General features: G+C 34.8%; 51 protein-coding genes and 3 tRNA genes (2 of these 54 only partly in view). 28 read left to right on the top strand and 26 right to left on the bottom strand.

Going from position 1 to position 57,671, the window contains the following annotated elements:
* The 11 genes from E0I26_RS07525 to E0I26_RS07475 form a co-directional block, all read right to left on the bottom strand.
* Window positions 1-291: the 5' portion of an efflux RND transporter periplasmic adaptor subunit gene (locus E0I26_RS07525; protein ID WP_131915873.1), read on the bottom strand. 924 nt of this gene lie to the left of the window's left edge; 291 of the gene's 1,215 nt are visible here — the first part of the coding sequence; it begins with the start codon at window positions 289-291; its stop codon lies beyond the left edge, outside the window.
* Window positions 292-293: 2 nt separating this feature from the next.
* Window positions 294-1,541, bottom strand: a complete 1,248-nt coding sequence (locus tag E0I26_RS07520) for an efflux RND transporter periplasmic adaptor subunit (RefSeq protein ID WP_131915872.1) — start codon at window positions 1,539-1,541, stop codon at window positions 294-296.
* A gap of 2 nt (window positions 1,542-1,543) precedes the next feature.
* Window positions 1,544-2,797: a TolC family protein gene (locus tag E0I26_RS07515; RefSeq protein WP_131915871.1), complete on the bottom strand. Its 1,254-nt coding sequence runs from the start codon at window positions 2,795-2,797 to the stop codon at window positions 1,544-1,546.
* Window positions 2,784-4,721 (bottom strand): efflux RND transporter permease subunit, encoded by a 1,938-nt coding sequence (locus tag E0I26_RS16665; protein ID WP_131915870.1) that lies wholly within the window; start codon window positions 4,719-4,721, stop codon window positions 2,784-2,786. Before E0I26_RS16665 ends, E0I26_RS07515 begins: the two co-directional genes overlap by 14 nt.
* Window positions 4,718-6,016, bottom strand: coding sequence for an efflux RND transporter permease subunit (locus E0I26_RS16660; RefSeq protein WP_131915869.1), 1,299 nt, complete (start codon window positions 6,014-6,016; stop codon window positions 4,718-4,720). Before E0I26_RS16660 ends, E0I26_RS16665 begins: the two co-directional genes overlap by 4 nt.
* 5 nt (window positions 6,017-6,021) lie before the next feature.
* Window positions 6,022-6,492, bottom strand: coding sequence for a heme-binding domain-containing protein (locus E0I26_RS07500; RefSeq protein ID WP_131915868.1), 471 nt, complete (start codon window positions 6,490-6,492; stop codon window positions 6,022-6,024).
* A gap of 1 nt (window position 6,493) precedes the next feature.
* Window positions 6,494-7,228, bottom strand: coding sequence for a DUF3347 domain-containing protein (locus tag E0I26_RS07495; RefSeq protein WP_131915867.1), 735 nt, complete (start codon window positions 7,226-7,228; stop codon window positions 6,494-6,496).
* A 43-nt stretch (window positions 7,229-7,271) separates the two neighbouring features.
* Window positions 7,272-8,324, bottom strand: coding sequence for a YVTN family beta-propeller repeat protein (locus E0I26_RS07490; RefSeq protein ID WP_131915866.1), 1,053 nt, complete (start codon window positions 8,322-8,324; stop codon window positions 7,272-7,274).
* Window positions 8,325-8,344: 20 nt separating this feature from the next.
* Window positions 8,345-9,247 carry a DUF3347 domain-containing protein gene (locus E0I26_RS07485; protein WP_131915865.1) on the bottom strand — a complete coding sequence of 301 codons (903 nt, stop codon included), beginning with the start codon at window positions 9,245-9,247 and terminating at the stop codon, window positions 8,345-8,347.
* Window positions 9,248-9,401: 154 nt separating this feature from the next.
* Window positions 9,402-9,770 (bottom strand): hypothetical protein, encoded by a 369-nt coding sequence (locus tag E0I26_RS07480; protein ID WP_131915864.1) that lies wholly within the window; start codon window positions 9,768-9,770, stop codon window positions 9,402-9,404.
* A gap of 405 nt (window positions 9,771-10,175) precedes the next feature.
* The gene (locus E0I26_RS07475) at window positions 10,176-10,601 is read right to left on the bottom strand and encodes a ubiquitin-activating E1 family protein (protein ID WP_131915863.1); all 426 of its coding nucleotides are present in this window, start codon (window positions 10,599-10,601) and stop codon (window positions 10,176-10,178) included.
* Between the two features lie 17 nt (window positions 10,602-10,618).
* On the opposite strand from E0I26_RS07475, the gene E0I26_RS16610 reads away from it, so the two are divergent.
* The 4 genes from E0I26_RS16610 (at window position 10,619) to E0I26_RS07460 (ending at window position 13,664) form a co-directional block, all read left to right on the top strand.
* Window positions 10,619-11,170 (top strand): DEAD/DEAH box helicase, encoded by a 552-nt coding sequence (locus E0I26_RS16610; RefSeq protein WP_235831735.1) that lies wholly within the window; start codon window positions 10,619-10,621, stop codon window positions 11,168-11,170.
* Window positions 11,167-11,763, top strand: coding sequence for a hypothetical protein (locus E0I26_RS16605; RefSeq protein ID WP_235831734.1), 597 nt, complete (start codon window positions 11,167-11,169; stop codon window positions 11,761-11,763). The genes E0I26_RS16610 and E0I26_RS16605 overlap by 4 nt, the downstream gene beginning before the upstream one ends.
* A gap of 279 nt (window positions 11,764-12,042) precedes the next feature.
* The gene (locus E0I26_RS07465) at window positions 12,043-12,864 is read left to right on the top strand and encodes a type IV toxin-antitoxin system AbiEi family antitoxin domain-containing protein (protein WP_131915862.1); all 822 of its coding nucleotides are present in this window, start codon (window positions 12,043-12,045) and stop codon (window positions 12,862-12,864) included.
* Entirely contained in the window at window positions 12,861-13,664 is an 804-nt protein-coding gene (locus E0I26_RS07460) for a nucleotidyl transferase AbiEii/AbiGii toxin family protein (protein WP_131915861.1), read from the top strand. The genes E0I26_RS07465 and E0I26_RS07460 overlap by 4 nt, the downstream gene beginning before the upstream one ends.
* A 797-nt stretch (window positions 13,665-14,461) precedes the next feature.
* On the opposite strand, the gene E0I26_RS07455 is transcribed toward E0I26_RS07460, so the two are convergent.
* The 3 genes from E0I26_RS07455 to E0I26_RS07445 form a co-directional block, all read right to left on the bottom strand.
* A tRNA-Arg gene (locus E0I26_RS07455) sits at window positions 14,462-14,535 on the bottom strand.
* 24 nt (window positions 14,536-14,559) lie between these two features.
* Window positions 14,560-14,634, bottom strand: a tRNA-Pro gene (locus E0I26_RS07450).
* 80 nt (window positions 14,635-14,714) lie between these two features.
* Window positions 14,715-14,798: transfer RNA gene (locus E0I26_RS07445), tRNA-Ser, on the bottom strand.
* Window positions 14,799-15,031: 233 nt separating this feature from the next.
* Here E0I26_RS07445 and E0I26_RS07440 point away from each other — a divergent pair.
* Together E0I26_RS07440 and E0I26_RS07435 are read left to right on the top strand one after the other, a co-directional pair.
* Window positions 15,032-16,210 (top strand): acetyl-CoA C-acyltransferase, encoded by a 1,179-nt coding sequence (locus E0I26_RS07440; RefSeq protein WP_131915860.1) that lies wholly within the window; start codon window positions 15,032-15,034, stop codon window positions 16,208-16,210.
* Between the two features lie 94 nt (window positions 16,211-16,304).
* Window positions 16,305-17,066, top strand: coding sequence for a C40 family peptidase (locus E0I26_RS07435; protein ID WP_131915859.1), 762 nt, complete (start codon window positions 16,305-16,307; stop codon window positions 17,064-17,066).
* Window positions 17,067-17,123: 57 nt separating this feature from the next.
* On the opposite strand, the gene E0I26_RS07430 is transcribed toward E0I26_RS07435, so the two are convergent.
* The 3 genes from E0I26_RS07430 to gyrA all read right to left on the bottom strand — a co-directional run bounded on the left by E0I26_RS07430 (window position 17,124) and on the right by gyrA (window position 22,713).
* Window positions 17,124-18,188, bottom strand: coding sequence for a tetratricopeptide repeat protein (locus E0I26_RS07430; protein ID WP_165929419.1), 1,065 nt, complete (start codon window positions 18,186-18,188; stop codon window positions 17,124-17,126).
* A 583-nt stretch (window positions 18,189-18,771) separates the two neighbouring features.
* Window positions 18,772-20,040: a tetratricopeptide repeat protein gene (locus E0I26_RS07425; protein WP_131915857.1), complete on the bottom strand. Its 1,269-nt coding sequence runs from the start codon at window positions 20,038-20,040 to the stop codon at window positions 18,772-18,774.
* Window positions 20,041-20,088: 48 nt separating this feature from the next.
* Window positions 20,089-22,713 carry a DNA gyrase subunit A gene (gene gyrA, locus E0I26_RS07420; RefSeq protein WP_131915856.1) on the bottom strand — a complete coding sequence of 875 codons (2,625 nt, stop codon included), beginning with the start codon at window positions 22,711-22,713 and terminating at the stop codon, window positions 20,089-20,091.
* A gap of 262 nt (window positions 22,714-22,975) precedes the next feature.
* On the opposite strand from gyrA, the gene E0I26_RS07415 reads away from it, so the two are divergent.
* The 9 genes from E0I26_RS07415 (at window position 22,976) to E0I26_RS07375 (ending at window position 31,481) form a co-directional block, all read left to right on the top strand.
* Entirely contained in the window at window positions 22,976-25,522 is a 2,547-nt protein-coding gene (locus E0I26_RS07415) for an ATP-dependent Clp protease ATP-binding subunit (RefSeq protein WP_131915855.1), read from the top strand.
* A gap of 137 nt (window positions 25,523-25,659) precedes the next feature.
* The gene (rimK, locus tag E0I26_RS07410) at window positions 25,660-27,030 is read left to right on the top strand and encodes a 30S ribosomal protein S6--L-glutamate ligase (RefSeq protein WP_131915854.1); all 1,371 of its coding nucleotides are present in this window, start codon (window positions 25,660-25,662) and stop codon (window positions 27,028-27,030) included.
* 72 nt (window positions 27,031-27,102) lie between these two features.
* A complete protein-coding gene (locus tag E0I26_RS07405) occupies window positions 27,103-27,618 on the top strand; it encodes a DUF421 domain-containing protein (protein WP_131915853.1) in 516 nt (171 codons plus the stop codon).
* Window positions 27,619-27,631: 13 nt separating this feature from the next.
* On the top strand, window positions 27,632-28,219 hold the full coding sequence (locus E0I26_RS07400) for a hypothetical protein (protein WP_165929418.1): 588 nt from the start codon (window positions 27,632-27,634) through the stop codon (window positions 28,217-28,219).
* A 110-nt stretch (window positions 28,220-28,329) separates the two neighbouring features.
* On the top strand, window positions 28,330-28,923 hold the full coding sequence (locus E0I26_RS07395) for a Crp/Fnr family transcriptional regulator (protein ID WP_131915851.1): 594 nt from the start codon (window positions 28,330-28,332) through the stop codon (window positions 28,921-28,923).
* A 78-nt stretch (window positions 28,924-29,001) separates the two neighbouring features.
* Window positions 29,002-29,880 (top strand): pirin family protein, encoded by an 879-nt coding sequence (locus E0I26_RS07390; protein ID WP_131915850.1) that lies wholly within the window; start codon window positions 29,002-29,004, stop codon window positions 29,878-29,880.
* Between the two features lie 33 nt (window positions 29,881-29,913).
* On the top strand, window positions 29,914-30,801 hold the full coding sequence (locus E0I26_RS07385) for a pirin family protein (RefSeq protein WP_131915849.1): 888 nt from the start codon (window positions 29,914-29,916) through the stop codon (window positions 30,799-30,801).
* A complete protein-coding gene (locus tag E0I26_RS07380) occupies window positions 30,801-31,193 on the top strand; it encodes an OsmC family protein (RefSeq protein ID WP_131915848.1) in 393 nt (130 codons plus the stop codon). The genes E0I26_RS07385 and E0I26_RS07380 overlap by 1 nt, the downstream gene beginning before the upstream one ends.
* A 6-nt stretch (window positions 31,194-31,199) precedes the next feature.
* Window positions 31,200-31,481 (top strand): GNAT family N-acetyltransferase, encoded by a 282-nt coding sequence (locus E0I26_RS07375; protein ID WP_131915847.1) that lies wholly within the window; start codon window positions 31,200-31,202, stop codon window positions 31,479-31,481.
* Window positions 31,482-31,552: 71 nt separating this feature from the next.
* Here the strand turns inward: E0I26_RS07375 and E0I26_RS07370 are convergent, their stop codons facing one another.
* The 3 genes from E0I26_RS07370 to hutH are packed head-to-tail and all read right to left on the bottom strand — an operon-like array spanning window position 31,553 to window position 35,075.
* A complete protein-coding gene (locus tag E0I26_RS07370; protein ID WP_131915846.1) occupies window positions 31,553-32,836 on the bottom strand; it encodes an inorganic phosphate transporter in 1,284 nt (427 codons plus the stop codon).
* Between the two features lie 30 nt (window positions 32,837-32,866).
* A complete protein-coding gene (locus E0I26_RS07365; RefSeq protein WP_131915845.1) occupies window positions 32,867-33,511 on the bottom strand; it encodes a DUF47 domain-containing protein in 645 nt (214 codons plus the stop codon).
* Between the two features lie 49 nt (window positions 33,512-33,560).
* Window positions 33,561-35,075 carry a histidine ammonia-lyase gene (gene hutH, locus E0I26_RS07360; protein ID WP_131915844.1) on the bottom strand — a complete coding sequence of 505 codons (1,515 nt, stop codon included), beginning with the start codon at window positions 35,073-35,075 and terminating at the stop codon, window positions 33,561-33,563.
* Window positions 35,076-35,702: 627 nt separating this feature from the next.
* Here hutH and thrA point away from each other — a divergent pair.
* The 4 genes from thrA (at window position 35,703) to E0I26_RS07340 (ending at window position 42,469) form a co-directional block, all read left to right on the top strand.
* Window positions 35,703-38,150 carry a bifunctional aspartate kinase/homoserine dehydrogenase I gene (gene thrA / locus E0I26_RS07355; protein ID WP_131915843.1) on the top strand — a complete coding sequence of 816 codons (2,448 nt, stop codon included), beginning with the start codon at window positions 35,703-35,705 and terminating at the stop codon, window positions 38,148-38,150.
* Between the two features lie 106 nt (window positions 38,151-38,256).
* Window positions 38,257-39,183 (top strand): homoserine kinase, encoded by a 927-nt coding sequence (locus E0I26_RS07350; RefSeq protein ID WP_131915842.1) that lies wholly within the window; start codon window positions 38,257-38,259, stop codon window positions 39,181-39,183.
* A 121-nt stretch (window positions 39,184-39,304) separates the two neighbouring features.
* On the top strand, window positions 39,305-40,594 hold the full coding sequence (gene thrC, locus E0I26_RS07345; RefSeq protein ID WP_131915841.1) for a threonine synthase: 1,290 nt from the start codon (window positions 39,305-39,307) through the stop codon (window positions 40,592-40,594).
* A 465-nt stretch (window positions 40,595-41,059) separates the two neighbouring features.
* Window positions 41,060-42,469 carry a hypothetical protein gene (locus E0I26_RS07340; RefSeq protein WP_131915840.1) on the top strand — a complete coding sequence of 470 codons (1,410 nt, stop codon included), beginning with the start codon at window positions 41,060-41,062 and terminating at the stop codon, window positions 42,467-42,469.
* Window positions 42,470-42,574: 105 nt separating this feature from the next.
* Here the strand turns inward: E0I26_RS07340 and E0I26_RS07335 are convergent, their stop codons facing one another.
* Window positions 42,575-43,483, bottom strand: a complete 909-nt coding sequence (locus E0I26_RS07335; RefSeq protein WP_131915839.1) for an SH3 domain-containing protein — start codon at window positions 43,481-43,483, stop codon at window positions 42,575-42,577.
* Between the two features lie 389 nt (window positions 43,484-43,872).
* On the opposite strand from E0I26_RS07335, the gene E0I26_RS07330 reads away from it, so the two are divergent.
* Both E0I26_RS07330 and E0I26_RS07325 read left to right on the top strand, forming a co-directional pair.
* The gene (locus tag E0I26_RS07330) at window positions 43,873-44,670 is read left to right on the top strand and encodes a hypothetical protein (protein ID WP_131915838.1); all 798 of its coding nucleotides are present in this window, start codon (window positions 43,873-43,875) and stop codon (window positions 44,668-44,670) included.
* Window positions 44,671-45,242: 572 nt separating this feature from the next.
* Window positions 45,243-45,728, top strand: coding sequence for a hypothetical protein (locus tag E0I26_RS07325; RefSeq protein WP_131915837.1), 486 nt, complete (start codon window positions 45,243-45,245; stop codon window positions 45,726-45,728).
* A 163-nt stretch (window positions 45,729-45,891) separates the two neighbouring features.
* Here E0I26_RS07325 and E0I26_RS07320 read toward each other — a convergent pair whose 3' ends face one another.
* Both E0I26_RS07320 and E0I26_RS07315 read right to left on the bottom strand, forming a co-directional pair.
* The gene (locus E0I26_RS07320; RefSeq protein ID WP_131915836.1) at window positions 45,892-46,431 is read right to left on the bottom strand and encodes a lipid-binding SYLF domain-containing protein; all 540 of its coding nucleotides are present in this window, start codon (window positions 46,429-46,431) and stop codon (window positions 45,892-45,894) included.
* A gap of 439 nt (window positions 46,432-46,870) precedes the next feature.
* Complete coding sequence (locus tag E0I26_RS07315; RefSeq protein WP_235831733.1) at window positions 46,871-47,275, bottom strand: lipocalin family protein; 405 nt, start codon at window positions 47,273-47,275, stop codon at window positions 46,871-46,873.
* A 271-nt stretch (window positions 47,276-47,546) separates the two neighbouring features.
* On the opposite strand from E0I26_RS07315, the gene E0I26_RS07310 reads away from it, so the two are divergent.
* From E0I26_RS07310 to E0I26_RS07290, 5 genes are all read left to right on the top strand, one after another.
* On the top strand, window positions 47,547-48,056 hold the full coding sequence (locus E0I26_RS07310) for a GNAT family N-acetyltransferase (RefSeq protein WP_131915834.1): 510 nt from the start codon (window positions 47,547-47,549) through the stop codon (window positions 48,054-48,056).
* A 60-nt stretch (window positions 48,057-48,116) separates the two neighbouring features.
* Complete coding sequence (locus E0I26_RS07305) at window positions 48,117-48,476, top strand: hypothetical protein (protein ID WP_131915833.1); 360 nt, start codon at window positions 48,117-48,119, stop codon at window positions 48,474-48,476.
* Between the two features lie 28 nt (window positions 48,477-48,504).
* Window positions 48,505-49,008, top strand: coding sequence for an SRPBCC family protein (locus tag E0I26_RS07300; RefSeq protein WP_131915832.1), 504 nt, complete (start codon window positions 48,505-48,507; stop codon window positions 49,006-49,008).
* A gap of 417 nt (window positions 49,009-49,425) precedes the next feature.
* Window positions 49,426-50,955: a S10 family peptidase gene (locus E0I26_RS07295; RefSeq protein WP_131915831.1), complete on the top strand. Its 1,530-nt coding sequence runs from the start codon at window positions 49,426-49,428 to the stop codon at window positions 50,953-50,955.
* Between the two features lie 327 nt (window positions 50,956-51,282).
* Complete coding sequence (locus tag E0I26_RS07290) at window positions 51,283-52,473, top strand: BaiN/RdsA family NAD(P)/FAD-dependent oxidoreductase (RefSeq protein WP_131915830.1); 1,191 nt, start codon at window positions 51,283-51,285, stop codon at window positions 52,471-52,473.
* Window positions 52,474-52,906: 433 nt separating this feature from the next.
* Here the strand turns inward: E0I26_RS07290 and E0I26_RS07285 are convergent, their stop codons facing one another.
* The 3 genes from E0I26_RS07285 to E0I26_RS07275 all read right to left on the bottom strand — a co-directional run bounded on the left by E0I26_RS07285 (window position 52,907) and on the right by E0I26_RS07275 (window position 54,994).
* Window positions 52,907-53,290 (bottom strand): DUF3037 domain-containing protein, encoded by a 384-nt coding sequence (locus E0I26_RS07285; RefSeq protein ID WP_131915829.1) that lies wholly within the window; start codon window positions 53,288-53,290, stop codon window positions 52,907-52,909.
* Window positions 53,268-54,062 carry a HipA family kinase gene (locus E0I26_RS07280; RefSeq protein WP_131915828.1) on the bottom strand — a complete coding sequence of 265 codons (795 nt, stop codon included), beginning with the start codon at window positions 54,060-54,062 and terminating at the stop codon, window positions 53,268-53,270. The genes E0I26_RS07285 and E0I26_RS07280 overlap by 23 nt, the downstream gene beginning before the upstream one ends.
* A 77-nt stretch (window positions 54,063-54,139) precedes the next feature.
* The gene (locus E0I26_RS07275) at window positions 54,140-54,994 is read right to left on the bottom strand and encodes an NAD(P)H-hydrate dehydratase (RefSeq protein ID WP_131915827.1); all 855 of its coding nucleotides are present in this window, start codon (window positions 54,992-54,994) and stop codon (window positions 54,140-54,142) included.
* A 361-nt stretch (window positions 54,995-55,355) separates the two neighbouring features.
* Here E0I26_RS07275 and gcvT point away from each other — a divergent pair, with 361 nt between their 5' ends.
* Together gcvT and E0I26_RS07265 are read left to right on the top strand one after the other, a co-directional pair.
* Window positions 55,356-56,438, top strand: coding sequence for a glycine cleavage system aminomethyltransferase GcvT (gene gcvT / locus E0I26_RS07270; RefSeq protein WP_131915826.1), 1,083 nt, complete (start codon window positions 55,356-55,358; stop codon window positions 56,436-56,438).
* A 6-nt stretch (window positions 56,439-56,444) separates the two neighbouring features.
* Window positions 56,445-57,671, top strand: the 5' portion of a protein-coding gene (locus E0I26_RS07265; protein WP_131915825.1) for a S41 family peptidase. It continues 816 nt past the right edge of the window; only the first 1,227 of its 2,043 coding nucleotides appear in the window; its start codon is at window positions 56,445-56,447; the stop codon falls past the right edge of the window.

Here is a 57,671-nt window from a genome sequence, read left to right as displayed (position 1 = left end):
GCTTTGAGTTTCTGCAACAGTTTGCGTGGTGATGTTCCCCAATTGTAGCTGCTGTTTACTCAAGCTTATCTCATTTGCAGCTGTGTCGTCACTTTTTATTGGAGTTAACTCCATATGACAAATGGGACATTTCCCAGGCTTATCCTCCTTTATTTGAGGGTCCATAGAACAAGTGTAAAAAATAGTTTCTTTACTTTTATGTTTGCTATGGTCTTCTTTGTTTTTAGTATTACAAGCTATACATAAAGTAAGTAGTATTGATAGAATGCCTATTATTTTTATCGTTTTCATAATTATTCGGTTTTAATAAAGCTTTCGCTATCAATTAAATATTGTGCATTTTTAGCAAGGGTATCTTCAACGGAAATTCCACTGATAATTTGAATAAAATCATCCATTTCAATTCCTGCTTTTATTGCAGTTGCTTTAAAGCCATTATTCTTCTTTATAAAAACTATTTTCTTGTTGCCAATACTCACTAATGCTTGTTTTTGCAACCAAACCCCTTGTATTGAATTTGTTTTCACAATTCCTTGTAATCGCAGACCTATGGGGAATTTCAGTTTATTGTTGTTTAGGTATACCCTAATTCTATTGGATTTATCTGCTGGATTAAATTGAGTTTCAATAAAATTTATTTGTGCATCAATGAATTCATTTTTGTCTAATTCTGTAGCAATTTTGATAGTTTGATTGGTTTTGATTAGACTATTGTACCCTTGACTAACATTAAAGATACCCCATACTTTATCTGTATTTACTAATTTAAAAACTACTTCTCCCTTTTTTATATAGTTACCTTCTTTTATATTTAATATTTCGGTATTGTTACTTGCACTTTGCATCGTCGAATTGCTTGTATTATCCATTTTTTCTGTTCCTTGAATAATTCCAGAAGCTGGACTGTAAATTGAAACTTGAGGATTTACTTTTTTGGAAGAAGACAATGAATTTATCTGATTTTTAGTCATTCCATAAAGCAATAATTTTTGCTTTGAGGCTTTAATAATTGATGTATTATCGGAATCATTGGAAATTAAATAAATAAAATTTTGCTGTTCTGTCAATAATTCAGGGCTGTATAAATCAAATAATTTCTGTCCTTTAGCTACTTTTTGGTACTTATAATTGACATACATTTTTTCTATTCTTCCACTTATTCGAGCAGCAATATTTACTGATGAATTTGGATCGTAAGATACTATTCCAGGTAAGTTTATCTCACTGCTTAATGTCGTGTCTTTAGCTGTTGTAGTTTGATAATTCCCGACGATAAAATTATCAGTAGGTTTCAAAAGATTGTCAATAGAATTGTCTTCCTCAGCTTGGCTTTCTGTTATTTTTTTTACTAAAGTCATTCCGCAAATAGGACAGTTTCCGGGTTTATCTCTAATAATTTCGGGATGCATAGAACAAGTATAAACTTCCATTTGATGTGAATTCTCCGAATGATTCCCTGATTTTATGACAAAGAAATAGACAGCAAATCCTATACTAGAAATTACGATTAAAATTAAACTATATTTTAAATATTTATTCATAATTATTTGATTTCTAGTTGTTTTTCAATTTCTACTTGTGTACTTAAAATATTTTGTAATTTATCCAGAACATCAATTTGTGCCATATTTAATGCTTCCCAAGCATCCAATACTACAAACAGATCTCCCGTATTATTCTGCCAAGCCAATATTGCAGTATCATAGTTTCGTTTTAAGGCAGGAATGATATTTTTTTCAGCAATATCATATTGTTTTTTTAGGTTTATCAATTCTGTATTCATACCCGAAATCATTCCTGCTGCTTCATTCAAAATCATTTGCTTTTGCCAGTTGAGACCTTCATTCTTGATTTTAAAACTGTTGATATTGGCTTTATTCATTTTTGTTGACCAAGGCATTGGAATAGTAATCATTCCCATTAAAGAGAATTGTTTTGGCTGTTCTCCAAAGGCAAACATATGGTCATATTTGACACCAAATTCTGGTAATAATTTTGCTTTTTCGGTTTCAATTTTTAATTGATTTAATACCATTGTTTTTTCAATAGCTTTAACATCACTTCGGTTTTGGGAAAGTGAAGTTGTATCTGCTTTTATGGCATCAAAATCATTTAATTTATAGGTTTCATCTATTTCAAACAAAGTGTTTTTATCTCTAGCCATCAAGGTATTTAGCATAATTCGCTTCTGGGAAATATCGTTTTGCAACATTACAATCATACTTTGTAATGCACCGTATTGCGATTTTGCTTTGTAATAGGTTGGCAATTTATCCATATTATACTGATAGCGTATTTCCATACTTTTTATCATATAGTCTAAGAGCAATAAATTATCATCCGCAATTTTTATTTTTTTATTTAATACCAGCCATTGGTAATAATTCGTTTTTGCCAGTGCCTTTAATTGATTAATCGTATACCCTTTATTTTCTTTTTCAACAGATGACATTGCATTCATGTAATTGAAATCAGACTTAAGTTTTCTAGCATTCGGTATCATTTGTGTAACACCAACCATGTAAGATCCCATACCTGGTCCCATTTCATCGGCTTTCCATAATTTACTATTGTAAGGCGTCATAAAAAAACCCGTTTCCACTTGTGGAGCCATCCAACTTTTGGCGCCTTTTGCAGCTGCATCCATACTTTGAATATCAGCATCATACATTTTTAGTTGTGGATTATTTGTTTTGATATTCGTCAAAACAGCATCCAACGAAAGTGTTTGCGCCACCATATTAGCAGTACTTAAAATCAAACAGCTTATTGCGATATAATAGTTATTCTTTAACATCTATAAGTTCTATTTTGCCTTTTGTTTTTAATTCTCGAAGTTTCACCATCTCAAAAACTATAGGGGTTACTAATAATACATAAATTGTTGAGGTAATTGTACCCCCAATGAGTGGAACCGTAATTGGCAGCATCACATCGGCACCCGTTCCTGTTGCCCAAAGAATAGGGATTAATCCAAATAACGAAACGGAAACGGTCATCAATTTTGGTCTCAACCTTTTGGCTGAACCGTCAATAATGTACTGTTTCAAAATTGCTTCTGTAATTGTTGCTGCACTGTTCCCGTGTTTTTCTACCATTTTATTCATTGCTTCATTCAAATAAATAGTCATTAACATAGCGGTTTCGATTGCCATTCCAAATAGTGCTATAAAACCAACTGCAACGGCTACGGATAAATTTATTCCATAAAAATAGACCATAAAAATCCCTCCAATCAAAGCAAACGGTACGGTTATCATTGTAATCAGTGCTTCTTTCATAGAATGATAGGTGAAGTACAGAATAAGGAAAATAATGATAACAACTATAGGTAAAATCATGCTTAATGTTTTATTGGCTCTGATTTGGTTTTCCCACTGTCCGCTCCACTCCACATAATAGCCTTTTGGCATTTTAGTGATCATTGCATTCAATTTTTTTTGCGCTTCTTTTACCGTACTTCCTAGATCACGCTCTCGTACATTAAACAGTACACTGCCTCTTAGCATTGCATTTTCGCTATTTATCATTGGAGGACCATCGCTTATTTTTACATCGGCTACGGTTTCTAATGGAATAGGACCAAACTCCATTGTTTGCACTTGGAGTTTTTTTAACGCCTCAATACTATTTCTGTATTCTTGAGCATATCTTGCATTTACAGAAAATCGTTGTCTTCCTTCTATAGTTGTGGTGAGTTTCATTCCACCAATAGACGCTTCCACCACATTGTTTACATCATCTATTGTAAGTCCGTATCTGCCTATGGCCTCTCTTTTTGCTTCGATATCGATGTACTTTCCGCCAGTAATCGGTTCCGCATATAAATCTTTCACGCCAGAAGTACCCTCGAGGGCTTTTTTTATTTTTTGAGATAAAACATTGATAGTGTCTAAACTTGCTCCGTAAATCTTTATTCCTACATCGGTTCTAATACCAGTAGAAAGCATATTAATCCTATTAATGATGGGCTGTGTAAAACCATTCGTAACTCCTGGAATTTGAAGTTTATTATTTATTTCATTAACAATATCGGCTTTCGTTTTGTCTTCTCTCCATTCGTGTTGGGGTTTTAGTAAAACAATCGTTTCAATCATGCTTATTGGACTATTGTCGGTTGCTGTATTAGCGCGTCCGGCTTTTCCTAAAACATGAGCCACTTCGGGTATCGATTTTATCAATTTATCTTGCACTTGTAAAATTCTTTTTACCTCAGAATTGGATACGTCTGGCAATGTTACAGGCATAAAAAGCACAGAACCTTCATCTAAAGGTGGCATAAATTCTGTACCTAAACGGGTAAACATTAAAACACCAATCAGGAGCGCAATTATATTAATACCTAATACTGTTTTCCTCCATTTTAAACAAAAAATTAAAATAGGAGTATATATGCTTTCCAGTTTTTTATTAATTGGATTTTTGTTTTCTGGACGAAGTTTGCCTTTAAGCAGAAAACTAATTAGAACTGGAGTAAGGGTAATGGCTAAAAAAGCATCTACTATAAGTATAAACGATTTTGTCCAAGCCAATGGGCTGAATAATTTACCTTCCATACCCGTGAGAAGAAATACAGGTAAAAAGGAAGCTATCACAATGAGTGTTGAATAAAAGACACCTGGACCAACTAATTTTGAAGATTTTTCTATAAGTTGTAACTTTTCTTCAGAAGATAAGGGGTCATGTTCTTTTTTGAATATATTTTTTATTTTATCATTCATTTTATTTCCGAATTATTTTGATTACTCTCCATCTCTTCCTGTTTCTCCGAAATTGTCCTATACGCATTTTCCACCATTACAATTCCGTCATCGACGACAACACCTATAGCTAATGCAATCCCCGTTAATGACATGATATTAGATGATATACCAAATGCTTCAAGCAAAATAAAGCCAATAGCCACAGATATAGGTAATTGTATTAAAATAATTAAAGCACTTCTCCAATGAAAAAGAAAAAGTAGTATAACAATTGAAACAACAATCATTTCTTCTATTAAAGTTCCTTTAACCGATGCGATTGCTTTTTCTATCAATTCACTTCTGTCATAAGACGTTTTAAAAGTAACGCCTTCAGGCAATCCTTTTTCAACTTCTTTCATTTTTTCTTTTACAGCTTTTATAACTTTATCTGCATTTTCACCATAACGCATGACTACAATTCCTCCTACAACTTCACCTGTTCCATTTTCGTCAAAAATTCCCAAGCGTAAATCTCCACCCATTTGTATGGAGCCAATGTCTTTTACTTTTACTGGAACGGAATTATAATTTTTAATAGCAATGTCTTCTACATCTTTTATGTTTTTTATGTACCCTAAACCTCTTACTATGTAAGACATATTACTCATCTCAAATTTTCGACCACCAACATCATTGTTATTTGCTTTGACTGCATTCATCACTTCCATCATACTCACATTGTAGTACTGCATTTTCAAGGGATCTAACACTAATTGGTACTGTTTTTCAAAACCCCCAAATGATGCTACTTCAGCCACGCCGGGAACAGTTTGTAATGCAAATTTCACGTACCAATCTTGTAAAGCTCTTTGTTCTCCCAAGTCCATACCGTTAGCCTCTAAATGATACCAAAAAACATGGCCAACTCCAGTTCCATCTGGTCCTAATGTGGGCACTACATTTTGAGGTAATAATCGTTGGGCATAATTCAACCGTTCCAACACTCGAGTTCTTGCCCAATACACATCTACATTATCTTCAAAGATGATATATACGAAGCTCATCCCAAACATAGATGCACCGCGAATATTTTTAACTTTTGGTATTCCTTGCAGGTTTGAAACCAAAGGATAGGTTACTTGTGCTTCTATAACCTGTGGACTTCTTCCCATCCATTCTGTAAATACAATAACTTGATTCTCGGACAAATCCGGAATGGCATCTATGGGGTTTTGTTGTACGCTATAAATACCCCAAGCTAATAAGCAAGCTGAGACGAGAAGAACAACAAATCTATTTTTTAGTGAAAATGATATTAATTTTTCTACCATAATGTTTAGTTTTCTAATGAAAGACTATCTTTTGTTTTATTTATCCAATTGATTACTTCCTCTTTTTGAGCAGGTGTTACTATTGCATTTTTATGAAGTAGCGTGTAGGACGCTAAGGGCATTTCATCAGATTTTATTTGTTTGATGATAGCTTCTAATTTGTTTTCTTGTTTTCGCTTGGAGTAGTTTCCGAATCCATTAAAGTTCAAATCTTTCTTTCCATCTTTAATATGATTTTCCATAAAAAACCGTGCTGGCTGAATGTAAGAATATAATGGATAATTAGTATTGTTACTGTGACAATCGTAGCAAGATGTCCGTAAAATAGTTTCAACATTTTTAGGAACATTGTACATTTTTGTAAAATTTGCAGCTAATTCCTGCTCATAACTTTCATTACGAGCAGGTTGATGTAACTGCATCAACAAAAAAATAACAAACCCAATTATGAGTATTTTCTTGATGATTTTTTTCATTTTATAATTGTTTTTTCATAGAACCACAAGTAAGCATTTTCGAACCGTAGTAAGGATTTTTTATTTCTTTGCTTTCACTTATCCAAATAGCACCTTTTCCTTCATTATACATAGGACAAAAGTCTTGATATAGTTTTTGTTTTGCTCCAAATATTTTTATCAAATCATTCACATCTTTACTCAACATCGCAAAATGTTCTCTTTGGTGGTCAATTTTTCCAACATTATCGCCAATGTGTTCTGCGTGTTCTTTAGCATCATCAGCAATATCAATATATTCTGTTTTCAATTTTGGATCTATTGTATTGGTATTGACTTTATTGAAAGTTGCATATAATGCTTTACCCGCATTGGCTGCTCCTTTTGTATCGTCTTTTGTGAGTGCGTTTTTTAGTTTTAAATAATCAGAAATTATTTCATTTGTAGAAAATGTTGTTTGGGTAACCGATGTAGCTTCAGTATTAACTTCAACTGTTGTTGCATCATCGTGACTATGACTACCATCAGTATGATCATGAGCTGCTTCATTTTGTACAACTGGTTCGGTTAATTCCATACCACATTTTGAACATTTTTTTCCTTTTTTCCCTGTTACTTCGGGATGCATAGAACACGCATACAATTGTGAAGCAGTTTCGGTCGTTTCAGAATTACTGGTTTGAGCTTCTTTGTTTTTTTGGTTACAAGAAACTAGTACAAATACCATTGCTATGGCTGAAAGGATTAGATTTTTCATTTTTTTTAAATTTATTAATTGTTATTTTTAGATATTTTAAAGTTTACATTTTTATTACAACACCATTTGGTTTTTTACCAACACTGATTGTTTTAGCAACCGTATGATTGGTAACATTTACAACAGAAACTGTATTTGCTGTTTGATTGGTCACATAAGCAGTGCTTCCGTCCATAGTGAACGAAATTGCGTGAGCACCAGCACCCGTATTAAAAGCGCCACCGTGCATCCACATCATCATACCAGCATCCCAAGTCCAATAATGTACTTTTCCATTCATTGGATCAGAAACCCATAATTCGCTTTTTGTTCCGTTGTGTGAGGCAATTCCGGGCATAAATCCTAAAACAATAGTTTGGTCAACGGCATTTGTAGCTACATTTATAACAGAAATAGATTGTCCGTCTTCGTTGTCAACATACATTTTACCATCTGTACCAGTCCAAGCTCCAACAGGATTGTTACCAACTGTAACCGTTGCAACTACTGATTTTGATGCTACATTGATTACTGAAACGTTATCATCATCGCCATTAGCAACATAGGCTTTTGTCCCGTCCGAAGAGAAAGTTAATTCTGCTGGCATCATACCTACAGTAATTGTACTTTTCAGCGCATAAGTTGTAGCGTCATACACCAATACTTTTCCATTCATATCCATTTGAGGCACCCAAATTTCTGTACCATTTGGAGAATAAATAGTATTGTGGTTCATTACAGGTAAACCAATGTTTTTAACAATTGAACCAGTTGTCGCATCAATAACAACAAGTTTCCCCGACATAGTTCCTGTTACTGCGTGTCCTGCGCTTAAATCCATTCCCGGAACTCCAATTGCAAGATGATTTGAATGTGAAGAAATATGGTGTGGCCACATTATCATATCTGTACCGGTTCCCATCAATGGAATAGTTCCTGTAACTTCATTAGTTGATAATTTGATTACTGAAATTGTTGCATCTTCACCATTGACAACATACGCTGCTGGATAATTAACGTTTAATGCTGCATTTGTCATATCCATACTATCATCTTTATTACAAGATGATAAAAGTATTACTCCAATTATTGATGCGGTAAAAAATATATTCCTCATTTTTTAAAGTTTTAATTTTATTATTTTATTGTTTCTACTGTCTTGCCACAACTCAACATTTGTGAACCATAATATGGATTTTTAATGGTATTTTCTTTGCTCAACCAATTGGCACCTTTACCACCATTTGCCATTGGGCAAAACTGATAATAAATTGGCGTTTCCACTTTTGAAACTTTCAGAAGTTCATACATGTTTTTTGATAAAGTCATAAAATAATCTCTTTGATGTTTTACATCTTGTGTTTCGGAAATATGTTTGGCATCTTCTTTCAGTTGATTCATTACTTTCATCCAAACCATATGCTCTTCCATTTTCAATGTTTCCATTTTTATTTCATTGATTGCAGAACGCAATTTTTTAGATTGCATTGAAGTTGTTTTGCTATCCGTTTTTACTAAAGCATCTTTCAATAAAAAGTAATTATCAAATACTGGTTTTAATTGATTTTGAGTTGCTTGTTCTATTTTTTGAGTTTCTGATTGATTGGCGTGAGCGCTATGATTTTCCATAGTTGCCATTTGCTTCGCCTTTTCGCTATCGCTCGGGTCTGATTTAATTTCGGTTTTTACTGCAACTTTTGTCTCTCTATCATATTGACAACAGCCATGAAGATTGTTATATACATCATCTGGAGCAAGAAATTTTTCACTATCATATCCTGCCAAAGCTATACGCTTTAAGATTTCATCCTGATTGGTTTTTTTAGCATCATAAGTAAGCGTAGCCATTTTGGTGTCTTTATTCCAATCAACATTGGCATTTTTTTTGAGACTTCCTGCTTTTTCTATGGAGGTTTCGCACATTCCGCAATTCCCGAATATTTTTACGGTTTCGGTTTTAGCGTTTTTGATTTGCGCATTGGATACCACGAATGATAACAATAGTGCTATTGTCATCACTGTTTTTTTTAGTGATTTCATTGTAAAATAATTTTAAATTGAATTAGTTAAACAAGAACAAAATGACAGCACAACAAAGCCACCCTTTTGAAAATGAAATTAACTGAGAAAGCAAATGATTTTAAAGCAATAATTGCTTTTGATTTGACACAATTATGGCTATCAAATTTAAAATTCAGCCTATTTTTGGTATAAGCCATAAAGAATTGAAACCAGAAGAAATGGAGGTTTCGTAATTGTAAAAATTTTGTTTTTCTGAAAAAAAATTAAAACTATTTCTATTAAAATTCAATTCATTAATAGAAACAGATGTGTTGCAAGAAGAAGCACAACCACATTTAGAATGGCTGCATTTTCCTCCGCAACCTTCGTGGTTTTTAGTTTTTGAATGACTATCGTCTTTACAACAATCATCTTTATCCATTTTTGAGGAAGTCTCTTTTGAAGAAGAATGTTTCGATGAATTATTTTCACACGCAAAACCCGACATTGGCATCAAGAAGAAACCAAGTACAACGATTAATAAAATGTGAAACTTTTTCATCTAAACAGAAATATAATCAAATTTAGCTAAAAAATATTAATTCATCACTAAACATTTGTTAAAATCGTTAAATTACATCCAGCAATAGTATACGCTTTCTACAGTTACTGGCTTTATTTGGATTTTACTAAGTAATGCCATCATTGTAGGTAACTATTTAGGCAAGTCAGAATTATTTCACATACTTTTTAAGTGGTTATCTACAATATTTTCTGCAAATCATGAGATTGGTTTTATTTCGGCTTATTTCAAAGGTCAGAGTTAATAACAATAAAAACAAGATCGCAGTCGCTTGCGTCAACTGTCGCAACAGTAGGCGGGGCATGTTTAGTGCGAGTGACTTCACCGCTTAGTTCGCCCCGCAACTGTCCTGACGCAGGAAGGACAATTGCGGGGCGGCGGGCATCAGCCCACCGCTATCGGTTCTGATTTGAAATTGGCAAGATTTAGGAAAAAGCCTCTATGCTGTGTCATCCCTTCACGGAAAAGTTTCCACAGCAACGATGCCCCCATGTTGGCAAGTGCTGAATTGATAAATAAATCTTGCTTTTCCAATGCCTCGGCAAGTGAACAACTCGGCTCATTGTTTTCGGTCTGCGCTTCGAGCAGTTCCTTAAATTCATCGGTAACCATTGGAAGATTGGAGACAGTCCTGTATAGATTTGAATTTGGTTGTTTGATTACCCCTATAGTGGAAAGAATACCTTGTCCAGTATTTCGGGCGTTGCCTATGTCCAACCAATATAAAGATTTATTGCGTTCCCAATTGCTATATGTTATTCCATCCATCAAGGCAGTTGCAATGTCAAAACGTGCCGAAACGGTATCCACACAACTGATGTAAATGTTTGCCCTGCCTTGATTGGTCAGACAAGAAAATCGTTATTATTACCGAACGTAAAGAACACATTGACTCACTTTATCAATATTTAAAGCAGACTTACGAAGCAATTACTTTAAGTGGAGAAGATTCTGAAAGTGCCAAAAACTCAAAATGGAAATTACTAAAGGAAGGAAATTATCAAGTACTAATCACAACCGGACAATTCTTTGGCGAAGGAGCTGATTTGCAGAACGCCAATTGTCTTTTTCTTGTTTACCCATTTTCTTTTGAAGGCAAATTGATTCAATATATCGGTAGAGTCCAACGATCGGAAATAACTCCAACTATTTATGACTATCGCGACATCAAGATTGATTACTTAAACAAAATGTTTCTGAAAAGAAATATCTATTACAGAAAAATAGATAGACTAGCCACCTTATTTGATGAATCCGAAGAGGAAATTAATGTTTCAAAAAACACTTTCATTATTGATCAGAAAATAACGATTCCATTTGAAAAACTTGAATTTCGATACGGAAGCGCATTGCTTTCAAATACAATGTGCCTGAAATGAAAACAGAACTTGAATTTGATATTGAAAATATTGAAATGAGACCGGAATTTGAAGTTTTGAAAGCTTATTTCTCCAAGACACTCAAAATAAAAAACATTATTGTTACTATTCACGCTGAATTTGAAGATGGCAAATTAATTACGCAATTGGCATTGTCTAATGACCTAAAAAAGATAACTAAAGAACTAATTGAAAGCGTAAAGTTTAAATTTATAACCAAGACTTTCTTGGGAAAATCAAATGCTATTGGTAAAGAAAATTTACTCGATATAAATCAATTGCAAAATGAAAATAATAGCAAGTTATATGATTCTGGAGATGAATTATTGAACGATTTTTTGCAGAATCAAAATTACAAACATCAAAAACATTTACACTATTTAGCCGACCATCACGAAAGGACGATTCTTAAAATTCGATTTGTATTGAATCCATTTTCATTTGTCTTTCTTTTAGCAGGAAAAACAGGATTTCATATCGTTTTAGAAACCCTAAACACAGAAGAAGCAACCTATATTTGGCATTTTGACAATGACAAACAATCAATTCCTGATAAATTAAAACAAATTGATAACTACCTAGAATTCCATTAAAAATGATGGAAGACAATCTTTTATAGAAAATCCACCAGATAATTTTAGTAGAATACTCCATGATTATTCAGTCGATAGAAAAGGTTTTATTATTTGGAAAGATCTGATTGAAGAAAGGCTTGCTTGATGAAAAACAGATTGAAAAATTATATTTTATATCAACATAATGAGTTTAAAACTCATTATACAACTACAATACATAAATTAAATATAAAATATGATTAACAGTATAATTATATTTTGTATCATTGCAGTGAGTTTTAAACTCATATTTATACTATGAAACATAAAAATATTTCAACTCAATCTAACGAGATCCTTTCTTACTTTAATGAAAAGAATAGAATTTGTTTTGAATATAAAGAAGCGTTAAAAGTTTTGCCTTTGTCGAAAGAAAACACCGTTAGTAAATTACTTAGCGATATGACAAAAAGAGGACTGCTAATGAGGCTAAAAGAAGGTGTTTATTATATCATACCTTATGAAGAAAATGCAGAAACTTTTATGCCTGATTGGCATTTGATGGCGAAATATTTAGTAAAAGATGCAAAACATTATATTGGTTATTACTCGGCTTTACAAATTCATAATCTTATAACCCAACCATCACTAAAAGAACAAATCGTAGTTTCAAAACAAATGAGGCCATCCGAAATTAAGGTTAAGAATATTACTTTCCAATTTATTTATCATAATGAAAATCATTTCTTTGGAGAGAAAAAAATGTGGATTGATAATTTCGATAAGGTCGTTTGTTCTGATTTAGAAAAAACTATTGTGGACTGTTTATTCAAACCAGATTATGCAGGTGGAATTGTAGAAATAGCTAAAGCAATTCACGAAATTCGAAATAAGATTGATTTCAATAAATTACTAGAGTATGCTATAAAATTCAAATCCCAAGCAGTGATTAAACGATTAGGATTTTTGCTGGAAATCTTGGAAATTGATAACAGAATTATTCAAGAACTATTAAAAATAAAAACAACTTCCTATGTATTATTGGATACCGAATTACCCAAATCAGGCAAAATGATAAGCCGATGGAGTATTCAACAAAATTTAGAAACAGAAACAATTAAGTCAGCCATTTACACATGATTAAACCAGGAGAAATACAAAAGAAAGCACGCGAAGTTGAAGTTCGTGACCAACAAATCGAAAAGGATTATATATTGTCTTGGATATTAAAAGGTGTTTCGGAGCACGAAAAACTTTCAAAAATCACTGTATTCAAAGGCGGAACCGTACTCAAGAAAATCTATTTTGCAGATTATCGCTTTTCTGAAGATTTAGATTTTACATTGCTAGACAACAATATCACAAATGAACAAATTTTCGAATGGTTCAAAGAAACTTTTGAGTATGTAAAAGAAGAAGCAAACATTCCACTAGAGATAATTGATGATAATGAGCATGAAGATGGCGGGATAAATTTCTATATCAGTTATGTAGGACCACTTGGCGGATTTGGAAATAATAAGAAAGTGAAAGTTGATATTTCAAGAAGTGAAAAATTAGAATTTGAACCAGTTATAAAACAAGCAATAATTGAATATTCAGACGAAGAAGAATATAAACTATTGTGTTACCCTTTAGAAGAACTATTAGTAGAAAAATTACGCTGCGTAATGCAACGAATGCAACCAAGAGATTACTATGATATATGGTATTTACTCGAAGTACATGGCATGGATATTGATTTTTATACATCAGAATTCAAAAATAAATGTGAAAGCAAAGAACTTAATCCAGCAGATTTTTATAAAAAGTTGGAGCAAAAATTACCGCAATACAAAGCAAGATGGCAAAAATCCATGAGCGACCAAATAAAAGACCTTCCTGATTTTGACCAAATACAAAGAGAGGTTCAGAGACAATTGAAGAAATGGGTGGTTTAATTGCAAATTCCTGTGATATTGACCACCTAATTCCAATTTAAAGTGACCACCTGATTCCAATTCAAAATGACCACCTCCATTTTTGTTTTAAAAACTACTTTTTATCAATTTGTTAATTTATACTCAAATATAAGTAATGTGATTGAAATAATGTCGTATTTGTTCTTAGAGGCAACCTCTGTAGTTATTGAGGGTTTGGCATTATAAAATACGACAACATATCGTTCCTGCTACTTAGGTGAATAATTTATTCTCTATTTATGGTTTTAAAGCAAGTGCTAAAACATATTGGTATAATCCCTAGTTACTAAAAGTGACGATTTTTTGGATAAAATATAGTACAGCTTGAGATTTTTACGACTTTTTATTAAGAAAGATTATTTTGAGCTAAAGTAGAATCTCCTTACCCTTTTAATGGTTCGAATTTTAGATGCTAAATTGTTTTTGAAACTACTTTTTTATAAAAAGACAACTTTATTTGCTTTTTTTACAGTACTAATGCGTTTAAAATCATAATAAAACACTACAAATCAACCATTTAAAAAAGGTTCGAATCCTATTACCTATCATAAAAGGACATGTCGAACCAATTGTAATAAAAATAAAAAAAACAATTATAATAAATTGATTTACAGTGTATTACAAAATAAGTAATGAAAAATTCATTGGCTTATAATAATAAGATCAAAAAAATGTAAAAATGAGATAATGAGACAAAAATAAGGTAACCAACTATAATTCAATAATATAGAAATAAAAACCGACCAAATATATAAAAATATACTTGATCGGTTAAGTGAAGGCAGAAGGATTCGAACCTTCGACCGCCTGCTTAGAAGGCAGGTGCTCTATCCAGCTGAGCTATGCCTCCATTGCTCATGTAAAAAAAAATCAGTCGGGGTGGCAGGATTCGAACCTGCGGCCTCCTGCTCCCAAAGCAGGCGCGATAACCGAGCTACGCTACACCCCGAAAATACCAAATAATATTTTCATGAAAGCTATCAATTGATAACCGAGTAACGCTAGTACTCTAAACACAAAATTATCAAGCGGAGAGACAGGGACTCGAACCCTGGCACCGATTACTCGATGACAGTTTAGCAAACTGCTCCATTACCACTCTGGCACCTCTCCAAAACTCTTAGGAAACGTGTCCTGTTTTGCGGTTGCAAATTTAAGACATGTTTACGTTTCTCACAACTATTTAGGGCCTTTTTTTCAATATTTTTTATCGTTTTTACAAAAACACTTCACAATCAAACATATAGAATGAAAAATAAATTTAAAAAAAGATAATGACAGAATCAAAATTTGAAATTGTTTAAAAAAGATTAAATTTGCTACATAAACCAACATTATAAAAAGTCATGAACAAAAGAGTTGTTATCGTTTCTGCCGTTAGGACACCTATCGGAAGTTTTATGGGGGGATTATCTTCAGTTACTGCTCCAAAATTAGGAGCAATCGCTATTAAAGGTGCTTTAGATAAAATAAAGTTAGATCCGAATTTAATTGATGAAGTATTTATGGGCAACGTTGTCCAGGCTGGCGTAGGTCAAGCTCCTGCTCGTCAAGCCGCAATATTTGCCGGTTTACCAAATTCCGTTGCCTGTACCACAATAAATAAAGTATGTGCTTCCGGAATGAAAGCAGTTATGTTAGGCGCACAAGCAATTCAATGTGGTGATGCCGAAATTGTAGTTGCCGGAGGAATGGAAAACATGAGTTTGATTCCACATTACTTGAATTTAAGAAATGGAACTAAATTTGGCCCTGCAACCATGATTGACGGAATGCAGAAAGACGGACTTACTGATGCTTACGATAACAGTGCAATGGGAGTGTGTGCTGACTTATGTGCTGCAGAATATAATTTCACCCGTGAAGATCAAGATAACTTCGCAATTCAATCGTATGAGCGTAGTGCAAAAGCTTGGGATTCCGGAAAATTTGATAATGAAATAGTTCCTGTAGCTGTTCCACAAAGAAAAGGAGATCCTATTATAGTTTCTAAAGATGAAGAATTCACGAATGTGAAATTAGACAGAATACCATCATTAAGCCCTGTCTTTACCAAAGACGGAACCGTGACTGCAGCTAATGCATCAACAATAAACGATGGAGCAGCAGCAGTAATATTAATGAGCGAAGAAAAAGCAATTTCACTAGGACTAAAACCTTTGGCTTATATTAAAGGGTATGCGGATTATGCTCAAGAACCAAAATGGTTTACCACAAGTCCTGCAAAAGCACTTCCTAAGGCATTAAAAAAAGCAGGATTGTCCATTGATGATGTGGATTATTTTGAATTTAATGAAGCTTTTGCTGTTGTAGGCTTAGCCAATGCTAAAATTCTAGAATTAGAAAACGATAAAATAAATGTAAACGGTGGTGCTGTATCTTTAGGGCATCCACTAGGATGTTCCGGTGTTCGAATTATCGTTACCTTACTAAACGTTTTAGAGCAAAATAACGGTAAAATTGGCGCCGCAGCTATTTGTAACGGCGGTGGTGGTGCTTCAGCAATTGTTATCGAAAGAGCCTAAAAAAGTTACTGGTTATAAGTTATGAGTTAAGCGTTATACGCAATTTCACTCATAACTTTTAACCTATTAACCCATAACCTATTAACCCTATCCAATGTTCGGAATTTGTAATCTAGCCATTATCCCACTTCGCTTTGAACCCAGTGATAGAAGCGAAATCGTTTCTCAAGTTTTATTTGGTGAACATTTTGAAATTTTAGAACAATTGAAACAATGGTCCCGCATCAGAATGCAATATGATGATTATGAAGGCTGGATAGATTCCAAACAATTACAACTGATTTCCGAATCCAGTTTTAATCAATTGTCTACTGAAGCCATCATTCTTAATGCTGATTTAATAGAATATATTACTGCCCCAAATAATGTATTGATCCCTATCCCGCTTGGTTCTTCGGTATCTTTTATACATCATAATGAGATAAATATCTCAAATTTTGATTTTGAAGGAACTAAAACCAGTGGAGAGAAAACTAAAGAAAGCTTGATCAATACTGCCTTTATGTATTTGAATGCTCCTTACCTTTGGGGAGGAAAAACTCCTTTTGGCATTGATTGCTCCGGATTTACTCAAATGGTGTATAAACTCAATGGATACAAATTATTGCGAGATGCCTCTCAACAATCAACACAAGGTGAAGCATTAAGTTTTATTGAAGAAAGCGAACCTGGAGACTTAGCTTTTTTTGACAATGAAGAAGGCAATATCATCCATGTAGGAATAATAATGTCCGATAATTATATCATTCACGCCAGTGGAAAAGTACGAATTGACCGTATAGATCATTTAGGGATATTTAATGCCGAGACAAACAAGCATACCCACAAATTAAGGGTTATCAAAAAAATAGTATAAAAAAAACCTATCAAGAATTAGTATTCAAGATAGGTTTTTAATCTAAAAAAAGCAATATTATATTTTAGCTTTTAAAGCATTATACTCGTTAGTCATATCTAAAGCTCGATATAAATTCAATAACATTTTTGAAATCTCTATGTTTTTAGGTTCAATAGTATTTCCTTTTTCTAAGTAAGAAACGGCACTTTTAATTACTAGATCCTTTTTCGCCTTCAATTCTTCATAGATTTTCATATCTTTTGCAGAAGTTCCAAGGTTACTAATTTCATCAGTCAAAGCTTTTCTTTTATCCAGCTTCAGGTAAGCCATATTAATATAAGCATCAATATATTTGGGATTTAAATCTATAATTTTTTTATAATAATTCTCAGCGTTATCAGTATTACCTTTTTCAGTATATATTTGGGCTAAACTTCTATAAACATCTATTTTTTTAGAAGGTGCCATTACATTCCTAGGTATCTCATGCGTTCCCGCCTTTATATTTGAATCTCTGTGATTTGCAGAAGCAAATAATTCTTCAATTTTACTTTTTTTATTTGTTGCAAAATATTGAATTCCCTTTCCTGTAAAATTTAATGATTTTAATTCCTCAAAATTCTTTAATGCCGAATCATACTCTTTTGCATTCATAAAATTTGAAGCTGCATAATATAATTTTAAAGTGTCTTTTTTATCCATTTGATACAAATAATACATTTTATTCGCACAGTCTGCATATTTATTGACATTGGAATCTTCGTTAGCACTTTTCTCTAAATTATCTTTTATCTCTTTTATAGCAGTTTTAGCTTGAACTGCATATTTTAAATTCCCTGAATCCACTTCAGAAGCTATTAGTTCCTCATAAGCAGAAACTGCAAGAGAAAGATTTTTAGCTGTTTCAATGTTTTTATTAGCTAAACCGGTAAATGCTTTTCCCTTTAAATTAAAGAAATCAGATCTGTCTTGATCCTTAGCATTAGTAATCAAATACTCACAAGCTTTCAGAGTAGACAAAGCAGCTTGTGGATTCCCATTATTCAATTCATTTTGAGCAGCTTTAATCTGATCTTTTTGAGCCGCTGCAGATACAGAAATAAAGAACAGCAACAATCTTACTAAGTATTTTTTTTTCATATTACGTAGGTTTTGGTTAGGTAAGGGTTGTAAATTGGTTAAAGTTTTTCTTATTATTAGATGGTTAATTTTATTTAGCAATATTTGACCAAAATAAAATATTATTTTCATTAAACAAATAATATTACTAAATAAAATTAGCCTTATTAACTAATAATCACAAAATACAATAATATTATACTTTACAAAGAAGTAATACTACATTTGCATAAGTAAAACTTAATACTTTGAAAATAAAAACAATACCATCAATGATATATATTGTAAAGTTGTCTGTGTATTTTTTTTAAAAATCCAAATTTTTCCAATTAAACCTCGGTCTTTAGCTCATCAATTAAATTGGACTATATCAAAACTACTTGAATTGACAAATGATGCATCTAATCAATCAGGTCAAACCGTTTGCTGTAATTCTAATCCAAAAGACTTATTCTATAATTTTAAAACTGATATAAAAACGAATTAACAATCCTAGCAGGTCATGAAATTTCAATATCTTTTATAAAAAAACCCGACTATAAAGATATAGTCGGGAATAATGTATTGTAAAAACAAAATGATTACAACTAAATTAAAAAATTGATTACATCTTTGCTTTCAACGCTTTGTACTCTGCATTCATTTCTAATGCGCTGTAAACTCCTAAAAGAGTTTTAGAAACATCAACGTTTTTAGGATCTAATTCAACCGCTTTTTCAAGATAAGGGATAGTAGCTCTAAATAACTCTTCTCTTTTCTTTTTCAATTCATCATAACGCTTCATGTCCTTAGTAGAGGTTCCCAGTTTGTTCATTTCGTCAATGATAACTTTCTCATTTTCTAATTTCAAGGCAGCTAAATTAATATACCCATTAATATATTTTGGGTTAATTTCTATAACTCTTTTGTAATATTTTTCAGCATCAGCTACATTTTTAGCATTAGCACTCAATACTCCCAAGTTAAAAATCAAATCAGCATCATTAGGATTTTTTTCCAATACTTCAGCAATAAGCTTTTTGTACATTTCAAAATCCTTTGTTTCCAAATATAAATTAGCTTCTGTCAAAGTCAACGAAGTATCCTCTGGATTTGCTTTTCTTGCTTCAGAGATTGCTTTTTTAGCTTCTTCCGTTTTACCTTTTTCAACTAAAATCAAAGCCATATTTTTATAAATCTCACCTCTTTTAGAAGGAACCAATTCAGTTCTTGGCTTTTCATGTGTTCCCATTTTCACCATTCTGTCTCTTTCTTGAAGTGTAGTAAAAAAGTCTTCTTGACTTGTCAGTTTATTAACCGCAAAATAGCTAGTTCCTTTTCCAGAATAGTTTAAGGTTTTTAAATCATCATACAATTTAAGCGCTGCATCATAATCTTTAGCATTTACATAAGTAGAAGCTGCGTAATATAAATTAATGGTGTCTTTTTTATCTAACAAATAAGCGTCATATAATTTTTTAGCACTATCAGCATGCTTATCCACTTTTGAATCAGCAATTGCACCGTTAATTAATTTGAATTTAATATCTGTAATGGAAGCTGCAGCTTGAGTTGAAAATTTCACTTTTCCAGAAGTTTTTTCAACCGCAATTAAATCTTGGTATGCTTTTGCCGCAAGCGAAAGATTGGTGTTAGCATCAACATTCTTATTTGCTAAATCCAACAAAGAATTCCCTTTTACAAAGAAAAATTGTGCTTTTTCAGCATCTGTTGCATTAACTATTAAAGATTCCGCTTCCGTCAAAATGGTTACAGCCTCTTGGGATTTACCAGCTTTCAACGCTTTTTCAGCGGCTTTAATTTGATCTTTTTGAGCAAAAGTAGCTACTGATATCAATAATGCTGATGCTAGTAATACATATTTACTTTTCATAATATTCTATTTTTGTTTAATAATTATTCTTGGGTTTCTAATTTACATTTATGCGTCGTCATCTTCGTCATCCCCTTCTGCCTCATCATCAGCTTCATCTTCTTCAGAATCATCATCGTCATCGTCATCCTCTTCAGTACCTTCGTCCTCAAGAACTTCTAAAACTGGTTTCACTCTTTCGATTGTTTCTGTTTCTATAACATTGCCGTCTTCATCGACTAACACTTCTGCTACATCATCTTTCATAACCTTAGTAACTGCTGCAATCGAATCGTTTCCTTTGATGTTGATCAGTTTTACACCTTGTGTAGCACGTCCCATTACTCTCAAATCTTCAACAGCCATTCTGATAGTCAGTCCAGATTTGTTGATAATCATCAAATCATCCGCATCCGTAACCGCATTTATCGAAATAAGTTTACCCGTTTTCTCCGTAATATTTAAGGTTTTCACTCCTTTCCCACCACGGTTAGTAATTCGGTATTCGTCTAAGCTTGAGCGCTTTCCGTAACCGTTTTCGGCAACAACAAGAATTTCACTGCTCATGTCATTTACAGTAACCATGCCAATTACTTCATCCGTATCATCTTTAAGGGTAATTCCACGAACTCCAGAAGCTGTTCTTCCCATTGGACGGGTTTTAGTTTCTTCAAAACGAACTAATTTTCCGGATTTCACAGCCAAAATAATTTGACTTTCCCCATTAGTTAATTTTGCTTCCAATAATTCATCGCCTTCCTTAATAGTAATTGCAGCAACTCCATTTACCCTTGGTTTAGAATATTTCTCTAAAGAAGTTTTCTTAACCTGACCTTTTTTGGTCACCATAATAAGGTTATGACTGTTGATATAGTCTTTATCTTTTAAATCTTGGGTACAGATAAAAGCTTTCACTTTATCATCACTTTCTATATTCACCAAGTTTTGGATTGCTCTACCTTTAGCGGTTTTACTTCCTTCCGGTATTTCGTAAACACGCATCCAGAAACATTTTCCTTTTTGGGTAAAGAACATCATATATTGATGATTCGTTGCCACAAACATGTGTTCCAAGAAATCTTGATCCCTTGTTCCAGCACTTTTTTGTCCAACTCCTCCTCTATTCTGGGTTTTGTATTCGGTAAGATTGGTACGTTTAATATAACCTGCATGAGAAATCGTAATTACCACATTTTCATCAGCAATTAAATCTTCAATACTTACATCTCCTCCTGAATATTCAATTTGAGAACGACGAGCGTCTCCATATTTATCTCTAATTTCCGTAAGTTCCTCTTTAATCAAAGCAATTCTCAAGTTTACATCCGCTAATAAAGCTTTCAAATGCTCTATTAACTTCATAATTTCATCGTATTCCGTTCTTAACTTATCTTGTTCCAGACCCGTTAATTGACGTAAACGCATTTCTACAATGGCACGAGATTGTATATCTGACAAATTGAATCTTTCGATTAATTTTTCTCTAGCTTCTTCCGTACTTTTTGAAGCTTTGATCAAAGCAATTACTTCGTCAATATTATCCGAGGCGATAATCAAACCTTCTAATATATGTGCTCTTGCTTCCGCTTTTTTCAATTCAAATTGCGTTCTGCGAGTCACCACATCATGACGGTGTTCTATAAAATAATGAATCAGATCTTTCAGATTCAACATTTGCGGACGCCCTTTTACAATGGCAATATTGTTTACACTGAAAGAAGATTGCAATTGCGTAAACTTATAAAGCGTATTCAAAACCACGTTTGGCGTGGCATCACGTTTCAATATATAAACGATACGCATCCCGTTTCTATCCGATTCATCTCTGATATTAGCGATACCCTCTATTTTTTTATCATTCACCAAATCAGCAGTACGTTTAATCATATCTGCCTTATTGACTTGATAAGGAATTTCAGTAACGATAATACACTCACGACCATCCACTTCTTCAAAACCAACTTTGGCACGCATTACGACTCTACCTCTACCTGTTTTGAAAGCTTCACGAACACCTTCATAACCATATATTATACCACCAGTAGGAAAATCTGGGGCTTTGATATGCGTCATCAATTCGTCAATTTCAATATCATTATTGTCCATGAAAGCCAACGTACCGTTGATTACCTCGGTTAAGTTGTGTGGAGGCATATTGGTCGCCATACCTACCGCAATTCCTGTTGCACCATTTATTAATAAGGTAGGAACACGCGTTGGCATCACTGTTGGTTCTTCTAACGTATCATCAAAATTTAATTTAAAATCTACGGTTTCTTTATCTATATCCGCCAAGATTTCTTCCGAAATCTTTCGCATTCTAGCCTCTGTATAACGCATTGCTGCAGGGCTATCACCATCCACAGACCCAAAATTACCCTGACCATCAATCAATAAATAACGCATACTCCATTCTTGAGCCATACGAACCATGGCATCATAAACTGATGTATCACCATGAGGGTGGTATTTACCCAGAACTTCCCCGACAATTCTTGCGGACTTTTTGTGGGCTGATCTTGAGTTAACACCCAAATCATGCATTCCAAATAGTACTCTTCGATGTACTGGTTTCAAGCCATCTCTAACATCTGGAAGTGCTCTTGATACAATTACCGACATCGAATAATCGATATAGGCCGTTTTCATTTCATCTTCTATGTTAATAGGAATTAACTTTTCTCCTTCAGACATAAGTTGTTATATTAAAAAATTATATTAGTTTCAAAACGTGCCAATATACGGCTTTTTGAAATTTTTTAGCCTATTTCAGAATACTTATTTCAATGATTTATTAACAAAATTCACTTCGTTTTTAGTTAATAAATTAAGGGAAATTTAACTTTAAAATCATTATTATTTTTGTCTATTAGCTGACACCACTTCTTAAAGGAATGGTTTTTGTTTTTCAATCACTAATTCACTAAATTTACAGTACCAAATTACCAATAATATTATGGATGATAATTTTTCACCAAGAGTAAAAGACGTCATTACCTATAGCAAAGAAGAAGCTTTGCGATTGGGTCATGACTTTATAGGAACTGAGCACTTAATGCTGGGTATCTTAAGAGACGGTAATGGGAAAGCAATTCAAATATTGAACAACCTATCTGTCGATTTAGATCATTTACGCAGAAAGGTAGAGATTCTAAGCCCCGCAAGCCCTAGTGTAGAAGTTAATGTCGAAAAGAAAAACCTACACCTGACACGCCAAGCGGAACGAGCGCTTAAAACCACTTTTCTGGAAGCAAAAGTATTTCAAAGTTCGTCTATCAGCACAGCGCATTTATTGTTGTGTATTTTAAGAAATGAAAACGATCCAACAACCAAGCTATTGAATAAATTGAAAATTGATTATGATGTAGCTAAAGAACAATATCTAAACATGACTCCAAACGAAGAAGATTTTATAGAAAATTTGCCACGAAACGAATCGTATAATGACGATTCAGGACAAGATGACAGTCTAAAAGAAGGAACTTTCAACAATCCCGCCAATAAATCCAATAAAAAATCTAAAACACCTGTTTTGGATAATTTTGGAAGGGATTTAACAGAAATGGCCGAAGAAGGAAAACTGGATCCTGTTGTGGGACGCGAGAAAGAAATTGAACGCGTTTCTCAAATTTTGAGCCGTCGTAAAAAAAATAATCCTTTACTTATAGGAGAACCGGGAGTTGGAAAATCAGCTATTGCCGAAGGTTTAGCGTTGCGAATTATTCAGAAAAAAGTATCTCGTACTTTATTCAATAAACGTGTCGTTACCTTGGATTTAGCCAGTCTTGTTGCAGGCACAAAATACCGTGGACAGTTTGAAGAGCGCATGAAAGCAGTGATGAATGAATTGGAAAAAAATGACGATATCATTCTTTTTATAGATGAAATTCATACCATTGTGGGCGCTGGTGGCGCAACAGGTTCACTGGATGCTTCTAACATGTTCAAACCTGCATTAGCTCGTGGAGAGATTCAATGTATTGGTGCCACAACATTAGACGAATACAGACAATACATAGAAAAAGACGGCGCACTAGAAAGACGTTTTCAAAAAATAATCGTGGAACCAACTTCTGTTGCGGAAACAATTACCATTTTGAACAACATCAAAAACAAATACGAAGACCATCACAATGTTACGTATACACAAGAAGCAATCGAAGCGTGTGTAAAATTAACAGACAGATACATGTCGGAACGTTTCTTACCGGACAAAGCTATTGACGCATTAGACGAAGCAGGTTCTAGAGTTCATATTACCAATATTGAAGTTCCAAAACAAATTTTAGATTTGGAACGTCAATTAGAAGACGTACGTGAATTGAAGAATGTTGTGGTAAAAAAACAAAAATATGAAGAGGCCGCTAAACTTCGTGATGACGAAAAGCGTATTGAAAAAGACTTAGCTATTGCCCAGGAACAATGGGAAGAAGACGCTAAAAGCAACCGAATTGAAGTTACTGAAGACAATGTTGCCGATGTTGTTTCTATGATGAGCGGAATACCCGTAAATCGTATTGCACAAACCGAAAGCAACAAATTAGCTAAACTACCAGAACTTATTGAAGGAAAGGTGATTGGACAAAGAGAAGCAGTAATGAAAATCGCTCGTTCTATCCAAAGAAATCGTGCCGGATTAAAAGATCCGAATCGACCAATTGGTTCTTTTATTTTCTTAGGACAAACTGGAGTTGGTAAAACGCAATTAGCTAAAGTATTGGCTAAAGAATTATTCGATTCTGAAGATGCATTGATTCGTATTGACATGAGTGAATATATGGAAAAATTTGCAATCTCACGTTTAGTTGGAGCACCTCCGGGATACGTAGGATATGAAGAAGGTGGTCAATTAACAGAGAAAGTCAGAAGAAAACCATATTGCGTTGTCTTATTGGATGAGATAGAAAAAGCGCATCCTGATGTTTTCAATATGTTACTACAGGTTTTGGATGATGGCTATTTGACAGACAGTTTAGGTCGAAAAATTGATTTCAAAAACACTATAATTATCATGACTTCAAATGTTGGAGCCAGACAATTGAAAGATTTTGGTCAAGGAGTTGGTTTTGGCACTGCTTCCAGAGTAGCTCAGGCCGATGATAATTCGAAAAGCATCATTGAAAACGCATTAAAAAAAACTTTTGCTCCTGAATTCCTTAATAGAATTGACGATGTAATTGTATTCAATGCTTTAGAAAAACATGATATTGATTTGATTATCGAAATCGAATTGAAAAAATTATTCGCTCGTGTTGCTGAATTAGGCTACCAATTAAATCTTTCTGACAAAGCAAAAGCTTTTATTGCAGAGAAAGGTTTCGATAGACAATTTGGCGCCAGACCATTAAAAAGAGCCATTCAAAAATATGTTGAAGATGCCCTTGCAGAAGAAATTATCACTTCGAAAATTACTTCCGGGGATGAAATTTTCATGGATATTGAAGAAGGCTCACAAGAATTAACCGTGAAAATTCATAAGGCTGGAGAACCAACAAATCCATAATTATTAAACAATTATCTTAATACAAACCCGTTACGTTTTTATAACATAACGGGTTTATTCTTTACAGTAAACACACTTTTTTTGAAAACAAATATTTACATTTGATTTTTATAAAAAAGGTTAATTAAAATTAATTTATGTCAGATAACAAAGTTATTTTAGGTAGTGAAGAATGGTGTTCCTTTCCAGAGTTAGGGATTCCTACTATTAAAGCTCGAGTGGATTCGGGTGCAAAAACATCAGCTTTACATGCTATAAACATTGCTCCATTTATCAAAAATGAAAGCAACTGGGTGAAATTTGACATCAACCCTATCCAAAATAATCTAAAAACTGTTATTCATTGTGAAGCCCCTTTGGTTGACAAACGCATCGTAAAAAGTTCTAGCGGATTTAGAGAACAACGCTATGTTATCCAAACAAATTTGCAAATAGGAAGTTCAAAATGGCCTATTGAAATGACGTTGACCAATCGAGATTCCATGGGTTTCAGAATGCTTTTGGGTCGTGAGGCCATGAGTGGAAGAGTTCTTGTTGATCCGGAACAAAAATATCTTTTAGGGCAACCTACTTCAGATACTTTGAAAGAATTATATAAAAACTCTGAAAAAGCGAGTTCAGGTTTGCGTATTGGTCTTTTGGCCAGCAACCCTGAGTTGTATAGTAACAAGCGTATTATGGAAGCTGGGGAAATGCGTGGTCACGAAATGCATTTTCTGAACATTAAGGAATGTTACATGAAACTGGACGCAAAAACACCTGAAATTCATTATCGCGGCGGTAAAATATTAAATCAATTTGATGCGATTATCCCTCGAATTCGACCAAGTATTACCTTTTATGGTTGTGCTTTAACACGGCAATTTGAAGCACTTAAGGTTTTTTGCCTCAACTCTTCTACCGCAATTACCCAATCTAGAGACAAATTATATTCTTTGCAATTGTTACTTAATCATGGCGTAGATATTCCAACAACTGGTTTTGCCAATTCGCCTTTAGATACCGACAACTTGATAAAAATGGTAGGAGGTTCTCCTCTCATCGTAAAATTATTAGAAGGAACTCAGGGAAAAGGGGTTGTTTTGGCCGAAACAAAAAAGGCTGCAGAAAGTGTTATAAATGCATTCAAAAGCTTAAATGCCAATATCTTAGTTCAAGAATTCATCAAAGAAGCCAACGGAAAAGACATTCGTTGCTTTGTAATAGACGGAAAAGTCGTTGCTGCTATTCAGCGAGAGGCGATGCCTGGCGAATTTAGAGCCAACATTCATCTTGGGGGAACAGCGTCAATTATAAAAGTTACTAGCGAAGAAAAACGAATTGCCATAAAAGCCGCCAAAGCAATGGATTTGAAAGTTGCAGGTGTCGATATTATTCGTTCTGCAAAAGGACCATTGTTGCTAGAAGTAAACTCATCGCCGGGTCTTGAAGGCATTGAAGGCGCAACGAATAAAGATATTGCTGGCGAAATGATAAAAGCGATTGAGAAGAATTTTAAATTGAAATAAAAAGTTATAAGTTATGGGTTAAGAGTTTTATCAAAACCTACAACATATAACCTATAACTTATAACAAAATATATGAATCAATATCTTGATATAATTCTTCGAAGCGCTGCCGTTTATTTCTTCATGGTTATCGCCTTACGTATTTTTGGCAAGAAAGAACTATCACAGCTCAATACTGCCGATGTGATATTGATTTTGTTGATAAGTAACGCCGTTCAGAATGCTATGGTCGGAGATGATACCACTCTTTGGGGAGGATTAGCTGCGGCAACTATATTGTTTACCATCAATTTTATTTTAAAGAAATTGATGTACAAATACAAGAAATTTGGAGATTTTATGCAGGAAAAGCCAGAAATTCTAATCCATAACGGAAATCTGGATTTTAAAGCATTAAGCAAATTAAATATTTCTTCTGATGAATTAAAAGAGGCCATGCGCGAACATGGAATTGAATATTTTAAAGATGTAAAATTGGCAATGCTAGAAATAGACGGAAATATTAGTATTATATCCGGTGAAAATAATCTTCGCCAAACCCATTACAAACGCAGACGCATTCATAAAAATTTGGGTGGAATAAACTAACTCAAAAGATATTTTGGAGAATATAAACAAGTTGTACGATACTTTGGAAACTGAACGAATCAAATTACCTCGAAAGAAATTTAAAAAAAAAGGACAAAATATTTTACTTATTTTGTGTTTAATATTTTTAATAAATTCTTGTAGCAAAATAATTCCAACAAAGTTTTGGACAAATTATAAAAGTAATTTAATTGTAGAAAATATAAGCGATCATGGTCCATATGGTGGACATCGAGCAACTTATTGGAAAGCAAAAACGAAAAACACTTTCAACCCAGAAAAAGTAATTGAGTTTGCAAAAGAAAATGGTTGGATTTTAATAGGTAGAGAAGAATTTGATTCTGAAAATGTCAAAAAATGGAAAAGTGGAAATAAGCCAATTTTTCCTTTAACAAGTTTAGGCTTTAAACCAGAAAATGCAAATGATTTTATTGTTGAGAAATTCCCAAGATGGATAAATTCAAACATTACTGTTTATAAATTCAAAACTAATTTTATAATGATAGAATCTGGAACAGATAATTCTATTGAAGAAAATGGTTTTATATTGATAAACGAAAATGGAACAGAAATGAGCGTTTATAATTTATGGGGGGAATAATTGCATAAAATAAAAAAGTAATCGTACAACACTAGCAAACTAGACGAAAAATCCCTTAAAAAGCTCAAGGACATTAAAAACAGAAGCATCACTATACCCCTCAAATAATTATGCTCGATTCATTCAAAACCTATTTCCAATCCAAAACCAATCTAACGGACGAGCAATTCCATTCGATTTCTGCTAACCTGCAATTCAAAAAAGTGGAAAAAGGTTCCATCCTACTCCATCAGGGCGATGTTTGTCATCATTCTTTTTTTGTATCCAAAGGATTACTACGTTCCTATACCATAGACGAAAATGGCAAGGAACACATCATTCAATTTGCGCCTGAAAATTGGATCATTTCAGATAGAAGCAGTTCTTATTTCAATGAACCTTCTGAATTGTTTATCGATGCCATTGAAGAAACGGAAATTGTTTTTATCGATAAAAACTTCATAAATGCCGTTGCAGAAATCAGCATTTCCTTTCGAGAACAGGACAATACTGCGTTACACAATCACATTCGCCAACTTCAAAAACGAGTCAATCTTTTACTGGGAGCAACAGCAGAACAACGGTATTTGGATTTCATAACCATATATCCGAGTCTTACTTTGCGTATTCCACAATGGATGATTGCTTCCTATTTAGGCATTACGCCCGAAACGTTAAGCAGGGTTCGCAAGGAATTAGCCAAAAGGAATTTTAAACCCTATTAATTCATTTCTTATCCTACATCAATGCATCTGGATTTAATCTATAGTAAATTTGTACTATAATTTAAATAAGACATAGCAATGAAAACTAAGAATATTGAACTAGTATTAGCTCCACCTCCACCACACATGGTTGGTGACGGATTTAGAGTACACAATTTTATTCCGAGTGGGTATCATTTAGACATGAAAAGAATGAGTCCATTTATTATGATGGATTATAATTCTAAATTTTATTTTCCGCCAACGGACCAACCGAGAGGCGTAAGTGTCCATCCACATAGAGGTTTTGAAACCGTTACGATTGCCTATAAGGGAAAAGTAGCGCATCACGACAGTTCGGGAAACAGTGGTATCATTGGTGAAGGAGATGTGCAATGGATGACTGCAGCTTCGGGAATTTTACACAAAGAATACCACGAAGAAGAGTTCAGCAAAAATGGCGGTGATTTTCAAATGGTACAGCTTTGGGTCAATCTTCCGGCAAAAGACAAAATGTCAACACCAAAATACCAAGGGATTACAAACGACCAAATCAATAAATTTGAGCTTCCTGAAAATGGTGGCGTGATTGAAGTTATAGCTGGAGAATACGAAAATTTGAAAGGTTCTGCTTCTACTTTTACCCCTGTTCATTTACAGAATGCCAAATTGAATAAAGGAGCAAAAGCATCTTTCCATTTCCCGGCAAATTACAACACCGGTTTACTGGTAATCGAAGGAAGCATAAAAGTTAATACTACCGAAAATGTTCCTGCTGACCATTTTGCATTGTTCGAAAATGAAGGCGAAGAATTTACCATTGAAGCTACTGAAAATGCAATCGTTTTGATTTTAAGCGGAGAACCTATCAATGAGCCAATTGCAGCACACGGTCCATTTGTAATGAATACCCAAGCCGAAATCATGCAAGCATTCGATGATGTGAATATGGGAAAATTCGGTTATTTAGAAGAATAATTTCGTTAAATTTATTGTTTAAAAACTAAAAAGATGTCAAATATCAAACTGATAATAGAAGAACGCCCGAGCAATATTGGTAACTTTATGGTTGGGCGATTGCTTCCCTTTCGGGAAAAAAGAATGGTTGGGCCGTTTGCATTCATCGATCATATGGGACCTACCTGTATGAGTGATTACGAAAATTTAGATGTTCCGCCACATCCGCACATTGGACTTTCTACTTTGACGTATTTGTTTGAAGGAAGCATTATGCACAAAGACAGTTTGGGAACTGAAATGGAAATAAAACCCGGGCAAATCAATTGGATGACTGCAGGAAAAGGCATCGTACATTCTGAACGAACACCGGAGTACTTGCGCAGTTCTGATAAAATGCTGCACGGACTTCAAATTTGGGTAGCACTGCCGAAGGAATTAGAGGAAATGGAACCTTCTTTTTTCCATGTTCCTGAAAATCAAATTCCAGAATGGAAAACGGATAACATTGCTTTTAAACTTATAGCCGGTGAAGTACTTGGTAAAAAATCACCTGTTCCAGTTTACAGTCCGCTGTATCTTTTAGAACTAAAAAGTACTACGCGTCAAACGGTCACTATAGGCGAGCATTTATTTGGCGAAAGCGCTTTATACATTTTAGAAGGCAGTATTGAAAGTGAAGGAAATGTTTTTGATCCAAAGCAAATTCTGATTGCCAAAGACAGTAAACTCTGCACCTTTGATATAGCAGAAAACACCACCATTTATATTTTTGGAGGAGAACCTTTTCCCGAAGAACGAATTATCTATTGGAATTTTGTGGCGTCAACCAAAGAACTGATAGAAAAAGCAAAAGAAAAATGGCTGGCACAAACATTTGATAAGGTTCCCGGTGAAACCGAATTTGTTCCACTTCCAGAGCAAAATAAAAAATACAAATAATGGGTAAAATAACAGCACATATTGGTACCGAACTTTATAAAACAGAAGTACAATCAGAAACAAATTTTATTATTTCTGATGAACCCGAAAGTAATGGAGGAAAGGATTTAGGCTTTGCGCCAAAGGAATTACTGGCAGCCTCTTTGGCAGCTTGCACTAGCATCACCTTACGCATGTATGCGAACCGAAAAGGTTGGAATTTAACCGATGTAAAAGTTGAAGTCACTTTTGATACTGATTCAGTGGAAAACAAATTCAAAATAATTAGTAACATTCAATTATTCGGAGATTTAGACCATGATCAAAAAGCCCGATTATTAAACATTGCTGATAAATGTCCGATACATAAAATTTTAACAAACCCAATCGAAATAACAACAGCATTAAATTAGAAACACATGATAATTGAACAAATAAACGAAACTAAAAACGGCTACTTTAGAGCCGTTGATAACGACATCGAAGCTGGAAGAATGACTTATACCTGGGCAGGAACTGATAAATTTATTATTGACCATACCGAAGTAAATCCTGATTTTGCAGGGCAAAGCGTGGGCAAAAAATTGGTAATGGAAGCGGTACACTATGCACGGGAAAATAATCTCAAAATTTTACCATTATGTCCTTTTGCTAAAAGTGTGTTTGACAGAACTAAAGAAATACAAGATCTTTTGTTTTAAAAAAATTAATTTTTAGAGCATAAAAAAAACCATTCTCAGTGAGAATGGTTTTTTATGATTGTTATTTAGCATTAAATAAAAATACTAAAGATATAGTAAATTACTGCAGCCAGAATTGCCGAAATTGGGATGGTTAAAACCCAAGCCCATAATAAGCTAACGGTCATTCCCCATCGTACGGCTGAAACTCTTTTAGTAAGTCCTACTCCAATGATAGATCCAGTGATAGTATGCGTTGTACTTACAGGCACTTTAAAATGTTCTGTAAAATATAATGTCAATGCTCCGGCAGTTTCTGCGGCAACACCTTCAAAAGAAGTCACTTTTGTAATTTTTGACCCCATTGTTTTGACGATTTTCCATCCTCCGCTTAAGGTTCCTGCCGCAATCGCAGAATAACAAGCTAAAGGAATCCAAGCGGGCATTTTAAAGGCACCTTCGTCATTTGGCAACACAACATCCAACCAAGCTGGTAACGTTTCTTGTGCTACTCCACTAGTGTGAATATAAACAGCAACAGCAGCAGCAATAATACCCATTACTTTTTGGGAGTCATTTCCACCATGTCCTAAACTAAAGGCTGCGGAAGATAGTAATTGCATTTTTTTCAACCATGCAGTAGCCTGATGTAAATTTAAACTACTAAATATTAAACAGAATGTACTTATTGTCAAGACTATAAAAGCTACCAAAAACCATTTGATATTATGTGCTTCAAAAGCGACACTCCAAAAATGAGAATCGAAACGAGGTTTTTCAATTTGATCGTAATAAACCATTTGGCTTTCTACAAACCAGATTGTCAAGACCATTAAAGAAGTTGTAAAAATCTTTGGATAAATGCTCTTTTTAGAGGCATTAAGAAGCCAAATCGATATCAAGTAAGAGATTAAAGCTCCTAACAATGGTGCCAGTATAATAAAAGCAACAATGATTAAAACTCCTGAAGGCATACCGCCATCTTTTCCTGCTTTGTACCAAGAAACAACACCAAAACCTGCATGTGCTATCGCTGCTCCGGCAAAACCACCAATTAAGGTATGTGATGAACTGGAAGGAATTCCTTGCCACCAAGTAAATAAATTCCAAATGATAGCCGCTATTACACCAGCCAGGATTACGACTAAGTTGATATCCATGGTATTGGCCGTTTTCGCAACAGTATCTGCTACACCAAAACCAAAAACCCAATACGCCAAAAAGTTAAAAAAAGCCGCCCAAACTACCGCCTGAAAAGGGCTTAGTACTTTTGTGGCAACAACGGTTGCTATAGCATTGGCAGCATCATGAAAACCATTGATGTAATCAAAAATTAAAGCCAAGACTATAATAACTATAAGTAGAGTAAATTCCATAATTATAATTTCAGAATAAAACCGATTGAATTAAGAATGTTTTACAGAAATTGATTCTAAAACACTAGCTACACTTTTACATTTATCCGCTGCAGTTTCTAAAACTGACAACACTTCTTTGTACTTAATAATGTTTTTAGCATCCGTTTCGTTTTCAAATAAATCAAGAACTGCTTTATCATAAACATTGTCTGATTTATTTTCTAACTTATTAATTCTTACACAAGCGTCCGTAATATTCTTGATTTTCTTGAAACTTCTCAATTCTCTTACTGCAACATCAATATTTTGACACGCTTCAAGATTAATTTCCGTCAATTTTCTAATGGATTTTGTAATCTTATCCACTTGATACAACTTCATTCTACTGGCAGCACCATGAAGATTATCAGCAACATTATCAATAGAAGTTATTAATGAGTGTATGTCTTCTCTATCGAATGGAGTAATAAAATTTCTGCTCAACTCAAGATTAGTTTGACGCGTTATGTCTTCACCTTTTTGCTCTAAAGCATCAATTTTTTGAAAAAGAGCTTCACGTTCCTTCAAAGGAAGATTTACTGCTTCGTGCAAATTTGTAGCAATTTCAATTAAATTACTTGATGCTTCTTCAAAAAGAGGAAAGAACTTTTTATCTTTAGGAACCAAAAATTGGAAAAAATTATTTATATTCATTTCATTAAAATTTAGTTCGGCAAAATTACTTCATTATTTAAAGCTAATGTTAAGCTAATGTTAACAAATCATCTTCGATTTGAAAACTATTTAAAAAAGAAACCGTTTTTTCAATATCGTAGTGTAAAATTCTGTCTTCTTTTATCAAAGGAACTTCCTCACGATACGCACTTAAAAACATTTCTATAAAATCACTGGATAGTAATGGACGTCTATATTCAATAGCTTGTGAAGCATTCATCAGCTCGATAGCTAAAATTCGTTCTAAATTATCCAAAACCCGTAAAGCCTTCGTAGCTGCATTTGCTCCCATACTTACGTGATCCTCTTGCCCGTTACTGGAAACAATACTGTCTATACTGGCAGGAGTTGCCAATTGTTTATTTTGACTGGCAATACTTGCCGCTGTGTATTGCGGAATCATCAAGCCGGAATTCAACCCCGGATTATCTACCAAAAATGCAGGAAGATTTCGCAAACCTGAAATCAATTGATACGTTCTACGCTCCGATATACTTCCTAATTCCGCCAAAGCGATTGCCATGAAATCCAATGCTAATGCCAGTGGTTGTCCATGAAAATTACCTCCAGAAATAATTTGGTCACTTTCGATAAATATATTTGGATTATCCGTCACCGAATTAATCTCTGTTTTGAAAACTTTTTTCACATAATCAAAAGCATCTTTGGATGCACCGTGAACTTGTGGTATACATCTAAATGAATATGGATCTTGAACATGCGCTTTTGCTTGTTCGATAATTTCGCTTCCTTCCAGAAAACCTTTTACACGATTTGCCGTTACAATTTGTCCTTTGTGAGGTCTAATAAAATGTATTAATTCATTAAAAGGCTCTATTCTACCATCAAATCCTTCCAGTGAAATTGCACCTATCAAATCTGCCAAATACGAAAATTTGCTGACTTTCATCAAAATATGCGCACCATACGCACTCATAAATTGGGTTCCATTTAATAAAGCCAATCCTTCTTTGGATTGCAATACGATTGGTTTCCAATTAAAATGTTTTAAAACTTCACTTGAATGTACTTTCTTACCTTCAAAATAAACATCGCCTTCACCCAATAATGGTAAAGATAAATGGGCTAAAGGAGCTAAATCTCCTGAAGCTCCAAGTGAACCTTGCGTATAAATTACCGGTAGAATATCATTATTGTAAAAATCAACCAATCGCTCCACTGTCTGCAACTGAATTCCGGAATGACCGTAGCTCAACGATTGAATTTTAAGCAACAACATCAGTTTAACAATTTCACTTGGCACTTCTTCACCGGTACCACAAGAATGTGATTTCACTAAATTTTCCTGAAGTTTTGATAAATTATCATTTGCTATTTTGACATTACAAAGCGATCCAAAACCAGTATTTATTCCATAAATTGGTTCCGAATGAGAAGCCATTTTTCGGTCTAAATAATCCCTGCATTTTTGGATATTAACTTTAGCTTCTTCAGACAAAGCCAATGATTTATGATGCGAAATAATTTCTTCTAACGTTTCAAAACTGAGTAACTGAGTACTTATATAGTGTGTATTGTCCATTTTTATTTTATAATTAAAGGGTAAAATTCAATAAATCTATATTAATAAACAACATTTATTGATGATAATTTAAGATTCAAACTAAAAAACAACCTGACATTATATTTTATGCATAAACCTTTACAAATCAAATTAACTAAAAGATACCCTATAAAGCTTTAATTATTAAGGAGTGACGACACTAAATTTCAGTAATGCCTCATAAAACAAGTCAAAATAGCCAAGCCAATTATTTGCATAAAGTTATAAAATGAAATACTAACCCTTTAGATTTTTCAATATAAATACGAATAGTTTTGACATAAGCTTCTAAAATTAAGCAATATTCAATAATCCTCTAATTGGAATTGAAAAATTAAAATATTCGCAAAAAACACAATTAAAGGCTTCCCTTTTTATAAAAAACTGTACTTTTGAGAAATCAAATGACAAACAACAGAACAACATATCACTCTTCGATAACAACTCAACTTTGGGTTGCTTCTTCTGTTACATTTACTACAACAACTACTACCCCTTAGGGGTATACATTTTACATATAATCCTATTGTTATATTTTCTTTCTAAAGAAAGAAAGTACTTGGACATACAATAAACATTTGCATTTTTAAAATAAAACAAACAAAAATGAAAGTATTAAAATTTGGCGGAACTTCGGTTGCCAATGCACAAAATATAAAACTGGTTTTAGATATCGTCATCAATAAAGCAAAAGAAGAAAAATTAATCGTTGTGGTTTCTGCTTTTAGCAAAGTCACTGATTTGCTTCAACTTGCTTCCCAAAAAGCCGCTTCTGGAGACGAAAGCTTTAAAGAAATTCTTGCTGATTTAGAGAAAAAACATTTAGATGCCTTAAAAGAACTTATCCCCGTAAGCGAACAAAGCAGCCTGTTAAGTCATATAAAAAGAATTATCAATCATCTTGAAACGCTGTTAGACGGTTGTTTTCTTTTAGGGGAATTATCTCCTAGAACCTCGGATACCATTTTAAGTTTTGGTGAATTATTGTCTTCTTATATTATCGCTGAGGCATTAAAACAAAATCTAAAAAATAGTGCTTATAAAGACAGCCGTGAATTGATAAAAACAAACAATCATTTTGGAAAAGCGGTAGTTAATTTTGAAATTTCTAATCAATTAATTGCTGATTTTTTTGCTTCGAATGAGAATCAAGTCGTTGTAATGCCCGGATTCATTGCCGCATCGCTGGACGGAATCAACACTACTTTAGGTCGCGGTGGTTCAGATTATACTGCCGCCATTCTCGCCGGAGCATTGAATACAACTGACTTAGAAATCTGGACTGATGTCAACGGAATGTACACTGCCAATCCAAAAATCGTAAAACAAGCACAACCTATTGCATTCATTTCCTATCAGGAAGCGATGGAGTTGTCTCATTTTGGCGCCAAAGTTTTATATCCGCCAACCATTCAACCGGTGTTGAGAAAGAACATTCCAATTCTTATCAAAAATACGTTCGAACCGGAAGCCGAAGGAACTTATATTTCAAATCAAGAAATGGATCACACTAATCCTGTAAAAGGAATTAGCCATATTGACAATATTACTTTGATTACGCTTGAAGGGTCAGGAATGATTGGTGTTGCCGGTTCATCCAAAAGACTTTTTGAAGTATTGTCACATGAAAATATCAATGTGATTTTTATTACTCAAGCCTCATCGGAACATTCAATCTGTATCGGAATTCTAAACTCAGATGCTGATGTTGCTGAAGATGCAATCAACTGCGCTTTTGAAGTGGAAATTTTACAAAACAAAATCGATCCTTGTATCGTTGAAAAAAACCTGTGCATCATTGCTTTGGTTGGCGAAAAGATGAAAAATCACCAAGGTTTAAGCGGTCGAATGTTTAGCACTTTGGGTAAAAATAACGTGAACATTAGAGCGATTGCGCAAGGAGCTTCCGAAAGAAACATTTCGGCAGTAATCAACGAAAGAGATGTAAAAAAAGCCCTGAATTCGCTGCATGAAAACTTTTTCGAAGAAAACACCAAACAGTTAAACCTATTCGTAATGGGTGTTGGGAATGTGGGGGAGAAATTCATCGAACAAATTTACCAGCAAAATAAATTCCTGAAAGACAATCTGAAAATAAATGTAAGGGTTATTGCGCTGTCTAATTCCAGAAAAATGCATTTTGACGAGGACGGAATCCCCTTGAAAAATTGGCAATCAGTTTTAGAAAACGGCCAAGCAGCGGACAAAGAAAAGTTTCTTTACAATGTAAAAGAGCTCAATTTACGCAACAGTATTTTTGTTGATATTACTGCAAATGAAAGTGTATCTAAAACCTACGAACAGTATTTAAAACGCAATATTGCCGTAGTGACTTGCAACAAAATTGCCTGCGCATCAGAGTATGACAATTATAAAAATCTAAAGAAATTATCCAGAAAATTCAATGCCCCTTTCCTTTTTGAAACCAATGTTGGAGCTGGATTACCCATCATCGATACCGTGAAAAATCTGATTGCATCTGGCGATAAGGTGAATAAAATTCAGGCGGTTTTATCGGGAAGTTTGAACTTTATTTTTAATAATTTTAATGAAAACAACGCTTTTCATGATGTCGTTAAAGAAGCTGGTGTACAAGGATTTACAGAACCGGATCCAAAGATTGATTTGAGCGGAATTGACGTTGCCAGAAAGATATTAATTCTGATTCGTGAAAGCGGTTATAAAATGGAAATCGACGAAATCACAAACGAGTCTTTCATGCCTGCTGAATGTTTGGATACCACAAATAATGAAGCCTTTTTCAACTCTTTAACAGAACATGCCGCTCATTTTGAAACTATTTATAAGGAAGCGTTGAACAAAGATTCCAGACTAAAATATGTAGCGCAATTCGAAAACGGAAAAGCAAATGTTGGTTTGCGTTTTATCCCGAAAGATCATCCTTTTTACAATCTGGAAGGAAAAGATAATATCGTATTGTTTTTCACGGATCGTTATGTAGACCAACCTTTGTTGATAAAAGGCGCCGGCGCCGGAGCTGCTGTTACGGCTTCAGGAATATTTGCTGATGTAATCAGAATTGGAAATATATAAATAAGTCGTAAAGTCGAATGTCGTAAAGTCTGAAAGTTAGCCACTTGATTTTATGTTCATTCCAAGACTTTACCACTTTAAGACTTTAGACTTTAAGACTACTATTATGAATGAAATAAAAATATTTTGCCCCGCTACAATCGCTAATCTTTCCTGTGGATTTGATGTCCTTGGCCTGTGTTTAGAAACTGCGGGTGACGAAATGATTATTCGAAAATCAGCTATAAAAGGGATTCGCATCACTAAAATAGTGGGTGCCGACTTGCCTTTGGAAACCGAAAAAAATGTGGCCGGAGTATCTGCTTTGGCGATGTTGGAAGCTATTGAAACGGAATTTGGGTTCGAAATCGAAATCTACAAACACATCAAAGCCGGCAGCGGAATTGGAAGCAGTGCCGCGAGTTCAGCCGGAGCCGTTTTTGGCATCAATGAATTACTGGGAAGACCATTTACGAGAAAAGAATTGGTTTTATTTGCCATGCAAGGCGAAAAACTAGCCAGTGGTAACACCCATGCGGATAACGTTGCTCCTGCCCTTTTGGGTGGCTTTACGCTAGTGAGAAGTTCAAATCCGTTGGATATTATCAAAATAGAAAGTCCTTCCGAATTGTACGCAACTGTGGTCCATCCTCAAATTGAGTTGAAAACTTCGGATGCGCGTTCGGTATTAAAACAAACTGTTTCCTTAAAAAGTGCCATCACGCAATGGGGAAATGTGGGCGGATTGGTCGCTGGATTGTACACCAAAGATTATGAGTTAATCGGTCGGTCGTTGCATGATGAAATCGTAGAACCGTTGCGCAGTGTCTTGATTCCGGGATTTGATTTAATCAAGCAAACGGCTTTAGAAAATGGAGCTTTAGGTTCTGGAATTTCGGGTTCTGGTCCTTCTATTTTTGCTTTAAGCAAAGGGGAAGCAACCGCTAATAAAATCGCCAAGGCCATGAGTGCAGTTTATGAAGAAATGAATTTACCGTATGAAATTCACGTTTCTAAGGTGAATGATGAAGGGATAAAAATAATAGCCCCCTAACACCCGAAGGGGGAATAAAAAAATAATGATTTTAAAATTACAATAACATATTCTGAGTCCAGTTTCGTCTCCCTTCCCTTTGGGGAGGGTTGGGGTGGGGATTCTAAAATTAGTATACATAATGAAATATTATAGTTTAAACCATAACGCACCCAAAGTTTCTTTCCAAGAAGCCGTAATACAAGGATTAGCCACTGATAAAGGATTGTATTTTCCGGAAACCATTACCCCGTTAGCCCCTGCTTTTTTTGATACTATCGAAAATTTAAGCCATGAAGAAATCGCTTTTGAGGCGATTAAACAATTTGTGGGTGACGAAATCCCTGCAGACACTTTAAAAGAAATCATAGCCGAAACCTTGTGTTTTGACTTCCCTGTGGTCGAAGTAGAAAAATGCATTTATTCCCTTGAATTATTTCATGGCCCTACGATGGCTTTCAAAGATGTAGGCGCGCGATTCATGTCGCGTTGTTTGGGTTATTTCAATAAAGACAACAAAGACAGTAAAAACACAGTTCTTGTTGCGACTTCAGGTGATACTGGTGGCGCTGTGGCCAGTGGTTTTCTTGGCGTAAAAGGCGTTGAAGTGATTATCCTGTATCCGTCCGGAAAAGTGAGCGATATTCAGGAACGACAATTGACGACTTTAGGTCAGAATATTAAAGCACTTGAAGTGGACGGCGTTTTTGATGATTGCCAGGATATGGTGAAAAAAGCGTTCTTGGACGAAAGTTTGAAACATAAAAACCTGACTTCGGCGAATTCAATTAATATTGCGCGCTGGTTGCCACAGATGTTTTATTTCTTCTTTGCCTATAAAGCATTAAAAAAACAAAATAAGCCGTTAGTGTTCTCTTGCCCAAGTGGGAATTTTGGAAATATTTGCGCGGGAATCATTGCCAAAAAAATGGGATTACCTGTTGAACATTTTGTTGCTGCTACGAATGTGAATGATACGGTGCCAAGATTTTTAGAAAACGGAATTTACGATCCAAAACCTTCTATAGCGACGATTTCGAATGCGATGGATGTTGGAAATCCTAGCAACTTTATCCGAATTCAGGAAATGTACCACAATGATTTGGAACAGTTCAAAAAAGATTTTTCTTCGTTTACGTTCTCTGATGCAGAAACTATTTGCGCCATGAAAACCATCTACAATACAGACGGTTACATTGCAGAACCTCACGGAGCAGTTGGATATCTTGGTTTGAAAAAAGAATTAGAAAATCACCCGAATGCGATTGGTATTTTCTTAGAAACGGCTCATCCTATTAAATTTTTGGATACGGTTGAACCAACATTAAACGTAAAACTGCCTATTCCTGCACAAATAGAAAGTGTTTTGAACAAGGAAAAAGTGAGTGCAAAAATTAAAACCTATGAGGAATTGAAAACTTTTTTGGGATAAAAGTTCCTCAAAACAAATAAAAAAAACGACTAAGAATCCAATTTTAGTCGTTTTTTTTATGTCTAAATAAATCCAGTTATAAAGTGGTCCTAAACTTGTATTTTAGAACACAAAAAAACAATTCTACCAGTTTTACACATCAATTTTAAATATATAATTATGAGTAATTTACAGGAAAACTAAGCGATAAATTCCGTCACAAAAAAATAAAATTCCAGATCTGAAAATATAGCTTGAATATGATTTAAATTATACCTACTTTTGCAAAAAAATTGAGTTGTCTGTATTCAGGTCTTGTACGAATACAAAAACAACCCGAACCCCATTAAGAAATACAACTAAGTATTTAAAGCTGTCTGAATCTTAACCAAGAAACCTACAGATTAAAAAATACTTCAAAAAAACTACCTGATAAAGTAGCTTCCCATATCAACATAATTTATTAAAAGAAGGAGAAAAAAGTTTATGACGGATCATAGCATGAATGATGTTAGTTTTGAAATTGAATTATTGGATAAGCACAAAGATTATAGGAATCAGTATAGGTCAAATGACTTGTATTGGGGAGTAGGAATCGAAAATGAATGTTATTTAGAGTTTGAAAATCATCGTGTGGTGGACAAACATTTTTTGCTGACTAAAGGGCTTCATGAAAAGTATAGTGTCAATCATTTTAAGAATTACAAAGAAAATATATACACGAATTCATTGCAAAAAATATTATCCGATAAAGAATATTATTTGCCGGTACTGATGAACTCCCATTCGTTTACAAAAACGGACATCAACAATCAGCATAAAACTTTTGATCCCATAGACAATGAACCAAATCCTGAATATTCAGGGGAAAGTATCTTTGAAATATTACAAAAAAACAATCCTTATTTTATAGACGAGCTTCAAAAAGAATTCATTTTTGACGGCGACACTATTGAATTTGTTACACAAAAATTTTACAAAACAGATATTGACTCGGTCATTACTGAACTGGCAACAATAAAACAAGGTTTCATAAACAATTTGCAAAGTGCCTTTCATAAAGAGAAAATCTTTACGGAATACGGTCCCATAAAAATATGTTCTGAAAACCATCCCTTTGCCATATTTATTTCAAACGACACTAATTATTCTGTTTTTAATAACATGACCTATCACTTCAATTTAACCATTCCTACTGAGTTAAATAAGGACGGTGAAATTAAGGACAAATTAGATTTTATAAAAAAACACCAGAGAGCCATTCGATTATTCCAATGGTTGAGTCCATTATTTATGGTGAAATTCGGTTCTTCTGATTATTTATCGCATAATGACAGCAGCGTCAATTTAACAAAAGCATCACAACGATGTGCCATGTCAAGATACATTGGGGTGGGCACTTATGACACCAATGTGATGAAAACCGGGAAAATTGTCCAGATGAATTTTGACGAACACCCCATGCATGAGAATCCGCTGTGGTGGGTGAACCGTTATTCTGAAATATCAGATTATGAAAAAATTGATAAAATTGGGCTTGACATCAATTTCCACAAGCACAAAAATCATGGCATTGAGTTTAGAATATTTGATTATTTCAACGAAAAACACTTACAGGAGGTTTTGAATTTTCTTGTTTTTATTATGGATCATGCCCTGTTAAACGAAATCGAAAATCCTATTTGCGATTTGGAATGGAATAACTTTGTCTACGAATCTATTATACACGGCAAAGAAACCTGCGTACCATCGAACCTTATCGTTCTTTTAGAAAACATATTGTCTATTACAATAGAATCGAATGATCCTTTACTCATCTACGATCAAATATACAGCAGTTTACACGCTACTTATTATGAAAATGGCTTTTGTAGTTCTTTACTAATTAAAAAATAAGCACGCATTACAAATGCAATAGTGCCTTTTTAAAATAACCCCTACACAATTACACTTCTTGCAGACACAAGCCTACAAGAAGTGTAATTATTTACAAGACTTTATCTAATCATGGTAATAAAAGATCGCGGAGGAATACCCTTTTTCCGGATCTTTATTGTTCCACCAATCTTCTCTGATTTCTGAAAAATAATTATAATTATCAGCCCCTGCCTGGGACTGCAACGGATAAATTACTTTGCCGTCTTTCCTATAGGCTTTATCAGTGTCCGTTTCTGGAACCACCACAACAATATGCCCTGATTTATTCAAGACAAATCTTTTGGCACAGATGATTCCTACTCCACCATTGGCATTTACTTTCTTTTGAAGTTCATCAACATCACCGATTCTTTCCCATCCAAACTCATTCCCCGATTGCAAAAACCAGTCATAAATATAGTTTGAATAAAAAGGCTTTACCGTATCATCGAAAACCAATGCTACTTCGTTCCCTTTCTCCAGTTGCTCGATTGCCCTATCAGTCCATCTCAGTCTGGGGATATAGACCTTGGCAAAAAAACAATAATCAAAAGAATAAATATTACAATAGGTATCCGATGCATCTTTCTGATACCGGAAACTTTTTGAAACATCCAGCGCATTGATTATGTTTCGAATTGACGTCAGTTTAGACTCCAGACTCGTTAAATCCCTAAAAGGAATTGAAGGATCGCCAATAGGTTTGTACGTTTCCTCCTTACTGTCCAGACTTGCTTTCGCACCCGGTTCAAAATTAGGCACTTCAATATCAGTTATTTTCTCATTGGTTTCATCCACGAGCTCGATATCTTTTGAAAACACAAACCCTTCTTTTTCAGTGTTTAAAAGTTTTACTTTCCACCAATCTGATGCTGTTTTCTCAATTAATTTAACGGTATGTCTAAAAGGTATTTGTATTAAAATTTTGGAATTATCATGCGTTGCCGGAAAATCTCTTAGATTTAATGACGGAGTAGCGACTCTATATTTCATACTAATCAGTAATTATAAATGATTCTACAGCCAAAATACTAAAAACAACCAAGAAAGCACCATAGAAAACCATTATTTTAAGATTTTTTTTTGAACTATTTCTAAAAACCAATAGTGCCAAACAGCAATAAGGAGTACTATTTAGCCCGAAGAAAAAGTAAACGTAAAAATTAAGATTTAGAAGTGATATTTAGTCGATTTTTTTTAAAATCATTCAGATTTCTTTTCAATTTTAGATTAGTTTTCCGTAAGTAAAATCATTAAGTTTGTTGAACATGAAAAACAAATTATAACGCAAAGCCCATAAATATGGACGTATACTCGCTACTTTGTAGCGAGTATATACAAGTTACCTGTAATTCAAACAATAACAAATAAAATTAAAAATTATGAAAGCGAGGGATGATTTTAAGAGGAAGCCTAATCTTAATTACGAGGAATATGATACAGATAAAATACCCAGTAACTATTTAGATAGATACGATCCTATTCTGGAGCCTTGGATTGGGAAAAAAATAACTCTGTTAGAACTAGGAATCCTTAAAGGAGGCTCACTCCAACTATGGCATGATTATTTCCCTTTTAGCAAGATTGTTGGTATAGATTTGAATCTTCCAGAAAAATTTAAGCCTGTGGAAAATATTTATATGTATAAAGGCAGCCAGGCGGATACAAAGTTTTTATCTGAGGTGGCAAACGAAATTGCTCCAGATGGGTATGATATTATTATCGATGACGCATCCCATATCGGTGAATTAACCAAGATTGCTTTCTGGCATCTGTTTGATAACCATCTTAAGCCAGGAGGTCTTTATGCTATTGAGGATTGGGGTACCGGTTACTGGAATGACTGGCCCGATGGCAAAAGCCTTGACTATAATATCTTTTCTCAACCTCCTAGTAAGGTTAGTCATTTCTGTGTGAGACTATCACAAAAAATCCGTAGAGGATTGTTAAAGTTTACTCCAAATTTTATAACACGAAAACTGCCGGTGCTATCTGCTACTATGCCATGCCATAGCTACGGCATGGTTGGGTTTATCAAGCAATTAGTTGACGAGCAGGCTGCGTCCGATGTCACAAGAAAAAATCTATCTGGCAAAGCAGAAAGAGATTCAAAATTTAAAAAAATTATTATTACACCTTCTATTGTTTTCATTATCAAAGCAGATGATCATATTAATTAACTTGTTAAACACATTAATACACAAACCCGATCGCTCGGATATATACAATTTATCTCGTTTGGATAGCGCGGAAATCTTTTCCGTGCCCACAACAATAAGATACTCCAACAAGATAAAAAAACAGAAAAGCTACATTCATAAAAAGAAGTAGCTTTTTTTATATCTTGACTTTAAAATAAAAACATATCAAAAAAAACAACCTCAGATTGCTCCCATTTCACTTGCAAAAAAGAGTGTTACCCTCGCTAGCGCGAGCGTCTCGCTCGTGACCACTAACAAGAGGAAATAAATCATTATGATTCAAATTGAATCGGCACGAGCGGGACGCTCGCGCCAGCAAAGTGAAGGAATTAAAATCCAGATCGATCTGATATATACAATTTCTTTCACTTGGATAGCTAAAAAATGCTGACCGTGCCCACAATGCTGAGGCACAACAACAGACAAAAAAAACAAAATAAGCTACTGACTTAAAAGGATGTAGCTTTTTTTATACCTTGGCTTTAAAATAAAATCCGAACGACATCCGTAAAATAGGTGCATAACGATTTGACTAACGAATAGGAAAAATTATGAATACAACAGCGCAAACGCCACAACAGCAGAAGCAATCCAAGTTCAGTATCAAAAACATTTTTGTTCCTGACTACGAACACTACGAGGGTGTTCGCAGAATCAATATTTATGTTATGCGGCTGTTCTTCGCCTTAATGTTTGTTTTTGTTGCCACAGATTCATGGACCGTTATTCTTACCCATGAAGGTGCATGGGATCCCACAAGGGCTGTTGCTTGGTGCACTTGGGCTGCTTACTCCACATTGGCACTTTTAGGTGTTTTCCATACGTTGCGAATGTTACCCGTTATGCTTTTTATGATTTTCTACAAAGGACTTTGGCTTATTGTTGTCGCTTATCCTTTATGGTCAGCCGGTACGCTCAAAGGTTCACCAGCCGAAGAAATGGCATATATCTTCTCGGGGATTATCATACCGATACTTTTCATGCCGTGGAAATATGTATTCAAAAAATACATTTTAATAGAGACGAAAAAGAAATAATTTCTAGATAAAATTACTTCTTGTGGAAACTAAAATTTACTCTTTAAAAACAAAACGGCTGAAAAAAAATTTCAGCCGTCTTTTTATGAAAACAATGCTATACTATTTCAAATCGAGTGGAGTTGAAAACCAGATTTCTTGGTTTTCACCAGTAAAAATAGTGCTACAATTTATTAAATTTAAACTTCTGTCCGCCAATTGATGCCTCGTACATCAGTCCACCCTTCTGCATGGTGAACACCATAACGCCATCCGTATATTTTACATTTGCTGAGGCGCCTTCCGTTACGGCTACTGCGGAAGCTTGTGCGGAAAACTCGAATTTGCTCTCTTTAAACCGTTCCAATTCCTTTCTTGACTCAAAAAATATCACCTCCCGATATGCTTGTCCACCGGCCTGGAATCCTATGCTCACTTGCGTCAACTTTGCCATGCCTATCCTCTTGTTCTGTTCATAGACAACCCCGTTGCCTGCTGCTCCTCCAATGCCAATTCCTCCCTTTCCAACATTGGGAAAGATGACATAGCCAGACGCTTTTTCAAAAAGCGCTTTCATCAGCGGGTCACTTTTAATGAACTCAGCCTTTGCTGTTTTGCTGTCAGCAATAATTTTATTCTTTTTAGCGATGGATTGCCCGAATATAGGAGCTATGTTTAGTACACATGCCATCACTATTACCCAAATAATATTTAAATTTTTCATAACTATATATATTAAATTATTGTACGTTTTCTTTATTCAAAGGTAAAAAAAATTTCTTATTCCATAATCAAATATACTGATTATCAATACAATATAGATTATTTTATTTATTAAAAACACAATTATTTCATCAAAAGAAAGAAGCGATTTGACCCTTTTTTAATTTCCTATAGGTTAACAATCCTCGTTTCATAAATTGTGTCGGCGAGCCTATAAATTTGTCGTAAAGACAAGTATCTTTGACTTTGCTCAATTTGACAATCGTGATATTAAAACGTAAATTCCATAAAAGCCTCCTGACTTTTCATTCTCCGCATTTTATGCTTGTCGATTGCAACGGGAGTTCAGTCCAAAAAAAAACGGAAACAACTCTTAAAAGTTATTTCCGTTTTTATGCGCAACCTTTGGAAATTTAGGCTTTTTGCGCTAAGAAAAAAAATTAGTTTCTAGTATACACTATAATGGCACCATTAGCATCTTTTACCTTTAATTCACTAAGCGTAAGATTAACAATGTCTTTAGTTGTAGTGACACCATCAATAACTGTTGTTAAATTATTATGGGACCTAGAATAAATTCCTGCATTAGTTTCCAACGCACATGCACTAACAGATGAATCATAATCTCCTTCTGTAGCCGTATTATCAAGTTTGAGCTCAAGATAATCTTTAGCGCAGCCACTTTCATTTTGTGGCGGATCAATCAAAATTTCTTGTCCTGAGACAGTAGAACCTACTTTGGTAATATTCCATTTTCCGGCTAGAGGAGCTAGAGTTTCCCCTTCATTGTCATCACTACAAGAGGTTGCAAATAATCCGATACTTAAAACTAAGGCTAGTAACATACTTCGCTTTTTCATTGTGCTATATTTAAATTGTTAGACACAAAATTAGGAGTAATACTTTGGAGAGTTGTTGCATAATTCTTGATTTTACTTGCATAATTACTATTGTTTTTGGGATTGAATCTTTGTATCCGCGAGATATTGAGACGTTCAACCCAATCGCTCGGATATCAATAATTTCTTTTTGGTTGGATAGTTCCGGAAATGCAATTGTATTATCCTTTTTTCTACCTTTGAAAAACACAAATACAAAAACACAAGATTATTACGCATGATTACAAAAGCAACACTAGAGAACATTTCACAATTAAATACATTAATCAATTCAGCGTATCGAGGCGAATCCTCTAAAAAAGGATGGACTACTGAAGCCAACCTTTTAGAAGGGCTCCGAACCACTGAAGAAGAACTGACAGAAACGATTCAAGACCCAAAAAATACCATTCTGAAATTTACGGAGAACAATGAGATTATAGGTTGTGTATTGTTGATTGAAAAAGAGCAGCAATTGTATTTAGGAATGCTGACGGTTTCGCCGGAGCTACAAAATAGTGGCGTTGGAAAAAAATTATTGCAACAGGCTGAAATTCATGCTTCGGCATTGGGATTACCTAAAATTGTAATGACTGTAATTTCCGTTCGGGAAGAATTAATTGCATGGTACAAACGCAACGGTTATGTGGATACCGGAGTAAGAGAACCATTTCCGGTAAGCGGTGTTCATATTGCAATTGCGGAACAGCCTTTGGAATTTATTGTTTTGGAAAAAAGGATTGGATAGTCTTTATAAATTGATTTTTAATGAATTAGTATAGATATTACTAAACAAAGAAAAAAATGTATGGAAATATTCAAACTTAGGACCAAAAAACATCGATTTTCATCGAGTTATGGTTTATATCGTATTTATATTTTGGGAGGTTTTTCAATTGAAAACTTAAACTTATTAGATGTAAAACTCACTAAAATAAATACTCAAGAAGTAATTTGCATAACAGAGATTAATTGGAAACTTAGAGAATATATTAATGGTGAAAAAGCAATTGCTTGTTATGATTTTCAAATAAATGAGACCGAAGATTATGAAATTGAATTTAATAATATTGAAAGTCTACAAGTAAAAAAATCTATGCTGATTATTAAAAACTTCTTTTTCCCTTCAAATGTTTCTATAGAAGATCTTAAAATTGCAATCAAATAAAGTATTATCAATCTTAAATCAAAATAAAATGGCAACTACTCCCAAAACACTTGTTGTAAAAGATTTAAAAGAAAAATCAATTCTTGTATCCAGAACATTTAGTGCCCCGCTTGAAAAAGTTTGGCGTGCGTATACTGAAAGTGAATTATTGGAACAATGGTGGGCACCACAACCTTGGAAAGCCGAAACCAAAACGATGAACTTTTCTGTTGGAGGTTATTGGCTGTACGCAATGGTGGGTCCTGAAAATGAAAAACATTGGGGACGAATGGACTATACAGCCATAACACCACATTTAAGCTTTGAAATCAAAGATAGTTTTTGTGATGAAGAGGGAACTATTAACCCTTCCCTGCCGGTTTCAGCAGGAACTATTGCTTTTGCTAAAACAGAATCGGGCACTTTGGTTGAATTCAAGATGTTTTATACAAGTGAAAAAGAGATACAAACCATGATTGAAATGGGCTTTGAACAAGGCATTACTGCTTGCCTCGAGCAATTGGAAACGTTATTTCAAGAAAATAAAATCTAATGCAAACAAAATCAAGAGACTTTTTCATAAATTAAAACTACTCGAATATATTTTATCCCCTCTAGTATGAGCACTTTGGTAAAATAATTTCTATTAATCGCTCTAATTATTGAGATTCCTCCTTCGTCGGAATTGACAAATAGACTCGAGAATCTCGCGTAAGGGATTGCGGTGGCATCCTTTATTTTTTTTCTTTAAAAAAATAAAGATAGAGCCAAAAGCCCGACCCCAAAGCTGCAGATACGGGAATGGAAAAGGGATTTTTTTGCTTTGGGGTTACGCCCAAATAGAGATTCATGGATTGAAAATTAATATTCTGCTTTCCGCTTTTTGTCACTCTATTAAAAAGCAATATATTAGTGCTGTCAAAATTGTTTCAAAAAAAACAGTATTGAAATACCTCAAACCAATCACTTTATGAAAAAAACAGTACTATCCTTGCTCTTCGTTGGATTTTTTACGGCTTTACATGCCCAGCCACAAAAAACACCTACAACACCTGCCACTCCAAAAGAAGAAAATTCTGCTTCAAATCTCACTTTCAATCCGGATTCGCAAGTGGTAACGGAACATACTACGACTATCAAAGGTCAAAAAGTGCCCTACAAAGCCACAACTGGTACGATGCCGGTTTGGGACGAAGACGGAAAAGCAATTGCCGGTTTATTTTACACGTATTACGAGCGCTCCGATGTAAAAGATCGTGCCGCACGTCCTTTGGTTATTTCCTTTAATGGCGGTCCAGGTTCGGCTTCGGTTTGGATGCAGATTGCCTATACCGGTCCAAGTTTGATTAATATTGATGATGAAGGCTATCCGTTACAGCCTTATGGAATCAAGGAAAATCCGTATTCAATTTTGGATGTTGCAGATATTGTTTTTGTAAATCCTGTCAATACCGCGTATTCAAGAGCTACGAGTAAAGAAATACCAACCACTAAATTTTTTGGTGTAAATGCCGACATTAAATACCTCGCCGACTGGATTAATGGATTTGTATCCCGAACCAATCGTTGGGCTTCGCCCAAATACCTGATTGGTGAAAGTTATGGTACTACACGCGTTTCCGGACTTGCGCTTGAATTGCAAAACAGCGAATGGATGTATCTGAACGGTGTTATTCTGGTATCGCCAACTGAATTGGGAATCACTCGCGGAGTCGCTTCTGAAGCGGCACTGAAACTGCCTTATTTTGCCGCTACGGCTTGGTATCACAAAATGCTGCCTTCTGATTTACAGAATAAAGATTTGACCGCCATGTTACCGGAAGTGGAAGACTTTACCATCAATGAGCTGCTACCCGCAATGAGCAAAGGCGGCGCATTAGACGACCAAAAAAGAAAAGAAATGGCTGCTAAAATAGCGCGCTATTCCGGACTTTCGGAAAAAGTGGTTTTACAAAATAATTTAGATGTTCCCTATGATTATTTCTGGAAAGAATTGTTGCGCGATCAAGGATTTACCGTAGGAAGATTAGATTCCCGCTACAAAGGAATTGACCGCAAAGCGGCTGGCGACGGGCCTGATTTTAATGCAGAACTTACTTCTTGGCTTCATTCCTTTACTCCTGCCATCAATATGTACTTGCGCAATAATCTAAACTACAAAACCGATTTCAAATACAATATGTTTGGCTCCGTGAGACCTTGGGATGATTCAAACGATAAAACCGGAGAAAATCTGCGTCAAGCCATGGCGCAAAATCCGTATTTACATGTAATGGTTCAGTCCGGATATTATGACGGCGCCTGCGATTATTTCAACTCGAAATACAACATGTGGCAAATGGATCCAAGTGGAAGACTAAAAGACAGAATGTCTTGGAAAGGCTATAGAAGCGGTCACATGATGTACCTAAGAAAAGTAGATTTAGAATCCGCTAACGAAGATATCAGACAATTTATAAAACAATCCTTGCCTAAAGCCGGAGAATCGGCAAAATATTAGTTTCTGTAGTATTTTTATAAAAGGCTGTTCAAAATGAATTTGAACAGCCTTTTTTGTTTTACAAATACAATAGCTAATATACCTGTTGGGTGTAATTAGTTTTTAATTTTCGTCAGTTCGAGTGATTTTCTCCCGAAGCCTCGGGAAGAAAATCGTATCGAGAACAAGAAAATTTTAAATTAAAAACGGTTCTCGATACATTTTTTGTTCCGTTTTACTCCACAAAAAACACTCGAACTGACGTTTTGAATAATTACACCTAACGGGTTAACTAATATAAAAACCCATATCAGCGTTAATGGGTAAAACAAAGCCTATTTTTGCAGTGTGAAGAAATCAGTTTCAATTATTGGAGGAGGACCCGCAGCACTTATACTCGCTGCATTACTCGATTGTCAAAAATTTACCGTTACCATCTACGAGAAAAACAAAACACTGGGAAGAAAATTTCTGGTGGCCGGAAAAGGGGGATTTAACCTCACCCATTCGGAACCGATTGCTGAACTTATAGCGCGCTATACACCACCCCATTTTCTGGAAAAAGCACTCCTTGATTTTGACAATGACGATTTTCGGAATTGGATTGATACCATCGGTATTCCAACCTATATTGGCAGTAGCAAACGCGTGTACCCTGAAAGTGGTATTAAACCCATAACAGTACTCAACGCAATCCTGGACGTTTTGACTAAACAAGGTGTCGATATTCAATACCAACGCACCTGGACGGGTTGGACGAGCAACGATGCTATTGTTTTCAATACGGATACAGCAATACAATCTGACTATACCATTTTTGCCCTCGGCGGCGGGAGCTGGAAAGTAACCGGTTCTGATGGTACTTGGCTTGATTTATTCGAAAAGCAAGATATTGCTATTGTTCCGTTTCAATCATCCAATTGTGCGTATCAAGTGAACTGGCCGGAAGATTTTATTTTGGAACATGAAGGCAGTCCGCTTAAAAACATTGCTATAAGCTGTTTGAATAAAAGGCAAAAAGGCGAAGCGGTTATCACGCGTTTCGGTTTAGAAGGAAATGCGATTTATGCCCTTAGTCCACAAATTCGGGAGGAATTGGAGAGCCAACAAAAAGCGACTGTATTTCTGGATATGAAACCTACATTGCGATATGATGATTTGCTTCAAAAGATCAAAAAATCAACTTTTAAAAAGACAAGTGAAACATTACAAAAAGAAGTTAAATTGAGCGCTGCACAGGTTGGGCTTTTGAAAAAATACCTTTCAAAAGAAACCTACCTGAATCCGGAATTATTGGCTCAAAACATTAAAAAATTGAGTATCGAAATCACCGGTTCTGCCCTCTTGAACGATGCGATATCCACAACAGGCGGTATTCAACTGAATGCTGTGGATGAAAACTTCCAATTAAAAAATAAGAAACATCACTATTGTATCGGTGAAATGCTGGACTGGGACGCGCCCACCGGCGGCTATCTTCTTCAGGCTTGCTTTAGTATGGGCATGCATCTTGCACGTCACCTGAATAACATTCCTTAATTTTTATAGATTATAGTATTGACTCCAAAAGAGTGTTTTTTATCAACACTCAATGACTTCACAATAGTTTTTCCTTTTCATTTATTTACAATATGACTGTCCGCTAAACGGACCATGATTATTTTTTTACTATCATCAACAATGAGATTAAGAGATTTAAGAGTTAATGTTGTCAAAAAATTCTAAAAAAAAATCACTGAATGTCGTGAATGCCGCTTGCTATCTTTATTTCTTTGTTTAAAAAAAGCTAAACCTCATTGTTAAAACAGAGCAAAGCCAGCATCTCATAACCTCTAAACCTCATTGTTTAAAAATTATAATGTTTTCTTTATTAAATCCCATATTTACAATGGCTTACAAAGTGTTTTTGCAAGTTTAAATTTTAATAAAGAGATTGAACTATTTTTTGGTATTAGTAACCGACAGTCATAATTTACAATACCATTTCCTCAAACAAGCGTTGCGTTGTTTGTTCCAAATCATCACTCAGTCCAGAATGTGGTCTTGAGGTTTGAATGGCGGAACTGCGAAGTGCAGTCAACCAACGGAAACGCGACGGGATATCAAATTGTCCTATTGGTCCACCTGATTTTTCGCCATGCGCCACTTTCTCAAATGCCTGTAAGTTTAGATGCAATTGTTCCAAATCTAAATCGGCTGAAAATAGTTGCAGTTTGGCTTCGTTCATCGAGCACAGTACTTTTATAAACTTCGCTTTTTTACAAAAGAGAATAATACCCACATTGAGGAATTCTTCGCGTTCTACCCTAGGCACAACCCGGATTACGGCATACTCATATAAGTGCTTCTCTTGCATTTTGTGCTTCGTTTATAAAAATTTCGGAATGGTTCAAACGTATCGATAAAAACTGGAAATAGACTTCCCGAATGGCTTCGGGAGTTTCATCGGTATCTTCCCAATTTAGCCATACTTCTGGAATAAGATTCACGATATTCTGTAATACCTCTTTCGTCAATATTTTTTTGAATAGTAAATCTGTCTCCGGCAACAAGGAAGCTTGAGGCAACAATACATGGTCTTTTATCAATGCAAAAGGACTTTGTGCGTGCTTTTCCCAATTGGTCCACGAATGATGAAAATAAAGACTGGCGCCGTGATCAATCAGCCATAATTCTTTATGCCAAATCAACATATTGGTGTTTCTAAACGTTCTGTCCACATTGGTAATAAAAGCATCTAACCAAACAATTTGGGAAGCTAGTTTTGGGTCAACCAAAGTGACAACAGGATCAAAATTTATGGCACCCGATAAATAATGCAATGCCAAATTAATGCCTTGACTGCCTTGAAGCAAATCCTGAATTTCTTCATCGCCTTCTGAACGTCCAAAAGCTTCGTCGAGATTTGCGAAAACGAGCTCCGGCATTTTCAGGTTTAAAACACGGGCAATTTCTCCGCCAATTAATTCGGCAATCAAGGCTTTTACACCGTGTCCGGCACCTTTGAATTTCAATACGTATTTAAAATCATCATCGGCTTCAGCGAGCGCAGGCAAAGAACCGCCTTCCCGCAAAGGAGTGATGTATCGCGTAACATTTACGGTTCTAAGATGGGGTATTTTTTCCATAATCGAATTGGATAAAGCAATTTTGCTTGGATACAAACTTACAAATAAGTGGGATAAAATTCATTTATGAGTATCATTTACTCCAATTTTTCTAAACTCAAAAAGGCTTTCCCAATATTCGCAATAACATCTGAAGCGATAAAAGATTGATAACCAGTTTCAGGTAAGGCGATATCAGCCGTTAATCCGTGTAGGTAAACTCCAAGAATTGCAGCACTAATGGGTTCATAGGATTGTGCCAGTAAACTGGTAATCATTCCTGTCAAAACATCGCCACTTCCTGCGGTTGCCAAAGCGGCATTCCCCGTAGTGTTTTCATAGACAGTTTCTCCATCTATAATTCGGGTTAGCGCACCTTTCATTACGATTATAACTTGATATTGCTTTGAAAAAGAGATTGCCATACTCATTTTTTCTTCTTCGGAATGCCATTTTCCTATCAATCGTTCCAGTTCTTCGGGATGTGGCGTAAGGATGGTTTTCGGTTGCAATAAAGAAAGCCATTCTTTGTTTTGGGATAAAATATTCAACGCATCGGCATCGATTACTAAAGGCGTTTTATTTATTTTTAAAAACTGATGCAATGCATTTTGGGTTTCAACTGCCTGACCTAAACCGGGACCAATTCCGATGGCTTGTGGTGTAAAGTCGAAAGTAATATTGGAAATTAATTTTTCTTGATTGTCTGTGAGAACCATGACTTCGGGAATGCCGGTTTGCAGAATATCGTACCCGCATTTTGGGATGAAAACAGTGACTAATCCGCAACCGGTTTTCAAGCATGCTTTCGAAGACAAACTCACTGCTCCTATTTTTCCATAACTTCCGCCAATGATCAAAGCGTGTCCCTGAATTCCTTTGTGCGTATGTTTATCCGGTTGTTTGTAGCGTTTCAGGATTTCTTTTTGGTCGATGTAAATAGGATTCGTCATTGAAATTTGTTTGTTTAAAATTACGAATTTAATAAGAAACAAATTCGTTAATTGTACCAAAAATCCCTAGCCCTGATTACTTCACTAAACTTTTATTTTTATAGGAGTTCAGTGAACTTCGTTTGCAGCGGCATCCTTTATTTAAAGCTTCCAGTCTTTTGAAGGCTGGAAGCTTTAAATAAAGATAGAGCGAATAGCAGGTCCCGATAGCTATCGGGATAGCTCTAAAAATAATTGTCATAAATCCTGCATTGCGAGTTATCCCGAAAACGTTTGAAAGTTTAAACTTTGCTTCGCTCGGACTTTGTCACCCGAAATAAAATCAATAAATTAGCGACTTCAAATTTTATATAAAAACACAATGAAAAATACTGCGCTTACGCACATACACGAGAGTTTGGGAGCAAAAATGCTTCCGTTTGCCGGATACAATATGCCAATTTTATATGAAGGAGTGAATGCGGAACATGAAACGGTGCGCAATGCCGTGGGTGTTTTTGACGTTTCTCACATGGGTGAATTCTTGCTTACGGGTCCAAATGCATTGGCTTTGATTCAAAAAGTGACTTCGAATGATGCTTCGACTTTGACTATTGGAAGAGCGCAATATTCTTGTTTGCCGAACAATGACGGTGGAATTGTAGACGATTTGATTGTTTATAAAATGAAAGACGAGCAGTATTTATTAGTGGTAAATGCTTCGAATATTGACAAGGATTGGGATTGGATTTCGGCTCATAATGATTTGGGTGTGGAGATGAAAAACTTATCGGATGATTATTCATTATTGGCAATTCAAGGGCCAAAAGCGGTTGAAGCGATGCAATCCTTGACCTCAAAAGATCTATCAGCGATTCCGTATTACCATTTTGAAGTGGGTGATTTTGCCGGTATCGAAAACGTAATTATTTCGGCTACAGGATATACTGGTTCTGGAGGTTTTGAAATTTATTGCAAAAATTCAGAAGTAGAACAAATTTGGACTAAAGTTTTTGAAGCGGGTGCGGCTTTTGGAATCAAACCAATTGGTCTTGCGGCTCGTGATACGTTGCGATTGGAAATGGGTTTTTGTTTGTACGGAAATGACATCAACGACACGACTTCCCCACTTGAAGCAGGTTTGGGATGGATTACGAAGTTCACCAAAGAATTCACCAATTCTGAAAATCTGAAAAAACAAAAAGAAGCAGGAGTTACTAAAAAATTAGTCGCTTTTGAAATGTTGGAGCGTGCGGTGCCAAGACATGATTATGAAATTGTAAATGCTTCAGGAAATGTAATCGGAATTGTAACTTCGGGAACAATGTCTCCATCCATGAATAAAGGAATTGGCTTGGGTTACGTAACCGTAAAAAACAGTGCTTTGGAGAGTGACATATTTATCAGAATCCGTAAAAATGATGTTCCTGCTAAAGTGGTGAAATTACCTTTTTACAAGAAATAAAAATAAATGAAGAAACTTTCACTCGTATTCTTGCTGGCTACATTTTCACTTTTTGGTCAAAATGAAGTGAAAACTTGTGAAACACTTTCTAAAATAAATACGTTAATACAACGTGAACATTATCATCCAAAACCGGTAGACGACAGTTTATCGGTTTTTGTTTTTGATAGCTTTGTGGATGCTTTGGATTCTAACCGAAACTTATTCACGAAGATTGAATATCAAAAACTATGTGAGCATAGACTCCAACTGGACAATTATATTTTACAGAACAATTGCTCGTTTATGAATGATTTTGTTGCTGTTTATAAATTGGCTTTGACAAGAAAGAAGAAAGTTTTAGAGAAAATACAAAAGGAGACTTTTGATTATACGACGAATGACTCCGTTAAATTCTCGAAGAAAAACTTCCCTTTTGATTTGGTTTTAACTGATATCGAAAGAGTCTGGAAAAAGAGAATTCGGTATGATATTCTGGAAGATATTTCGAAGTTAAGTTCCAATTTAGATTCATTGGCCTTGAACTTTTCTAAACTCGAAAAAACTGCCAAAGCAAAAATATTTGACACCAATTTATGCAAAGTAAATAGTATCCTTGAAGGTAAAAACAGATTAGAAAATGACCTTCAAAATAATTTCTTGAATATTTTTTGTACCTATTTTGACCCCCATTCTAATTACTTTTCAATGGATGCCAAATCCAGTTTTATGTCGGGTTTATCAACGAACAATCTTTCATTAGGATTGAATGTTGGATTTAATGAAAAAGAGGAAATTATTATACAAGAAATTGTTCCGGGTGGTCCAGCGGCCAAAACGGATAAGTTTGAAAAAGACGATGTAATTCTAAAAGTATCCAATACCAAAGGAGATGAATATTCTGTTTCCTGTGCCTCAATAGAAAAAATTGGGGAATTGATTTTTTCTGATTCGAATATAGAAATTGAGTTGACCATTCAGAAAAAAAATGGGACAATACAATCTGTACGCCTCAGAAAGCAAATAATGAAAGCCACTGAAAATGCTGTTTTCAGTTATATTGCCGAAGCGGAAACAAAAATTGGTTACATCAATATTCCTAGTTTTTATTCTAATTTTGACGGATACTCCTTTCAAGGCTGTGCCGATGATGTTGCCAAAGAAATTGTGAAACTTCAAAAAGACAATGTTGAAGGTTTAGTGATCGATCTTCAAAACAATGGTGGCGGATCAATGGAAGAAGCCATTAAATTA

The organism is Flavobacterium rhamnosiphilum (genome assembly GCF_004349195.1).
Classification (GTDB): domain Bacteria; phylum Bacteroidota; class Bacteroidia; order Flavobacteriales; family Flavobacteriaceae; genus Flavobacterium; species Flavobacterium rhamnosiphilum.
The sequence above is the reverse complement of the archived record's forward strand: the minus strand, read 5'-3'. Positions and strand labels throughout refer to the sequence as shown.

Excerpts from the sequence above, each read along its gene's own strand:
- E0I26_RS07520 (WP_131915872.1), bottom strand. The coding sequence starts at position 1,541 with ATGAATAAATATTTAAAATATAGTTTAATTTTAATCGTAATTTCTAGT.
- E0I26_RS07515 (WP_131915871.1), bottom strand. The coding sequence starts at position 2,797 with ATGTTAAAGAATAACTATTATATCGCAATAAGCTGTTTGATTTTAAGT.
- E0I26_RS16665 (WP_131915870.1), bottom strand. The coding sequence starts at position 4,721 with ATGAATGATAAAATAAAAAATATATTCAAAAAAGAACATGACCCCTTA.
- E0I26_RS16660 (WP_131915869.1), bottom strand. The coding sequence starts at position 6,016 with ATGGTAGAAAAATTAATATCATTTTCACTAAAAAATAGATTTGTTGTT.
- E0I26_RS07500 (WP_131915868.1), bottom strand. The coding sequence starts at position 6,492 with ATGAAAAAAATCATCAAGAAAATACTCATAATTGGGTTTGTTATTTTT.
- E0I26_RS07495 (WP_131915867.1), bottom strand. The coding sequence starts at position 7,228 with ATGAAAAATCTAATCCTTTCAGCCATAGCAATGGTATTTGTACTAGTT.
- E0I26_RS07490 (WP_131915866.1), bottom strand. The coding sequence starts at position 8,324 with ATGAGGAATATATTTTTTACCGCATCAATAATTGGAGTAATACTTTTA.
- E0I26_RS07485 (WP_131915865.1), bottom strand. The coding sequence starts at position 9,247 with ATGAAATCACTAAAAAAAACAGTGATGACAATAGCACTATTGTTATCA.
- E0I26_RS07480 (WP_131915864.1), bottom strand. The coding sequence starts at position 9,770 with ATGAAAAAGTTTCACATTTTATTAATCGTTGTACTTGGTTTCTTCTTG.
- E0I26_RS16605 (WP_235831734.1), top strand. The coding sequence starts at position 11,167 with ATGAAAACAGAACTTGAATTTGATATTGAAAATATTGAAATGAGACCG.
- E0I26_RS07465 (WP_131915862.1), top strand. The coding sequence starts at position 12,043 with ATGAAACATAAAAATATTTCAACTCAATCTAACGAGATCCTTTCTTAC.
- E0I26_RS07460 (WP_131915861.1), top strand. The coding sequence starts at position 12,861 with ATGATTAAACCAGGAGAAATACAAAAGAAAGCACGCGAAGTTGAAGTT.
- E0I26_RS07440 (WP_131915860.1), top strand. The coding sequence starts at position 15,032 with ATGAACAAAAGAGTTGTTATCGTTTCTGCCGTTAGGACACCTATCGGA.
- E0I26_RS07435 (WP_131915859.1), top strand. The coding sequence starts at position 16,305 with ATGTTCGGAATTTGTAATCTAGCCATTATCCCACTTCGCTTTGAACCC.
- E0I26_RS07430 (WP_165929419.1), bottom strand. The coding sequence starts at position 18,188 with ATGAAAAAAAAATACTTAGTAAGATTGTTGCTGTTCTTTATTTCTGTA.
- E0I26_RS07425 (WP_131915857.1), bottom strand. The coding sequence starts at position 20,040 with ATGAAAAGTAAATATGTATTACTAGCATCAGCATTATTGATATCAGTA.
- gyrA (WP_131915856.1), bottom strand. The coding sequence starts at position 22,713 with ATGTCTGAAGGAGAAAAGTTAATTCCTATTAACATAGAAGATGAAATG.
- E0I26_RS07415 (WP_131915855.1), top strand. The coding sequence starts at position 22,976 with ATGGATGATAATTTTTCACCAAGAGTAAAAGACGTCATTACCTATAGC.
- rimK (WP_131915854.1), top strand. The coding sequence starts at position 25,660 with ATGTCAGATAACAAAGTTATTTTAGGTAGTGAAGAATGGTGTTCCTTT.
- E0I26_RS07405 (WP_131915853.1), top strand. The coding sequence starts at position 27,103 with ATGAATCAATATCTTGATATAATTCTTCGAAGCGCTGCCGTTTATTTC.
- E0I26_RS07395 (WP_131915851.1), top strand. The coding sequence starts at position 28,330 with ATGCTCGATTCATTCAAAACCTATTTCCAATCCAAAACCAATCTAACG.
- E0I26_RS07390 (WP_131915850.1), top strand. The coding sequence starts at position 29,002 with ATGAAAACTAAGAATATTGAACTAGTATTAGCTCCACCTCCACCACAC.
- E0I26_RS07385 (WP_131915849.1), top strand. The coding sequence starts at position 29,914 with ATGTCAAATATCAAACTGATAATAGAAGAACGCCCGAGCAATATTGGT.
- E0I26_RS07380 (WP_131915848.1), top strand. The coding sequence starts at position 30,801 with ATGGGTAAAATAACAGCACATATTGGTACCGAACTTTATAAAACAGAA.
- E0I26_RS07375 (WP_131915847.1), top strand. The coding sequence starts at position 31,200 with ATGATAATTGAACAAATAAACGAAACTAAAAACGGCTACTTTAGAGCC.
- E0I26_RS07370 (WP_131915846.1), bottom strand. The coding sequence starts at position 32,836 with ATGGAATTTACTCTACTTATAGTTATTATAGTCTTGGCTTTAATTTTT.
- E0I26_RS07365 (WP_131915845.1), bottom strand. The coding sequence starts at position 33,511 with ATGAATATAAATAATTTTTTCCAATTTTTGGTTCCTAAAGATAAAAAG.
- hutH (WP_131915844.1), bottom strand. The coding sequence starts at position 35,075 with ATGGACAATACACACTATATAAGTACTCAGTTACTCAGTTTTGAAACG.
- thrA (WP_131915843.1), top strand. The coding sequence starts at position 35,703 with ATGAAAGTATTAAAATTTGGCGGAACTTCGGTTGCCAATGCACAAAAT.
- E0I26_RS07350 (WP_131915842.1), top strand. The coding sequence starts at position 38,257 with ATGAATGAAATAAAAATATTTTGCCCCGCTACAATCGCTAATCTTTCC.
- thrC (WP_131915841.1), top strand. The coding sequence starts at position 39,305 with ATGAAATATTATAGTTTAAACCATAACGCACCCAAAGTTTCTTTCCAA.
- E0I26_RS07340 (WP_131915840.1), top strand. The coding sequence starts at position 41,060 with ATGACGGATCATAGCATGAATGATGTTAGTTTTGAAATTGAATTATTG.
- E0I26_RS07335 (WP_131915839.1), bottom strand. The coding sequence starts at position 43,483 with ATGAAATATAGAGTCGCTACTCCGTCATTAAATCTAAGAGATTTTCCG.
- E0I26_RS07330 (WP_131915838.1), top strand. The coding sequence starts at position 43,873 with ATGAAAGCGAGGGATGATTTTAAGAGGAAGCCTAATCTTAATTACGAG.
- E0I26_RS07325 (WP_131915837.1), top strand. The coding sequence starts at position 45,243 with ATGAATACAACAGCGCAAACGCCACAACAGCAGAAGCAATCCAAGTTC.
- E0I26_RS07320 (WP_131915836.1), bottom strand. The coding sequence starts at position 46,431 with ATGAAAAATTTAAATATTATTTGGGTAATAGTGATGGCATGTGTACTA.
- E0I26_RS07315 (WP_235831733.1), bottom strand. The coding sequence starts at position 47,275 with ATGTTACTAGCCTTAGTTTTAAGTATCGGATTATTTGCAACCTCTTGT.
- E0I26_RS07310 (WP_131915834.1), top strand. The coding sequence starts at position 47,547 with ATGATTACAAAAGCAACACTAGAGAACATTTCACAATTAAATACATTA.
- E0I26_RS07305 (WP_131915833.1), top strand. The coding sequence starts at position 48,117 with ATGGAAATATTCAAACTTAGGACCAAAAAACATCGATTTTCATCGAGT.
- E0I26_RS07300 (WP_131915832.1), top strand. The coding sequence starts at position 48,505 with ATGGCAACTACTCCCAAAACACTTGTTGTAAAAGATTTAAAAGAAAAA.
- E0I26_RS07295 (WP_131915831.1), top strand. The coding sequence starts at position 49,426 with ATGAAAAAAACAGTACTATCCTTGCTCTTCGTTGGATTTTTTACGGCT.
- E0I26_RS07285 (WP_131915829.1), bottom strand. The coding sequence starts at position 53,290 with ATGCAAGAGAAGCACTTATATGAGTATGCCGTAATCCGGGTTGTGCCT.
- E0I26_RS07280 (WP_131915828.1), bottom strand. The coding sequence starts at position 54,062 with ATGGAAAAAATACCCCATCTTAGAACCGTAAATGTTACGCGATACATC.
- E0I26_RS07275 (WP_131915827.1), bottom strand. The coding sequence starts at position 54,994 with ATGACGAATCCTATTTACATCGACCAAAAAGAAATCCTGAAACGCTAC.
- gcvT (WP_131915826.1), top strand. The coding sequence starts at position 55,356 with ATGAAAAATACTGCGCTTACGCACATACACGAGAGTTTGGGAGCAAAA.